The sequence below is a fragment of the Rheinheimera gaetbuli genome (assembly GCF_054781935.1).
This window is the reverse complement of sequence record NZ_BAAGTL010000028.1, coordinates 1-57,671: the sequence shown is the minus strand read 5'-3', so window position 1 is coordinate 57,671 and position 57,671 is coordinate 1. Positions and strand designations below refer to the sequence as shown.

Sequence of the window (57,671 nt, the reverse complement as noted above, 5' to 3'; positions counted from 1 at the left end):
GGTATTTAGCAGTTACAGCACCTTGGAGGCACTTAACGTAAAAGGTGTTATTGAACAGGTGGTGCAGCAGCTAAAAATTCCTTCAAAAGCCTTGTTGGAGCATATGGAGCAAGAAGGCATAGTGCTAAGCGATGTTGCGCAGACTTCACCTGATGAAGGCAATTGGGCTGCGCTGTCTGAAACTGTGATAAGAAGCCATCTGCGTGCCACCTTTGTTAACCATAATAAATTGTATGCCGCGCTTTCTGTGTTAAGTTTGGCGCAACAAGTTGAAATACGGGACTTACTGGTTGTTGTAAGTAGTTACTTACGTTTACCCTCAGACACCTTGCTGCGGCGTATGCAAGAGGAGGGCCTGACACTGGATAAACTGGGCGTTACCGTGCCGGTTGCAGATAAAGTGACACAGGTACGGCAAAAGCTAAATGCGCTATCGCAGCATGCTGTTACTGAAAACCCGGCTGAAGTAACAACGTTAGCGCCCGGTGATCTTGCTAGTCTGGCTAGCCTGAAACAGCGGATCAGCGAGCTAAAACAGCAAAGCGACAACGCTGAAAGCGATATTCATTTGGCTGGGAATGTTGTTAGCCTTACCGGTGCCGTTGGCAAACTAAAAGCCAGTATGTAGCTATAGCTTCGCCCGATGTTATGGTAGATTGTGCCGGTTAATTCAACGCATTAATTACCGGAGAATAACGTTTTTATGCTGCACTACGGCCGCATATTGTTTTGGCGTACGCTGGCTGTGGTCAGTTTACTGTTGGGTCTTATTGGTATTCCGCTGCCGGTGCTGCCAACGGTGCCGTTTATCTTACTTAGCGCCTGGGCGGCCGGCAAAGGCTGGCCAGCGCTGGAGCGGCGTTTATTAGCCCATGCCACGCTTGGCCCGCCTATTTTGGCCTGGCGCCAACATGGTGTCGTGCCGCGACGTGCCAAATATCTGGCCAGCGCCATGATGCTGTTCAGCGTGCTGCTGCTGCAGTTATCGGCGGCACCGCTACTGTTAAAACTGCTGCTACCGTGCTTTTTGCTGCTGGTCGCTATCTGGCTATGGCGCCGCCCTGAACTGGTTTTGCTGGATAAACACCATGACAACTGCTGATAATCCAACTGAACTGAACGCTCAGCAAGCACTGCGTTATAGCCGGCAACTGATGCTGCCAGCCATGGATTTTCGTGGCCAGGAAGCCCTGCTGGCCAGCAAAGTGCTGCTAATTGGCATGGGCGGGCTTGGCTGTGCCGCTACGCCCTATTTGGTGGCCAGTGGTGTCGGTAGCATCACGCTGGTAGACGACGACACGATCGAGCGCAGCAATTTACAGCGGCAAATATTGTACCGCGAAGCCGATATTGGCCAGAGTAAAGCCGGGCAGGCGGCAGCAAGCTTACGCCAGCTAAATTCTGAGATTGCAATACATACCTTGCAACAACGTTTAACCGCGGATGATTTAGCACGGTTGGTGCCACAGTATTCATTGGTGCTCGACTGTACTGATAATTTAACTACCCGAAATGCAATAAACACCGCCTGTGTTAAGGCCCGGGTGCCGCTGGTCTCTGGCGCGGCAATCCGCTTTGAAGGGCAGGTAGCCAGCTTTAGCATGCAGGGCGACAGCGCTTGTTATCACTGTTTAAGCCAGTTGTTTGGCGAGCAGCAACTAACGTGCATGGAAGCCGGTATTTTAAGCCCGGTAGTTGGTATTATTGGCACTATGCAGGCACTGGAAGCAGTAAAAATTCTCGCCGCTGTTGGCACACCGCTGTATGGCAAGTTACAGCTGTTTGATGGCTTAACCAGTCAATGGCGCCAGTTTAGTTTAAATAAAGACTCGCTATGTAGTGTCTGTGGTGTCAGCTAATTGCAGCTCAGGGACCGGATTGTACATTTGGTTACAGCCAACGCAGCGTATTAATTAATAAAAAACCCAGCAATGCTGGGTTTAATTTAACCAATATAGCTTACAGTATACGTCTGCGGCGCATCAGTAATCCGCCCATTGCCAAGACAAATAAAGCAATAGTAGACGGGGCTGAAACGACTTGGGCTGTGCCAAACGATAACGTATCAAAACCGACAAAATCACCATTAATGTCTGTTACTTCAAGGGTGCCAAAACCTAATAACGCCTCCACAATCAAATAGTAGCGCAAGGTATCAGCCCCGAAACCGACATCATCACCGTCGAACTCGAAAAATTCGATACCAGCAAAGATGTTGTCACTATCAACAACAGCTGAAAAGCCAAATATATCAAACACATCTAACCCGAAAAGCCTAAAGCTGACCAAGGTTATCTCGCCGTATGCACTATCCAGCAGCGAACCTGTGTTAAGTAAACTATCATCAATGGCAATTTCTATATAACCAATGTTGCCGTATATATCGCCAATAATGTCCTGTTTAATCAGAGCCGCATTGGCGGCAAAAGATGTTGAAAATATTAATGTTATTGCTAATAAAGATTTACTGATCAGTTTTGTCAGAGATTTCATTATCTACTTCCTTTTTTATTTTAATTGCCGGGATAGACCTGCTACCCCGGCGTTTTCTTAATTACGGCTGAACAACTTCTAACGCCGTCGTCCCTTGTACTTCACCGTTGCCATCAGTAAAGGTAACGGTACCCATGTATAAACCTGGCGTTAAACCACGGGTTCTTACGCTGATATTTTGCATGCGATTTTTCACCGCGCGGCTTGATGCAGAAACCACGGTAGATGCTTCGGTGCCATCGAGGATCCATATCAGTGAAGAATAATCAACACTCGCATTGCCGAGTAAATCTACACCCTGCACCATTAACAAATAAAAGTTGATGTCAGTGTTTTGCGAGTTTTGTGGATTAACGATGATAATATCTTCGTTTGCGTCCGGGCCTTTAGAGTTCTGGAATGGTGAGCAGCCAGCTGCACGGCATGCCCATAGTTCCAGGTCTAAGTTTGTACCTGGTACGCTGACTAAGGCGTCGCGGGTGCTTATTCTCAGTAAGGTTGACCCCGCAGGTACTTCAAACGTGGTGTAGTAGCTTGCTGACGCGACGTTAGTTGCAAAGCTAAATTCGCCCGGGTTGCTAGGTGAGGTTTTATTTGACGCAAACGGTAAGCTCAGGCCTTGATGTGTAGTGCTAAAATCACCTGAATATAACGTCTCGACAAAGAACAATGCCCGGTCTCGGTTTAGTTGTAACGACACGGTCTCTGGTACAACGATAGTCTCTGCAGGTACCTGCTTCAGCGCAATCGGGCTGCGAACCGTTAAACCATCAGTGCGCTCAAGCGTTACCGAACCAAATACCCATTGATCAACCGGGAAGCCAGGCACCGAGTTGAACGTTAAGCTGTAGCTGGCAGTGCCACCTGGCGCAACTTCTAATAATCCACTAGCTACCGGGGCGCCATTTGCATCAAAGGTTGCAACGTTAACGTTGGTACCCTCTGGTGCATCAACTACGACGTTGTAAGTACCGCCACTGCCTGATACGTCAGTTACTGTGCGAGAAATTGTTTCTGTTCCTGCAAAGTTACCAATTGAAATTGATGGGTAGTTCAACTGGCTGGCATCGGTTGCAAAACCTGCGTTAGCAATGGCAGTACAATCAAAGCCAAAGCGGGCAGATGACACTAAACCAGCTTCGCCCTGGCCACACAGGAATCCAAGGTAATCACCAAGGTTAGCACTGTACACCAAGCCCGGATTTAATGATGAGGCAGGAGCAACATGACCGGCGCCAAAATCAAACGGATCAGCAGGTGTGCTGCCATTTTCTTTCACCAGGTTTTGACGAGCTGTTGTCATGATCGCAGATTTGATTTGTGCAGGAGTCCACCCAGGGTACTGACCCGCTAACAATGCAGCCATACCAGCAATGTGGGGGCTGGACATTGACGTACCTTGCAGATAAGCAAAGTTTTCACCTTGTGAGTTGCCACCAAATTGCAATTGTTGCGGACTAGTGGCAGCTAAAATACGTACACCAGGAGCAGTAATGTCGGGCTTAAGGATGTCACCACTTTGTGTATTTACACCGCGTGATGAGAAATTCGCCATAATATTACCGACTTCAACCGCCTCAATTGCGGCACCATTCAGTGACATCGTAACATTGACGGTACCTGCATCGACGCTATCAGCAAGCGCTACACCATCAGCGTTGAATATCATTACACCTGGAATGCCAATGCCAGGATCAGTCCCGCCCATGGCGATAGGGGTGCCACTGGTGTTATACACTACCACGCCTATTGCGCCGGCAGCCTCTGCGTTGGCCATTTTGTCGGTGAATGCACAGCCACCACGAACAATAAGGGCAATTTTACCGCTAACATTGCCGTCTACCGGTCCGCAAGCTTGTATTGGGTTAGCCAATGCCAAATCGGCTGTTAAACCACCCTCTGGAACTGCGGTACCAATTGCAGCCGGCACTGAGAAGAAAGAACTGCCAGATAAAGTACCACTGTTGACGGAAAGTGCCCGACCAATAGCCGCTGATATACCGTCATAGGTTGACGCTGCAACAGTTGCAATCCACGGCGCAATGTTGCTTACTGTAGCTGCAGTAGGGCCACTGTTGCCAGCTGACGCTGAAAAGAACACGCCGGCATTGGCTGCACTTAACGATGCGTTGTAGACAGGGCTGTTAATCGCTTGAGAGTTGCCAATGGAGTAGTTTAATACATCAACGCCGTCAACGACGGCCTGGTCTATCGCCGCCAGGCTATCACCAAAGAAACAGCCTCTTTCTGGTGTACCTTGTGGGTTGACGTAATTTGAATTCCAGCAAACTTTATACGCAGCAATGCGCGCGCGCGGCGCCACACCTGATACTACGCCAACCTCAGCACCACTGATAACCGCTGTAACACCCGAGTTACCCGCTGCGGTTGATGCAGTGTGGCTGCCGTGGCCATCTTCGTCCCGGGCAGAAGCAAATGTGCCCAAACCAAACTGCATTTCGTATAAGCTTGAAAAGGTACTGCCGAAATAACGTGCACCAATAAGTTTGTTGTTACACGTGAAGCTGTCAGCTGGCGCCGTTGAGTCATCATAAATCACTTCGCCATTTCGGCTAAATGAGCCAACACTACCTACATTACACTCACCGGCCCATCCTTCAGGCGCTGGACCGTAAGTATTGGCGGCACTGGTTGCCGCATCACTAAACGAGGGGTTTTCTGGCCAGATGCCGGAGTCCAGAATGCCTACAATAATATCTTCGCCTGTAATACCAATGTCATGTAAACCATCGCCCGCTGTACTTACTAATCCCAGGAATGTTGGTGTATTAGATGTTTGTAGTTGATGTATTTCATCAGGATAAACTGAGGCAACATCTGGGTGGTTGCTAATCGCTCTTAGCTGCGCAGGCGAAAGGCGAGCTGAAAAACCATTAAAAGTATGGGCGTAACGGTTAAGTACTTCGACTACGCCTGTTTCAGTTGCCACCGACTCTTGTTTAGCTTTTATTGCTGCAACATAAGCTTTAATTTTTGGCGAGTTAGCATTGTAGTTATTACCTGATATGGCAACAATTTGGTTGCTAGGGATCAGCTCACCAAGTTGAATAGCCATATTAATTGCAGTGGCGTCTTTAAGCTCGACAATATATAGCCCTGACGCGGACTGTGCGACCGGTGTATTACCCGTTGAGGATAGTTGGCTGGCATCAACCTGAATAATATAGGGTGATGCACTTACATGTGCGCCGGCCAAAGCGGTCGATATTGCAATCCCTAGTAGATACTTATTACATTTCATTTACTTCTCCCTTTTACATCATTTTTATTCCCTTAACCCGGTAGCCAAATGCTTATAAATGTCAAACCGTGGCGGGTGGTTTTTCTCTTATTAACAATGGTTTACTCAGGGTTAAAGAGTCCGATGGTTGTTGTTTTTGTTATACCTTAATTTTTTATTATTAAAATTAGGGCGGGTTATTTGTAACTCATGTAGTCAAATCTGTTTGACGCAAAATGTGGGCCATGTAATTAAGTATCTATTTTTAAATGTGATATTTTCATTTTGCAGGGTTGAAATTTTAAAAGTGTAAAAGTAGTTGACAGATCCTGGTTGTTTAATAAATAAAAAAACGCCATTAAATCTATAGTTTTAACGCATGTGAATGCCACATCGTTAACCTGTATTTGTAAATTTAATGGGTGTATTTATCATCGTTGAAAAATGGCCAATTTTCAGGGGCACAGACGCCGTTTGTTTAATCAGCCGCTGTTTTGATTTCACGCCGGTTTCACAAGCCCGGCGTTATGTTGATTAACCTGACGTTACGCTTTACTAAAATCGACAGCGCAATACTGCCACAACAGCAGCAGATGAGGATGAAGGGCACCTTTGCTTTTTTTACGCAAATTGATGAAGTCTCGACTGACACCTTCTCAGGTTATCGCTATGTCGGCGATGGCAACGTTAGTGACTAAACCCGACACTGACCATGGTACCCGTACTTATTCTAACGGGGCTGCAGTTACCGTGGTCGCTGCTGCCCTGATCGATACGACCACCGCTGCTGACGCTCATCTGCCAGCCCTGATGCTCGCACAATCGTTTGACGATGGCTAAACCAAAACCAAAGCCGGTACTGTGCCGGCCTTTTACCCCGGCCTCGGTGATATGCGGGTAAATATCGGCCGCTATGCCCGGGCCGGTGTCGCGGATCTGCAGGCAGTTATCACTAAAGGCAATGCTTACCTCACCGGCTTCAGTGTATTTAAAGGCATTACTCAGCAAATTATCCAGCAGCACTTTTAGCATATCGGCATTGGCATTAATGTTAACCTGGCAACTGTCACACAGCTGAACCGTCACCGGCTTGCCTTGTAGTAGCATGCTGTTGTCTAAAATTGCCCGCTCGAGCAGCGGCATCAAATCAGTGCGGCTATCTTTGTCGGCGGCATGCTCTTCTCTGGCCAGAATAAGCAAGGTTTGCACCGTTTTTTCCATTTGTACCGCAGCATCGTATATGCGCGTCATTAGCTGCTGATCGGTGCCAGGCCCTGTCCGTGGGTGAGCAGTGTGTTGCTGAGTAGTTTGTTGATAGCCGGTTTGTTGGCTTTGCCATAGCTCCACCGCGTTTTTAATTACGGCCAGCGGGGTGCGCAGCTCGTGGCTTACATCGGCGGTAAAGCTTTTTTCGCGCTCAAGCGCGCGGGCGATACCGCTCAGGCTCTGCTGTAGTGTGCGGGCTAAAATGCCCACTTCATCGTTGGCAAATTGGTTGGCAAACTGGCTGGCAAAATGTTTAGAAAATTGCTGCGGCAAATGCTGTGGATCAACGCTATCGACCAGTGCTGCCAGTTGTTTCAGCGGCCGGGTGGTGCGGCGGCTGACAAACCAGGCGATAAGGCAGGCAATGCTGCTGACAAGCAGGGCGCTGATAAACAAAAATTGCAACACACCACCACTAATAGGCCGCACCAGTAACTGCTGGCTCACTTCGGCCAGCAGCAACACCTCTGGCTGAGCAATCACCGTGTACAAATGATAATGCAAGCCCTGCTGTCCGAAAAACTCTTTGCGCTCTGGCTCTGCCAGTGCTTTGTAGCGTATTTCATCGGGCAGGGTGTCGCGGTGAAAGTGCAGTTGCATCGAGTCGCTTCTTGGCGCGGGCCAGCTACCTGTTTGCTGATAATGCGTACTAAGGTAGGCCGCTTCCTGCTGCAACTGCTGTTCAATAAAACTGTCTTCCAGCGTATACATCAGGGTAAAAGAAATAAGGCTGTAAACGGCAGAAATAACCAGAGTGAAAACACAAAACTGCACGACGATACGCCGGCTTAAACTGTGAAATTTGGTGCTGTTGTTGGCGGTTTTTGCGCTCATGCTGCGGCTATCTCCAGCGTAAAACCGACGCCAAATACGGTTTTTAACAGCGGATAAGCAAAAGGCTTATCCAGCACTGTGCGTAACTGATAAATATGCGAGCGCAGCGCGTCAGACTCTGTCGGCTCATCACGCCACAAATGCTGGCTTAGTTCGCTGCGGCTGACCACCTGCGGGTAGGCTTCTGCCAACAGCAGCAGAATGTTATAACCCATCGTATTAAGTGCCAGCTGCTGGCCATCGCGTTTGGCTATTCTGCGCTGTTTATCCAGCACTAACGGCCCCAGAGTTATCGTGTGCTGCTGTTGCAACAGATGACGGCGCGACAACGCCAGGCAACGCACTTCCAGCTCCTGTAACGCAAACGGTTTGGTCAGATAATCGTCGGTGCCAACATGAAAACCAGCCAGCTTGTCATCGATGCTGTCGCGGGCGGTGAGCATTAGCAGCGGAACATGGCGGTCGGCCTGTTGCCGCAGCGCTGTGCATAACTGCAGGCCGTCCATACCCGGCAGGTTCAGATCTAAAATGATCAGGTCGTAATGCTGTTGCAGTGCCAACGCCAGCCCCTGTTTGCCATTGCTGGCAAAATCAAAGATATGGCCTTTTTGCTCCATATAGTCGGCAATGTTTTTCGCAATGCTCAGCTCATCTTCAATCAGCAGTACCTGCAGGGCGGCGGGCTTGTTCATCACTCAATCCATTCAATACAGTTTAAGGCTATAAAGTCGCTAACAGCGCTGTTGCTGCGGCAAAATCGGGCTTAGCGGCCAAGATCTGCTGCAGGGTGGCCTGTGCTGCGGCCTTGTCGCCCAGTTTAAGCTGAGTTTGTGCAATAGCCATATCCAGCGACGGGTTGTTAATGGCGCTTTGGCCCGCTTGCATCAGCGTTAGCGCATGCTGCCACTCTTGTGTGGCGTTGGCAGTATTAAGGTAGTAATACCCGTACATGCCGAGCAATTCAAGCTGATACTGCTTGGCATCGGCCGCTAACAGCTGCGCTGTCGTAATGTTGCCGTTTAAAAGCTCAGCCACCAGTGCCAGGGTGGCATCATCTTTGTGCGGCGCCATCGGCTGTGGGGTAATGCCCAGCGATTGCAGCAGCGCGTTGGCAGCCGCCACCGTTGACGCCGGGTTTTGTCCGGTGATCAGCCGGTTATCCACGGCCACATGGCTTAGCATCATTGGGCTGTGCTCAAAGCGGCCGCCGCGCTCAGTCAGCTTGTCTTGCAGCATAAAATCAAATTTGGCCAACCACTTTTTACCAAATAAGCGCTCCTCTTCGTTGGTAAAGCCGTTTACCGCTTTATTGGCCACCAGATAGCTGCCGTCTGCCAATGTAACGTTAACCAGTGCCGCAGGGCCATGACATACCGCGGCCACTGAACCCTGCTGCTGATAAATAGCGGCGATCAGTTGCTGCAGGGCTGCATCTTTTGGTAAATCAAACATGGCGCCTTTGCCACCAACAATAAAAATGCCGTTATAGTCGCTGGCTTTTAGCTGCGCTGTACTATGGGTATTGTGTAACTTCGCCATAATCGCCGCGTCGTTCAGCACCTGTTGATTATAAGGTTTGGCCGCATCGTATTTATCGGCCTCTACAGTGCCGCCTTGCGGGCTGGCAATATCAACGCTAATGCCATGCGCCTGAAAGACTAAATACGCTTTGGCAAATTCATCAAACTCATAGCCCGGCGCTCGTTGCTCTGGCTGGCCATAGCCACTAAGTACCATAATAATACGCTTGCTGTCGGGCGCTGCTGCCATTGCTGTTTGAGTGGCTAGCGCGCAAAGCAGGGTAGTGACAATCAGGATATAAATTTTAAGTTGTTTCATTTTAGTGCTCCTTAACAATAGGGTTGCGCTGCCAGCATGGCAAAGCCGCTGTGAAACGAATGTGAAAAAATGAATGAGAAAAATGGCGGCGCTGTTTTTTGGCCATGGGTTTTACTCCGCCAGCAGCTGGCGCACCGAGCCCGACAAATTGTGCTTACTCAGCAGCATACCCAATGCCGTCACCAGCGTGACAATAACGGCCAGAGTGCCCAGCAACCAGCCCATATCAGGCTGGTAACTCAGGGAGAACTGCGACTGATAAATCAGTAATCCGGCCAGCCAGGTGGCAACAATGGCGCCACAGGCAGCAATAGCGCCGGTTACCAGCCACTCGATGCAGTTCAGCTGCAGGCAGGTGCGTTTTGACAGGCCAAAACTAAGAATAATGCTGTTCTTTTTCTGCTCTTTGGCTTCAACGGCATGCACCGAAGACAGCATCACAATGGCTGCCAGCAGCATAATTAAGCCGGCAAAGCCGCTGATAAGCCGGGTTACCATGGCAAGGCTGCTGTCAAAGCGCTGGGTTAGCTCTTGCAGCGATACCATGCGTAGCGACGGGTGTTGCTGCCACAGCTGGCCAAGTAACGAGAACTGCTGTGGCTGCAGCTCCAGGCTGGCCATGCTGTAATGCGGCGCGCTGATATGTGCCAGCGCTGCAGGCGGCATTTGCAGCCAGAAGGTAATAGCGCCGGCGCCGCTTTGGTAGGCATGCGAGGCCACAATACTAAATTCGATGTAGTGCCCGGCAATGACCAGCCCTAACTTATCGCCCAGCTGCAGACCAAGGTCGGTCATCACTTCCTGCTCCACCGACAACTGCTGCCAGTTGTCAGCTGCGCTGTGCCACCATTGGCCGTTAACCAGCCGGTTATTGCCGGGCATATCTGCGCTCCAGTGCAGCCGCACCGGGCGGTTAAAGGCTGCCAGACTGTCGCTGGGTTTTTGTATCACGTCAGAGAGCAGGCCGCCGTTGATATGGCTAAGTTGAGCGTAGATAAACGGCTTATGCTGGCGAATGGTCATGTTGTGCTGCGCCGCCCACACCTCAATGTCTGCCATTTGCGCTGCACTTGCCTGCGTTACCAATAGGTTGCCATCATGCGCCCGCTGATGGGCCGCCATATTGTCGCCCAAATCTTTTAGCAGCATCAGGGTAAACAGCAATAAGAAAGCGGCCAGCCCTATGCCTAAAATCTGTGTAGTTTTGCTCAGCAGGCGCTGCTTCATCATATACAGCGCAAACGGCAGCAAACCGGAAAACGGCTGGCTCAGCTTTTCGCCCAGCGACAATGCCAGCCAGCTCAGCGCTAACAGCAGCGCAATGCTTACCAACATCGAGCCGAGCAGCATGCTGGTCAGCAGGCCATTATCTGAGTAATGTGCCGCCACGCCTCCCAATACCAGCAAGGCGCAGCCAAACAGCACGGCGGTACTGATGCTGCGCTGCTGTTGCTGAATTAACTGCCGCACCGAGCATTGCCACAGCGCCAGCCACAACGGTAAGTTGAAGACAAAAAAAATCGTCGCGCTGGCAAACACAGCTTTTGCCGCCAGCACTATGTCGGGCTGCCAGATTAACGTGGCGAAGCTGCCGGCCAGCTCTTGCCCGGCAAAGGCATGCGCCTTTAACCATTGCAGCGCCAAGTAGTGACACAGCGCAGACAGCAGCAGTACCGGCGGTAATAGCAACAGCAGGCCGAACAGCCACTTCAACACAGAAATTTGCAGCACCCTTTGTTTCGATGCACCCAGGCTTAAACACACCGCACTGAAAAACTGCTGTTGCGGCAGTTGCGCCCGGCTAAGCTGCTGCATGGCGATGGCGGCCATAAAAAATAATAATATCGAGGCTAAACCAATAAAGTTTTCGGTACGCTGCCAAAACAAGGCAAGCGGGTGGGCGCCGTGCTTATGGTGCAGCTGCGCCGCTGGCAAATGCGTTTTTTGCCACTGCCGGATAGTAGCGATTTGCTGCGCATTGGCGCCAACCAGATAGCGGTGCTGAATAATATCGTCGGCAGCACGAAACTGCTGCAGATCCTGGCGGTGCAGCAGCGCGCGCATTTCCACGGTGTGGCCCTCCATCAACCGGTCTGGCTCATGCAGTAAAATGCGCGTTACACTCAGCTGCTGGCCGCCAATACGCAGTTGTTCGCCAATGCGCAGCCCCAAAGCGGCCAGTAAGCGCGAATCAAGCCATATTTCACCAACCGCCGGGCCCTGGCTGCTGGCTCTGTCAGGCCCGCCGGGGAATGCCGCACTGCGCAGTTCACCTTGTAGCGGGTAATCTTCGGCTACAGCTTTTAGCGTTGCCCGTTGCCATTGGTCGTTGTGGGTCAGGGTCGTGGTTAAGCTTTCAGTGAGTACAATTTGCTCTGCCATCGAAGCGAGTTCGGTGTATTGGCTGGCCGTTAGCGCAAGCGGTTGGCTTAGCACTAAATCGGCGCCCAGCAGGTTGGCTAAGTTCTGGCCCAGGTAAGCCTGAATGCTGGCGCTGGTCTGGCTTAGCGTAACAATAAACAATAGCAGAATGCCCTGTACCCAGCGCAGCACGCGCTCTTTGCTGTGCCGCTTTTGCTGCTGATAAAAATGCCAGGCCAGCTGCAGGTTATGCCGTAATTGCTCAGTAGCACGCATCTTGCACCTCACTCTGCGGCTTTGCCAGCACGGCACAGTTGCCATTGTCAAAGGCCAGCACCTGCTGTGCCCGGGCGGCCAGTGGCGGGCTATGGGTTACTATTACCAGCGCCGCACCGTTTTGCCGGCAGCAACTAAATAGCAAATCGGCCACGTCGGCGGCACTTTTGCTATCGAGATTGCCGGTGGGCTCATCGGCAAAAATAAACTTCGGTTGAAATACTAAGGCTCTGGCAATAGCGGCCCGCTGCTGCTCGCCGCCGCTGAGTTGCTGTGGTTTATGGTTAAGCCGATGGCCCAGGCCGACTTTTTCCAGCCAGTCGCTGGCCGTGGCTTCGGCATTTTTTTCGCCGCGTAATTTAAGCGGCAAGGCCACATTGTGCAGCGCGGTCAGCTCCGGCAATAAATGAAACTGCTGAAACACAAAGCCAATGTCTTGTCGCAGCTGCGTCAGCGCCATGCTACGCCCTTGCTGCAGGTAAGCCACCTGGCCGGCACTTGGCGGCTCCAGCCCTGCCATCAGCATTAATAAACTGGATTTACCCGAGCCCGACGGCCCGGTAATGGCATAAGACCGGCCTTGTTCAATGCGCAGGCTCAGCTGCTGAAACAACTGCACCTGATGGCCGTGATGGCTAAAGCTTTGACTGACATTCGTCAGTGCTATGGTACTTAAAGCGGATAGCGACATGCTGTCACCTCTTCAATGGTTTAGTCATCGAAGCGTAACGGCCATGGCGTGAAACAGATGTGAAATAGCAACCCAAATAGCCGGCTTGGCCGTTAAGATGGTACGACTTAACATCTATAACAGCTCGCGTACCTTATTTACCAGGCTCTGATAGCGCCGCGAGTTTATCAATCAGTGTTTTTGGCAACAAACGTCGCCTGCAATAAGGCTTAGGAGCCGCTGGTCTCAGGCGCTGCTATCCGCTTTTAAGGGCTGGTGGCCAGCTTTAGCATGCAGGGTGACGGCACTTGTTATCACTGTTTAAGCCAGTTGTTTGGCGGGTAGCGACTAACCAGGCCCCTAATGGCTGTTATGGCACTGGTTGCAGCAAAGTGGCAAAGTCGTCACTGGTCAGCGTTTGTTGCAATAACTTCTGTACAGCAGCTGACATAGATTGTGCAACCAGACGACAGCTTGTTTCCTCTTCCAGGCTCACGGCGTCACCACGATAAGTTGTTTGAGTGATTAATTTACGACCATTTGATGACGTCAGTTCCAGCATCAACTGCCAGCTATTTCTCCAGGAATTAAAGGTAACTTTATGCAAAATACCGGTCAATTGCAGTGCTGCGTTGTCGTCTAACAAGTTAGCTTTAGACAGTTCGGAGCGCAGAGCTGTGTCTACATAGTAAGCGTAACCGCCAGCGGCTTTAACCTGCCCCTGAGTTTGGCATTGCATGTGATCGTCGACACCCGGCGGCCGGCTGATTGCGGTGACTGCGACCGGGTTTAGTTTTAATTGTTGTAAGTGCAGCAATGTATCTGCAGAGCTTTGATATTTTGGTACTTTATAGGTTATGCAAGCCGACAGGCCGGTAGTTACAACAGCAACCATAAAAAGAGCGCTAAGTTTTTTCATGTTAATAACCTTGTGTTTGTAAGCTGAATATCGCTAAGTTTAATCGCGGCCTGTTATATTTTGGCCTGCATGTAAGAGCGGTATTGACGTGAAAGATTCATTGAAATTACATTGTTTTACAGTTTCTTCTGGTCTATCACGCCATGCAAGTCAAAGGCGTTAAGTTTAACGTTACGGCACTGTGGCAGTGTTTGAGGATTTATACGGCAATAAGTGGGATTTGCAGCAGTTGCACTCGCATTAAACCCTCGATTATTAGGGGCACAACAAAATTAAACTTCATCTCAACGGGTGCTATTTAACACGAGGTCGAAATGATGGTTTTATCTTTTGGCGTACATAATGCCAAAAAAATGAATAGCTATCAGCCACCAAATTAACTGTTTAAGGACCATATGGATATCATGAATTCCGGGAAAAACCTGATAAAAAGCGTCTTTGTCTGGTGTTAGCTCAATGCTAAACACGGTAAGGGGGATTTGATAATTGTTAATTAGCGCTAATCCTGTCGCCGCCAAGAGAAAAATACAGGTGTAAAGGCTAAGGTGAGTTAGTTTGATAAATATCGAGTGCTTTTTCGAGGTAGGAGTGACGCGCTCAATGCTGGTTTTGCTAAGGTATGGAAAAATGATACGCGCAATGGTGAACAGCAGTAGAGTAATGCCTAAAACAGCATGAAGTTCAACGGCGTCCTGCCTGTGCTCGAGTTGCCCTTTGATATCCCAGTCCACATTATGCAGCTGAGACGATAAATTCAGCAGCATAAAAAGCAACAATAAAGCTGATATCCAATGCAGCGCTCTATCGATAATATACGACTTAGATTTCATTATTATTCCAACCGGGTATAAACACCGTCATGCTAAAGGCGTTTGGTCAGAAAGTAAACATACTGTGAATTAAATAAGGTCTGATAGCTAAAACGTCTGACGTCGCGACTCGAATAGCCGCAAGCTTCTGCTGCCTTGGCTATGGGCCATCCGTTAGGGTTAAATCTCAAAATGGCCGAAAAAGTGAATTTAATGTCATTTCGGTCGGAGTTTTGTTTGCTACAGTAACCAAAATTACCTGACGACGAGGCTGTTATGGTTACGGTAGGCATTATTATTTATCCGGATATTCAGGCACTGGATCTGGCCGGGGCGCTGGATTGCTTTGGTCAGGCAAACCAGGAACTGCTTGGAGCCGGAAAACAACCTTATTACCGCCAGTGTATTATTGGCCTGAATACGGTGCCGCTGTTTGCTGAAAATGGCCTGCAATTAATCGCGCAGTACTCACTGGATACTTGCCCTAAGCTGGACTATCTGATTGTTCCCGGTGGGGCAGGTGCCAGAAAGCTAACGGCCAATCAGGATTTTATGTACTGGCTGCGTCAGCGCAGTATGGACACAGATAAGGTGTTATCTATCTGTACCGGCGCCTATCTGCTGGCGCACAGTGGTTTGGTTGACGGTTTGCCGCTGGCAACACATTGGCGCTTTGCCGCCGATTTACAGAAGCGATATCCCAAAGTGCAGGTAAACGCCACCGGGCTCTATGTTAAATCGGGCAAGTTTTACTCGTCCGGCGGCATGACCGCGGGTATCGATTTATGTCTGGCGGTGATTGAACAAGATCTTGGCGTAGCCATTGCTCAGGCGGTCGCGCGGGAGCTGGTGATGTATCTGCGTCGCAGTGGCGATCAGTCACAATATGCCAGCCCGTTAAAAATTCAGCACAGTGGCGAGCAGCGTTTTATCCAATTACAACAATGGCTGCTGGCTAATTTAACTCAACCCTTAACGGTAGCTGATATGGCTGAACAAGTGGCGCTGAGCGAGCGCCAGTTTCGCCGACTATTTGGCGAGCGGTTTGCCATGGCGCCGGTACAGTATCTGCAGCAACTGCGGCTGGACAAAGCCCGTAGCTTGTTGCTGTGTGACGGTTACAGTCTGCAGCGTATTTGTAGTGAAGTGGGTATCAAGGACCCACGCAGCTTGATCCGGTTGTTTAATACCGCTTTTGGCTGCACTCCCGGCCAGTACAAACAGCGCTTTTGTTAATGCCTCAATAACCCCAACGCAAAAAGGTTTTACTATGTTCAACAAGTTTCGGATTCTGGCCGTCTTGATGCTGCTAGTTGTTTGCAGCAGCCATGCCAGCGACAATGCCACTAGTGTCATTAAGCAAACCATCACGCTGGACGATATCACCTTACACTATGAGTTTGCCGATGCGCAGTCTGTTGCAAAGCAGCCGGCATTTACTAAGACGATTAACGCTGGTTTTCAGTACTATCGTCAGCTCTTTGGTGGTTATCCGCGGGATCTGCAGGGTAAGGCTTACACTGACATTACGGTACGCATTCGCCATGGTAAGCATTTGTCAGGGGAGGCTGATCCGCAGCTACTGCTGCTAACCTGGTCTGACAGCAAAATGTTTGGCATACATAACTGGCAGACTCTGTTGTTACATGAAATTTTTCATCTGTGGAGTGCAGAATCATTTCGGTATCATGATGGCCGTGAACATTGGTTTAATGAAGGTTTTGCTGAGTTTTATACCTTTAAAGCGGCAACTGAATTGGGATTAATCTCAGCGCGTGATGTGTTGGCCATCGCCGCCGTGCCGCTGGGTTTTTATCACAGCGCAGCAGGCTTAGGCCGGTTATCGATGCGCGAAGCGGGCAGCACTAATAAGTTAAAGTTTAATAATTACTTTCTGGTTTATCACGGTGGCTGGGTTGCTGCCATGGTGTTGGATCATGATATTCGCACGAGAACGGCTAACCGATATAGCCTGAATGATGCAATGCGGATGCTATATCAGCATTATCCCCGCAATAAAAAGCTGTACCGTAGTGAAGATATCGTCACCGTACTAAAAGCCACAAGCGGCCTGGACTATCAGCTGTTTTTTAAACGCTACATTGATGGTATGGAGACCCTGCCGGTGGTCGGGCACTTCGATCTGGGTAAAGCATTATGGGATTTTGAATTTAACCCGGCAAAACATTACCAGCATGCTAATTTGTATCAGGTTTTGGGAATCACTATTGTTAAGGCTGATCAAGTTAGCCCGCCAGCATAGTTTGTGCAGTATTGTATGGATGTAACGGCTAACAACAGGAGCAAATATGACAGATATCTATATGCAGGCGGCTATCGCCCAGGCGAAAAAAAGTTTAGCTGAGGGCGGTATTCCGATTGGCTCGGTGTTGGTTATTGACGGCAAAATTGTTGGCGCCGGCCATAACCAGCGGGTACAGAAGGGCAGTTGTGTACTGCATGCGGAAATGGATTGCCTGGAAAATGCCGGCCGCTTAACCGCTGCCGATTACCGCCGCGCTACGCTGTACTCTACCTTGTCGCCCTGCGATATGTGCAGCGGCACCGTATTGCTATATGGCATACCAAAGGTGGTGATTGGTGAAAACCAAACCTTTCAGGGGCCAGAGGCTTATGTGCAAAGCCGCGGCGTTGTGCTGGAGAACCAGCATAATGCCGAGTGCATTGCGCTGATGCAGGATTTTATCGCCGCCAAGCCGCAGCTGTGGTTTGAAGATATTGGCGAGTAAGGGCCGCTTTCACTGACACTGAACCCGACAAAAATTTTTTGCAGCAGTTTGGGACACGTTTGGGTATTCAGCTTTTGTCATAATGTGCCCTCCAATAACCCGGAGGAAACGCATGTCCAATCAACGCAGTTTTGAAGTCGATGTTATTCGTATGGTGGCACTGATAGGCATCGGTATCGTCAATGTGCCCTTTATGGCTATTCCAGTAACCGAGATGTTTAGCACACCGCAAAGCAGCTGGGATCAACTGGCAACTGTGTTTGTTGAGGCCTTTTTTCTGTTGAAGTTTTTCTTACTGTTCTCCTTTATTTTTGGTTGGGGTATGGCGATACAAATGCAGCAGGCAGCTACGAAAGGTTTTAGTTTTACCCAACGCTACCGCCGCAGAATGGTTGGGCTGTTGTTATTAGGGGTGTTGCATGCCACCTTGGTGTTTAGCGGTGACATTCTGGTGTTATACGCCCTTTTTGGCAGTTTACTGTGGTGCTTAAAAGAAGCCGACAGCAAAAAATTACTTAAGATAGCTATGTGGATGCTCCCGCTTAGTGTGGTTTGTCTAAGCGCTATGGTAATTGTTTTAGCTGTAGCTCTCGAGGGGGAGATACCGGCACCGGCCTATAGCCTGGGCGGTAACTATGCTGAAACGGTACTGTCACGCCTTGACGATTGGCCTGTCACCTTTTTTGCGCTTATTTTTGTGCAAGGTCCGTTGGTTTTTGCTGCCTTTAGTAGTGGTTTCGCTGCAGGTAAAAGCCACTTTTTTCAACCTGGCCATAAGGCGTTTACCCAGCTTGAACACGCCATACCCTGGTTGCTTGTGTTGGGTTTACCGTTAAATATACTCTTTGCGCTGGTGGTAAGGGGTTACTTGCAAACAGACTGGCTGCAATTTCTCGGGTTTATTGGTATTGGCTTAGGTGCCCCTATGCTGTCTGCGGTGTATCTGTATCTGTTGGTTCGTTTAGCGCGGCGGCTAACACATATCCCCAACATTTTATTACTGGCAGGGCGAAACTCGTTGTCCAGCTATATGCTGCAGGGGGTGTTAGCGGGCTTTGTGTTTGCCGGATATGGCCTGGGTTGGTTCGGGCAATTTGGCCAGTTTGCTTTACTGGGCGTTGCAATCATCATTGCGCTTACCGCGATGTTGCTGGTCGGTCTGTATGCACAGTTTTTTGGCCGGGGCCCTATGGAGGTTGTGCTGCGAAAGATCAGCGGTGTTTAAATCAGATACGCCTGAAAGTGCTCGTTAGCAGGCTATCGGCAGCTGAAATAAAAAGGTCGCACCTGCTTCGTCGCAATAATCTAATAGTTGCTCTGTTAAAAAGCCGTTTGTATCAATTGTCAGGCCGCGCTGCCTGGCAATGTTAAACAGGCCGTCAAATGCAGCGAAGTAGGATGCGGCACTTTTTAAGGTTATCTCCGCAGATAAAAAGTAACCTTCTTTTAGTAACACGTCATGGTTGTCTTTATTGGCATGCCAATCGCACACTGTTATGTCGATATGTTGCCAGCCACGGTCTAGTTGTTGTATGGGGGTAAGCACAATCAGGCCCTCGCAGCCGGCACCAAATTGCTCCAACAAAAGCTCCCAATCGGCATTGTCCACCGCAACCGTTTTAGCGGTGCGTTGCGTTATCCAGACTAACTCTGCAGGTATGTTCTCGGCCAGGTTTTGCTCCAGTTTCCCCTGAGCAAAAGGTTGGGATAGTTTAGCGACTAACTCAGCTGTTTGCTGAGGTGTGGCGTTATTTGCCATGTGTTTTATCGCTTTAGCGGTTAAGCCAAGTGTTCGTTTTACGGCTTTGGCAAAGGCCTGCGACTCAGAAAAACCAGCCTGATGTGCAATTTCAGTAATGGGTCGCTCCGGAAACCTAAGTAACTGCTCTGTCGCAAATTGCAACCGTATCCGGCTTAAATAATGCCCGGGTGTTTCGTGAAACAGCGCTTTAAACTGACGATGAAAATGCGCTGGCGAAATAGCACTTTGCCGGGCAATTTGCTGCCATGTTAGCTGCTGCTCTAAATTCTGCTGCATTGACTGCAGTGCTTGCTCAAAGCGTCTTTGCAGATGCTCAGGTAACGATGCCAGTAGTGCTTTTTCAGGAATTAAGCTGTAGTTAGTTTTCAAGGTGTTTCACAGTCGAAATTATGCTGGGTATGGTATCAGCTTATACGCCACGGTTTTGATTGTCGTGTTTTTTATAGCCCAGAGTGGTTAGCTCCATGTGCCAGGTGTGCACTACGTCTACTGTGACCAGGGCTTGATGCATATCAAAATTTGAAGCGGCTTAACCCCCTATACTGCATTGCGTTATCAGAGTATAAAACGAGGTTAAGATGCAAGGGTTTAAATGGGATACCAGGTTAATCAGTAAGTACAATATTAACGGCCCGCGTTATACCTCTTACCCAACGGCATTAGCGCTGCACACCGGCTTTGATCGCGCGCAAATTCAAACGGCGATAGCGCAAAGCCCGAACGAACTTAGTTTGTACCTGCATATCCCGTTTTGCCATAAGCTGTGTTACTACTGCGGCTGCAATAAAGTGGTTACCCGTCATCAGCATAAAGCCGATATTTACCTGGATGCCTTAGCGCAGGAGATGGCGCTGTATCAGCCGCTGCTGCAGGGCAAAAGCATTAATCAGCTGCATTTAGGCGGCGGTACCCCAACCTTTTTAACAGAAGTGCAGCTAAGCCGGCTTATGGCGCTGCTGCAGCAACACTTTACTATTGAAGCCGATGCTGAAATTAGCATTGAAATAGACCCGCGCAGCTGCAGCGACGATAAACTGCGGCATTTGCGTACACTGGGGTTTAACCGGGTCAGCTTTGGGGTGCAGGATTTAGATGAAAAAGTGCAGATTGCCATTAACCGGCTGCAGGATACCGACCTTATCCGCCATCAGGTGCAGCTAAGCCGTGAGCTGGGCTTTAGCTCAATTAATCTTGACCTTATTTACGGCCTGCCGTATCAGCAGAGCGCCAGTTTTGCCCAAACGGTGGACGAAATTATCCGTCTTAACCCCGACCGCATCTCGCTATTTAGTTACGCACATTTACCCGAGCGTTTTGCTGCTCAGCGCAAAATAAGTGATGCCAGCTTGCCGGATGCGCCGTTAAAGCTGGAATTAATGCAACTGGCGATTAACCGTTTTGTTGGGGCCGGCTATCAGTTTATCGGCATGGACCACTTTGCTAAAGCTGATGACGCCCTGGCCAAAGCGCAGCAAGCCGGTAAGCTGCAGCGTAATTTTCAGGGTTATACTACCGCCGGCCAGGATGCGTTAATTGGCCTTGGCGTGTCCAGCATCAGCCAGGTAAGCGGTGTGTTGTGGCAAAACAGCAAAGAGCTGCCTGCCTATTATGCGGCTATTAACGGCGGCCAGCTGCCGCTAGAGCGCGGCTTTAGTTTAAATAGCGACGATAAACTGCGCGCTGCCTTAATCAGCCAGCTTATTTGTCACTTTGAGCTGGATGTCGACGCCTTTAGCCAGCAGTGGCAGGTCAGCGGCTTCTGGCAATATTTCGCCGAAGCGCTGGAGCGTTTGCAACCCTTTATGGAAGACGGCCTGGTTGAGGTATACGCCGGGCGCATTAAAGTGACTGACAATGGCAGGCTTTGGGTGCGTAGCATCTGCGCCTGTTTTGATGCCTATTTAACTCAGGGCCAGCAGCGCTATTCAAAAGTAGTGTAGTGTTGCGCTGTGTTGCGGCAGATCAAAGCAGGCTTGGCTGCGGCCGCTAAAATACCTGCTTTTTACTCGCGACAGAGAAATACATGACTATTCCTGAACTCCTTTGCCCTGCAGGCAGCTTAAAAGCCCTGCGCCTGGCGTTTGCCTATGGTGCCGATGCGGTGTATGCCGGTCAACCGCGCTACAGTTTGCGCGTGCGCAATAACGAGTTTGATTTAGCCGCGCTTGAAACCGGTATTAACGAAGCCCATGCGCTGGGTAAAAAGCTGTATGTAGTGGTTAATATTGCGCCGCATAACAGTAAGTTAAAAAGCTTTATTGCCGATATGGCGCCAGTAGTGGCGCTTAAACCGGACGCGCTAATCGTGTCCGATCCCGGTGTGGTGTATTTGCTTAAACAGCATTTTCCACAAATGCCGCTGCACCTGTCGGTACAGGCTAATACGGTAAACTGGGCGGCGGTCAAATTCTGGCAGGCGCAAGGCGTAGAGCGGGTCATTTTATCACGCGAGCTGGCGGTGGACGAAATAGCCGAAATCCGCCGCGAAGTGCCTGATATGCAGCTGGAGGTTTTTGTGCATGGTGCGCTCTGTATGGCGTACTCTGGCCGCTGTTTGTTATCAGGCTACATTAACAAGCGCGACCCGAATCAGGGCGCCTGCACCAACAGCTGCCGCTGGCCGTATCAGGTGCATGCCGCGCGCGAGGACGACGTCGGCCAGTTTGCCCCAATAAGCACGCCGGCATTGTTAGAAGAGCAGGGCCGCCCCGGTGAGCTGATGGCAATAGATGAAGACTTGCACGGCACTTATATTCTAAATTCTAAAGACTTACGCGCTGTTGAACATGTACCGGCCCTTACCGCGATGGGGGTGCATTCACTGAAAATCGAAGGCCGCACTAAGTCGCCGTATTATGTCGCGCGCACCGCACAGGTGTATCGCCGGGCTATAGACGATGCGTTGGCCGGCAAAGCCTTTAACCCTAACTTACTCGGCGAACTTAACGGTATGGCCAATCGCGGCTTTACCGAAGGCTTTTTACGCCGGCATAAACCGCAGGACACGCAAAACTACGACACCAGCCACAGTGTTGGTGAGCAGCTGTTAGTCGGCGAGTTTATTGCTGAGCAAGACAGCGACGGTTTCGCGCTGCTGGAGGTGAAAAACCAGTTTAGCGTTGGCGATAGCCTGATATTAATGTCGCCAGCTGGCAACCAGAGTTTTACTTTACAGGCGCTGCGGGATAAGCAAAACAACGCTATTTTATTAGCGCCGGGCGCGTGTTATCAGCTAAAAGTGTTACTGCCAATGCGCATCGACTTGCGCTTTGCCATGCTGCTAAAACAGCTGCCGGTAGCAGTAGAAGTGAGCACGGATTTAGCCATTAATGCAGCAGTTTAAACATGCCCGCCGTAATTGAAGTCAGTTGTATTAATTGCGATATGTGTGTGCCGGAGTGCCCAAACGAAGCTATCAGCATGGGCGCCAAGCACTATGAAGTTGACCCGCTGTTGTGTACCGAGTGCATTGGCTATTACGATAAACCTACCTGCATTGCGGTATGCCCGTTAGATTGTATTCATGTAGAGCCGCTAAACAGTGCTTAAGGCGCTTTTAGCATTGTATAATGCCCGAAAATAAGTAACAATGCGAACAATTTGCATTTGTATGCTGAGGTGGGTAGATGATGTCACTTTGGGACGCTATCGCAGGCCAAACGGTAACAGTTACCACGTTGGATGCAGGCTTAGCACCTGCCGTCAGCAACAGGCTGCGTGAAATAGGCTTAGATAGCGGTTTATCTGTTTTATGCTTGCGGCGCGGGCCTTTTAACGGCGCTGTAGTCGTTGCTATTGCCGACTGTGTCTATTCGCTGGAGCACAAAGTTGCCAGCAAAATTCGGGTGCAAGCTGCGTAATTGCAGCGAGGTACCCAACTCTTGTTATGCCAGTGTTTACGCTGGTTAGCCTTGTCCTTTCATCGGTTGCAGTATGAAACGTATTATTCTGGTCGGTAAACCTAACTCAGGTAAAAGTTTATTATTTAATCAGTTAACCGGCTTGCGACAAAAAGTGGCTAATTTCCCCGGGGTTACGGTAGAACTTAAATCAGGCCGGTTTGAACAGTATCAATTGGTTGATTTTCCTGGTGCTTATTCTATGAGTACGCTAACGCGTGATGAGGATATTGCGGTAGAAAAAATTAATCAGGCGTTGTTAGACCAAGATACTGCGCTGATTATCTGTAACCTGGACGCCACAAGGCTACAAAGCAGTCTGATGTTTGGTTTGCAAATGCAGGCGTTAGCGCAGCAATACGGTAAGACGTTGGTGTTTGCACTGAATATGATTGATGACGTGGCGCGTTTTGGCCATCAGATAGACGTCGCTGGGCTAAGCCGCGATCTCGATGCACCAGTGTTTGCGCTGTCAGCAAAAACCTTAGAAGGCATCGCCGAATTTAAAACCGCTGTGTTGCAATTGGCCACAGAGGCGACAAGCGATAATCGTCCACAGGCTAAAGCTGTGACGTTAGATTACGGTGTGCAAATGAAGCAAAGCCGTGCACTGGCCAGCCTATACGGCATGCCCGCGACTGTCGTGCTAAAAAAGCAAAATGTTATCGATGGCTTTATGCTAAATAATGTCAGTGGCGGCATGGCATTTTTACTGGTGATGTTTTTGTTATTTCAAAGTATTTTTACCTTTGCCGCCCCGTTGATGAATGCGGTGGAGCAGGCGATTGGCGCCACAGCGACAACGTTAACCGGTCTTACCGGACCTGGCATGCTGGCTGATTTTCTTAATGATGCGATATTCGGCGGCTTGGGCTCATTTTTAGTGTTTGTGCCGCAAATTATGGTGTTAACGCTGATCATTGGTATGTTGGAAGACAGTGGTTATCTGGCCCGTGCAGCACTTATTTGTCACAAACCTCTGAGTTATTTTGGTTTATCTGGCCGCAGTTTTATCCCGTATTTATCTGCCCATGCTTGTGCGATTCCGGCAATTTTATCAGCCAGAACGATAGAATCACCGCGCAAGCGCCTCATTACTATGCTGACGTTGCCGCTAATGTCATGTTCGGCAAGGTTGCCTGTATATGCGCTGCTGGTGGCCGTGTTGATCCCCGATACCCGGTATTTGGGCGGAATTGTGAACCTGCAGGGGGTGGCATTTTTTGGTTTGTATCTGTTCGGTATTGTTACTGCGCTGCTGGTAAGCCTGTTGCTGTCGCGCTTTAGCCTCGACAGCGATGAAAAGTCGGATATGCCGTTTATTTTAGAATTACCAAGTTACCGTTTGCCGCACTGGAAACCACTATTGCTGCGCGTGCTAAGTAGCGCTAAACAGTTTGTTTTACGCGCTGGCCCGGTTATTTTTGCGGTTTCGCTGGTTATCTGGTTGTTGGGGTATTTCCCCACCACAGCCGGTGGCCTGCAACAATCGTATCTGGGGGTTATTGGCCAGTGGATTGAACCGTTATTTGCCCCAATGGGCCTGGACTGGCGCTATGGTGTTGCCATTTTAATGTCTTTTCTGGCCCGTGAGGTCTTTGTTGGCGCGCTGGGGACCTTATTTGGTATGGACGGAGCAGATGAAAACATTGCCGGTTTGGCAGCTAATATTCAGGCGGACGGCCTTGCCTTTGGGGCGGGGATGGGCATTTTGCTGTTTTATGTGGTGGCGCTGCAGTGTGTCGCAACTGTGGCAACCTTAAAAGCAGAAACCGGCAGCACGCGGCTGGTAAGCGCTTTGGTGTTGGGCTACGGCATGCTAGCCTACCTGCTAGCGACCTTATGTGCACAGTTTTTATAACACCCGGCCCAGTTTTGCTGCTAATACGTCTGTAGCCGGCCGGTATTTTCGGCACTGGCATGTATTGGCCATATCCGCCGGGCTGCACTGGGCGAGCCACTCTTGCCGTTTGAGCAACGGGTAGCGCAAGCCATGCAGCGCTTGTATCAGCAGCACAGCTTTAACCCTAACCAGCGCAAGTGGTTAGAGCGCTTAGCCAAACAGCTGGTGCATGAAGTGGTGGTAGACAGAGAGTTTGTCAATAATTGCTTTGCCAACGATGGCGGTGCCAAGCGGCTAAATGCAGTGCTGGATGATCAGTTAGATACGGTGCTGGCTGAGTTAAGTGACGCAATTTGGACAACACAAAGTGCATAGAAGCAAGGACGTCGCATGCTCATCTATATATTTCTTCAATTAGTATACATATGAACCCCTACATGTATAAATTTTCGGTTTTTTTATATATATTGAGCCGGTCATTACTAAAAAAAGTTTTTTTCTATGCATAATACTCTGCCTCTACTGCCGCTAGCAGAAATAGCCCATTGGGAAACCCGACAGGTGCTTAAAAAAGCGGCCGAGGCGCATCGTTATTTAGCTGAACTAAAAGGCGTAGCGGCCAGCATCCCCAACGAAGCGATATTAATTAACACCCTGGCACTGCAAGAGGCGAAAGACAGCTCGGAAGTGGAGAATATCGTTACCACCCACGACGAACTGTACAAAGCCAATGTGTTTGAGGAATCCTTAACCAATCCGGCCACCAAAGAGGTACAAGATTACGCTTTTGCGCTAAAACAAGCCTTTGCCATTGTCAGGCGCACAGGTCTGATTCGGTTGGATGATATTTTGGCGGTGCAGCAACAGCTTGAGCACAATCAAGCTGGCTTGCGCCGCTTGCCGGGTACATCACTTAAAAACGCACGCACCGGCGAGGTGGTCTATACACCGCCACAGCATGCTGACGACATAGCAGCCTTAATGGATAACCTGGTGCAGTATATTAATGACGACAGCCTGTGCGATGCCGATCCGCTGGTTAAAATGGCGATCATCCATCACCAGTTTGAAAGCGTCCACCCGTTTTATGATGGTAATGGCCGCACCGGCCGTATCATCAATATTCTGTATCTGGTGGCCAAAGGGCTGCTCAACCTGCCTGTATTGTATTTAAGCCGCTTTATTATTATGCACAAGGCAGATTACTACACACAGCTGCAGCAGGTACGCGAAACGGGCAACTGGGAGCCCTGGCTGCTGTATATGCTGGATGGCATTATTGTTACCGCACAAGACACCATAACCCTAATCACCAATATGAAAGCTTTAATGCAAGGTGTGAAACACCGCTTGCGTGAGCAATTGCCGAAAATCTATCGCCAAGAGCTACTAAATAACCTGTTTCACCACCCTTATACCAAAATTGAGTTTCTGGTCGACGAGTTAGGGGTCAGTCGCATCACTGCCACCAAATACTTAGAGCTGTTGGTTGAACATGGCTTTTTAGAGAAGCAGAAAATCGGCCGCGGCAATTATTATATTAACCAGCCATTGTGCGCCTTATTAAAAGCCCATGGTTAAGCCTGTATTACCTAAATAGAGCACAACATGAACAACAACGACATTGTACAAAAACTCTGGAACCTGTGTGACGTACTGCGTGACGATGGCATTAACTACAGCGATTACGTTACCGAGCTTGTACTGCTGCTGTTTATAAAAATGGTGCATGAAAACACCGAAGCCGGCACCTTAAAAAAACACCCACTGCCACAAGGTTGCCGCTGGACTGACATTAACGGCAAATCCGGCATTAACCTGCTGAATGACTACAAACGCATTTTATTAAGCCTGTCGACCGGTAAAGATGCACTGGGCAATATCGTGCATGAAGACCCGTTAATCAGCGCCATTTACGCCGATGCGCAAACCCGCCTGCGCGAGCCACGCCATTTAGAGCAGATGATTAAAACGCTGGATCAAATCGACTGGTTTAGCGCCGCCAAAGACGGCCTGGGCGATTTATACGAAGGGCTGCTGGAGAAAAACGCCGGTGAGACCAAATCGGGTGCTGGCCAATATTTCACGCCACGCGCGCTTATTAACAGCATGGTGCGCTGCATTAAGCCGCAAGCGGGCGAGGTAGTGCAAGACCCTGCTGCCGGCACCGCCGGTTTTTTAATTGCCGCAGACGCGTACATTAAACAGCATACCGATGATTTATACGATTTAACGGCGACAGAGCAGGCTTTCCAACGCAATAACGCCTTTGTCGGTATTGAACTGGTGCCCGGCACCCGCCGCTTAGCGCTGATGAACTGCTTACTGCACGGCATGGAAGGCGACGCTGAAGGCGTGGTGCATTTGGGTAATGCGCTGGGTGATACCGGTAAAAGCCTGGCCCGCGCCGATATTATTTTAGCCAACCCACCGTTTGGCACCAGTAAAGGCGGCGAGGCCAGCAATACCCGTGACGATTTAACCTATAAAACCAGCAATAAACAGCTGGCGTTTTTGCAGCATATTTACCGTAACTTAAAACCCGGAGGCCGTGCAGCAGTAGTTCTGCCGGATAACGTATTGTTTGAAGCGGGTGTCGGTACTGATGTGCGCCGCGATTTAATGCACAAGTGTAACCTGCACACCATATTGCGCCTGCCCACCGGTATTTTCTATGCCCAGGGCGTAAAAACCAATGTGCTGTTTTTCACCAAAGGCAGCGCGAAAGATAAGCACCAGCAAGAAAACTGCACTGAAAACGTATGGGTGTATGACCTGCGCACCAATATGCCCAGCTTTGGTAAACGCACGCCGTTTGGCGATAGCCACTTAACACCGTTTGAGCAAGTGTTTGGCGAAGACCCCAATGGCCAAAGCCCGCGCGAAGAGGGCGAATATAGCTTTAATGCTGAGCAGGTTGAAGTAGCACCGACGGAAGAGAACGACGGCGTAGACAGCAAGCTGGCGCATAGCCGCTGGCGCAAATTCAGCCGCGACTGGATACGCGAGCATAAAGCCGACTCGCTGGATATTAGCTGGCTAAAAGATAAAGACAGTGTCGATGCCGCCAATTTGCCAGAGCCCGATGTGCTGGCGCGCGAAGCCAAAGACGAGCTGGAAGCCGCATTGAGTGAGCTGGATGGATTGCTTAAGGCGTTGGAAGGGGCGGTGTGATGGAAAGAGCCGATTTACCAGTTAGTTGGGCTTTAACACCGATAGATGACGCCATTTCATCTGATGGTCTAATTTCAGATGGAGATTGGGTCGAGTCGAAAGACCAAGATCCATCAGGCTCAGTTAGGTTGATTCAACTAGCAGATATTGGTGATGGTGAGTTCAAAAATAAATCAGATCGATTTATGACAGAAGAAAGTGCTGCCTCCTTAAATTGCACATACTTACACTCAGGTGACATTTTAGTGGCTCGAATGCCTGATCCACTTGGTAGAGCATGTATTTTTCCGGGGGTAGGCCAACAGAGTGTAACTGTGGTTGATGTATGCTTGATCAGAACTGGTGATAAAAGCGCAGTTTCAAATAAGTTACTGACGTACTGGATTAACTCGCCTGATATGAGAGGACTTATAGCAGATAATGCTTCAGGAACAACAAGAAAGCGGATAACACGCAAAAAGTTAGAGAAATTTGAGATACCTCTCCCCCCACTAGCCGAACAAAAAGTCATCGCTGAAAAACTCGACACCCTGCTGGCACAGGTCGACAACACCAAAGCCCGCCTCGAGCGCATCCCCGACATCCTAAAACGCTTCCGCCAATCCGTCCTCGCCGCCGCGATAAGTGGTAAGTTGACGGAGGAGTGGCGGAAGCGGAAATTGGATATTCAGAGTGCCGAGTCGATCAGACATGATATGAAAATCAACCGTTTAACAGCTTGGTTAACTGAGCAAGAAAAGTCTTTTGCGAAAACCAATAAGGTATTCGAAGAAGAACAATTAATAAAAAAATACTCTGATGTTGCAGAAGAATACCAAGATGAGTTCAATTTAACGGCGATTACAGAGATTCCAGAATGTTGGTTAGCTACAAATTTAGATAATGTTTCAATTGCAGTAACAGGTAAGACTCCTAGTACGACCGATGAAGAAAATTGGAATGGTAATATACCATTCATTAGTCCTACTCAAATTTTACCCGATGGAAAAGTAACAAAGCCTGAGCGTTTTGTAACTGATTTTGGTGCAAAAAAAATACAGTTACTACCCAAAGGTGCAGTGATGATTGTTTGTATTGGCACAATTGGAAAAGTAGGATTACTAAATACAGACGCGGCTTTTAATCAGCAAATTAATGCCCTTATTCCAACTCAAAGCATTCAGAGCAAGTTCCTTTTTTATTGGGCGAGAACGCTTCATAGTTGGTTAAATAAAACTTCGTCAGCCGTAGTAAATGCTGCAATTATTAACAAAAGCAGATTATGTTCTGCACCATGTCCTTTACCGTCTATCGAAGAGCAAACCGAAATCGTCCGTCGGGTAGAAGAGCTGTTTGCCTTTGCCGACCGCATTGAACACGCCGCCCAGGCCGCGCTTAGCCGGGTAAATAACCTGACTCAATCCATCCTCGCCAAAGCCTTTAGGGGTGAACTCACTGCCGATTGGCGCGCCGCTAACCCCGAGCTAATTAGTGGCGAGCATAGCGCCGAGGCGTTGCTGGCGCGGATAAAGGCCGAGCGGGCGAAGGTTAAACCTAAGCCTAAGAAAGCAAACTAATAGGGGTAATAGCTATGGATGGCGAAAAACTCACTGATGATGTTTTATTCCGGCAAGTTAAAAGTGCCATTGCAGGGCATAATTTTAAACAAGCCAGAAAGATCCTTGAACAACACCTTGATGACTCGCATACCAACCCGCGCATTTGGGAGATGTATGGTAACGTCCTAAAAAAGCTTAATAAGGTAGATAAAGCAAAAGCTGCCTTCTTACGCCGAGATGAGCTTAAAAGAGACGACTTAGCTTTTGAGCGACTTGCTGATGACTATATAGACGATGCAGACCTGGACTACTTAAGTAGCCATGAACAGTCTTATACTCATGAACAGTATGTTTACGGTATGGAGGATGCGGATCATGATGACGCGGCGATAACTCCGCCTGAAACTAGCGGAAGATTTGGTTCAGTTTTATCCCTCGGTCAAAGACCTTCATCTAGCAATAGCACCAGTCCTGAGCTGCATAATCCTGCTTTAGAAATAGAAGAACCAGCAAATTCAGCTTTGGAAGAATTTGTACATACTGACATTTTGTCTGATGAAGATAATAACCAAACTGCTGTTGATGTCAGTGAGAATGCGGTTCCGGTTGAGGAAGCGTTGTCAAACACTGCCTCATCACATGAAGAGATGGTTGAAGAACTGCTACCTGTTCTTGAAGAGGCGTCACCTGCAAAAGTTGATGATGACTTTTGGAGCACTACATCAGAAATTTTAGCGTCTGCTTCGATTGAACCTGACCTATTCGATACTGATGTATATGCTTTTGATCCTGATGAACTGGATACCCCCGAAACGTCAAATGATGATGTTATCTCAATTACCGAGCGCGTTACGATTGAACAACGTGCTGTGCAACTTGCAGCTGCATTTATAGCCAGACACGATTGGCCAAGAAATTGTTTAGATCTGCTAACACATATTTTCTCAGTAAAAGCCTATGGCCTTGTGGTTAAGTTCCTGAATCACTACGCTGAGGCTGGTATGCGACCAGAGGAACTCAGATTAGCAAAGCATTTGCGAGAATCTTGGCAGCAATTGCCGAAATACTGGATAAGCTTTTACAGAAATGGTGATAGTGCTGCAAGTTATTACAATTTCAGTTGGTCTCAGAGTTTACGCTTTGTCATTCTGGTTTCTCATTGCCAGAACGGAATGCTGGATGAGGATATTTTGCTGGAAAACTTGGAAGTAATGTATGACAGATGGTTCAACAGTTCGTCTTTGAGACGAAGTTACCGCTCTTTCTCCAAATACATTAATGCTGCCATGGACCAGATAGAAGAAGACGGCATTCTGTTTGAATATGAGGCCGGGTTTGGGTCACTTCGTGAGGCGAGAGATTTACATTTCTCTGATCTTGGTGAAACGGATATGTTTCATAAACAGTTGCTGTCAGACCTTGAGTTCTATGGCTATTCGTTAGACCGCAGTGAGTATAGGCCGATGCGGATCTGCGAAGATATTATGTATGATGCGGCACACTACAACCAACACCGGATACTTCTCGCCGACCACAATAACAAGGAAGAAAATAATGAATAATCACGCTCCTTCAACAGGTTGTTGGGTTAGCCAGCCCTTAACTAATGGTGCCGAGCGCACGGGTATTGTTATTCAACAGGTTGTAGACGGTGAACGTATCAGTTTGAAAGTTCAGTGGCTGCCAAATAAAGATATATCTACTCTGCAGGCAAAAGACGTCTCTTCTGGCTTTAAGTTAGGTATGGATGTAATGCTAGCGGTGGATGATTTATACGGTTTTGGCGAAGGGGTTATTCTACAAACCAGAACAGTCGCTGGTGTAACGCAGCACTTGGTTGAATTCTATGAAGCGAATGAAAAGCGTTGGTTACCTTTTTATGCATTAAAACAGGTAAAAGGGGTAAAGCACGCTTTTGTTGTCGGATCTCAAGCTGATGGAAATACGGCTGAAAGATTGCGTTTAAAGACGCTTGCGCATGCGTTGAATAACTGGAACGAAAACACTGGTGCTTTATCCAGCTTAGATATAGATCCTTTACCACATCAGATCCACTTGGTGCACCGAATACTTAATTCAGGAAGTTTAGATTGGTTAATAGCCGATGATGTTGGTTTAGGTAAAACAGTCGAAACCGGCATGCTACTTTACGCACTGCAAAAAAGGGGGCTGGCAAAGAGAATCTTATTAATAACCCCGGCGGGCCTGACACGACAATGGCAAGAAGAAATGCATGACAAGTTTGGCTTAGGCGATTTTCAAATATATGGCCATAACTTTCATATTCATGAGCCACGTGAATGGAAAATGCATGATCAAGTTATTGCATCAATTGATAAATTAAAACAAGAACAGCATCTTGAATTGCTTCTTCAGGCTGATGCCTGGGACTTGGTTGTATTCGACGAGGCACATAGGTTGTCTCGCCGGCAGTACGGTTTAAAGTATGATGCCTCAGAGCGGTTTGGTTTAGCGGCTAGTTTGCGACGTACAAAAAAAGCCAGATCAATGCTGTTACTCAGTGCCACACCGCACCAGGGTATGCAAGATAAATTTGTCTCCTTACTAGAGCTATTGCGGCCTGATCGAAAGAGAGAGCTTGCGCTTCTCTCGTTAAAACCTGAACTGCTGCAGGATATGGTAATTCGTAATTACAAAGCTGATGTGACCGATGCAGAGGGTAATTTTGTCTTTCATGGTAAATCCAGTTTAGCTATTAAGGTTCCGGTTAATCAGCAGTCGATGGATTTTGATAAAGCTTTGCAAGATTACCTTCAAAAGGGCTACCAGGCTGGCAGAAACAAAGGTCAGTCTGGTAACGCTATCGGTTTTGTAATGACCGTTTACCGAAAGTTAGCTGCGTCCAGCGTAGCCGCCATCAGAAAAGCACTGTACAGACGACTTACTCGATTGGAAAACCATGCTATCGAAGAGTTGAACCGATTCGACTTTGCTGAGGACGAGAGATTTCAGGGAGAAGTAGAGGAGCTCGTGGCTGAACATAATGTTACAACAAGAGAAGAGTTCTTTGATGGTGAGATTGATCTGTTGAAACTACTTATCGAACGGGTTGAGCTTTTAGCTGACCATGATGACAAGTTAGCAAGATTTATGGATACATTGTTAAAGCAGCTTCTTAAAGATAATTCTAATGAGAAAGTGCTTATTTTTTCTGAGTACAGAGCGACTCAAGAATACATAAAAAATAGCTTGGCCCAAGCGTTCGGTGAAGAAAAAGTAGTGCTTCTGCATGGCGGCATGTCTCATGATGAACGGCGTGATGTAATTTGGCAGTTTGATAATGAAGCTCAGTTTCTAATTTCAACTGAGGCTGGTGGTGAGGGTATTAACTTACAGCGACACTGTCACATCATGGTCAATTACGACCTACCCTGGAACCCCATGCGATTAGTGCAACGAATTGGTCGACTTTACAGATATGGCCAAAAACAAAAAGTGATAGTACTAAACGTTAACTCTCCCGGAACGGTAGATGAGCAGATAATCGCCCTGATGTATCAGCGAATTGACCAAGTAGTCGCTGACATGGCGAGCGTTCAGGGCAATGAGTTTAACGACGCACTTAAAGATGACATTTTAGGTGAATTGTCTAACTTGCTTGATTTAGAAGAGATACTCGAACAGGCAGCATCTGTCAGTATTGAGCGAACAGAAAAACGCATTACCGAAGCCTTAGAGCGGGCGAAAAGTTCAACTAGCATGCAACGTGATTTGTTCAGACATGTTGCAAGGTTTAACCCCGATGAACTTGCAAACGATCTGGTGATCACTTCAGACCATTTACTTTCATTTATCGAAGGTATGAGTGCACTTGTTGGTATCGATATTGTAAAGAGGATACTAGACGATAAAGTACTGCAAATTAAGTTGCCGGAAAAAGTGATGGAGCAGTTAGGTACGCGCTCAAGTTATATGGATATTACTGTAGATCGAGAGATCGCAAGGGGTAGAAAAAATACGGTAATGATGGATATGAACGCGCCTCTGATGCAATTTTTCATAAAGACTGCGTCGAGTTATGAGTTTGGTGGTAAAACAGCCGCGGTGAAAACGAATCTGTTAGGCGGTGAAGTATTGTTAACGGCAAACCTTCGTTGGCAGGATATATATGGCCGAAGAATGAAGCAGGATTTTGCCGCCTTTTTCATAAAGGAACGACAGGTATACCAAAACCCTAAAGCATTAGGGAGTTGGTTGCTGGAGCAAGCTCAAACCGGCGATAGCGTATTGCCGAGGGAATCAAACCAGGAATTCTTAAAGCTAGCTGAGAGCGCCGCTCATAAAGTATTAGCATCACATTCAGAAATAAACGTCATACCGGAGCATTTTGATTGGGTTAGTGCTGCATGGTTATCATCAGAGGATTGATGAAATAGCATGATCTTAAAAGACAAAACCCAAATCAGTTCTGCATCTATCAAGCTCGATGCCGGTATTAAACAAGAACACGACGTAGCGTTTTACCTGCGTCGCGCTTACAAGAATAGCGACAACGTAATGGTGCTTAATGACCTGCGCATTGAGCACGATGGCGAAAGCGCCCAGATTGATCATCTTATTGTGTATACCTATGGCTTTATCGTGGTGGAATCAAAGAGCATTCGCGGCGAGGTTAAGGTTAATGAATACGGTGAGTGGACCCGAAGTTACAAAGGGCAGTGGAGTGGCATGCCGTCGCCGATTAAACAGGCCGAGCTGCAGCTTAAATTACTGAAGCAGTACCTGTGTGACAACACGGAGAAGGTCATTGGCAAGTTTTTGGGGATGCAGCAAGGTATGGGCATGCGTTGTTATGATGTGTTCTGCGCCATATCCAGCGATGCCATTATTGACCGCTCTAAGGCACCGAAAGACATTGCCGACAAATTGGTGAAATCAGAATTTGTCACTGATGCGCTGGATAAAAAGATGCACTTTATTAAGTTCTACAACCTCGCTGCCAAAATTGCCGACACCCGGCCGACCTTTAACCAGGAAGAACTTAGTCATATTTGCCAGTTTTTGCTGGGTAACACCCGACAACTTGAAACCGATAGCGTTAACGAAACACCAGCAGCCTGGCCAGCACCAACGCCGATGACAGCTACACCGGAAACGACGTCCTTTGCTCCAGTTGAGCCAGAAAATCAAAGGGTATCACCAACAATTAGCGCTGTTGCAAAGCCTGTCGATGCCGTTGCTGTGCAGTGCAAACATTGTGGCGATTGCAGCACACTCAGCCCGCAATCAGGCCGTTATGGTTACTACGTGCAATGCGGCAAGTGTGGCGGCAATACGCCACTTAAGCGGCCATGTCCGGAATGTAACAGCCTGAATACCAAGGTGAGTAAGTTAAAATCCGTTTTTCGCCTTAATTGTGCTGAGTGCTCGACGATAACGAAGTTAAATCTTAATAGCCGATAATAATTAAGTAGCCACTATGCAATACCAATTCTGCGCCACCAACGCTTTAATAAAATGGCTTAAAACCGACTTACCACGCTTGCCTGCCGCGCCAGGCCAGCAGGTGGGTGTGAATACCGTTACCAGCACCCGTGAGCAAATGTGCTGGCAGTTACATATTATTGAAAACCGCTACGGCAGCTGGCATAAAACACTTATTGCTACTGAAGCCAATAGCCGTTTTACGCTGTTTTTGCCGGTAGATTTACTAATGAGCATAGATGAGCTAACCCAGCGGCTAAAGATGGAATGGCAGTGGGTATTAGCTGAAACCCTGCGCCTGTCGCATATATTACCGCGCAGCGATATTGCACTACTGCTAAGTGAGTTAAACGAGATGGACTTTACTTCGCAGTGGGTTAAAAACACCGACCGCAGCGTAAACGGCCATGTAGGTGACGCCGGGCTTTGGGTAACCCAGACTCTGGCTGACCGGCGTAAAGACGCACTTTCGCCTGAGTTAGCGCTGGAGTTAGCCGTTTACCTGAATACCCAACCGAAACGGGTGAATAAAGCAAAGGGTAAACTGGTGCCCGTGCTGGCACTACTGGATTACTGCACAACCCTGATTAACCCCACAACCAGTGAGCTGGATATCACGCCAATGCCAGCTAAATCGAACACCTCTAATAGTAATGTTGTTTATTTCAAAGACTTTAAAAAGTAGTCGGCAAATTTAGGCCTTTATCTTCTGAGCGATGCCTTCTCTTAAACCACATTGTTCACTTGGTTACCTCTTCTGTAATTAATTACGCTTAATTACTGAAAAAATGTAATTGATAAAAAGTGATTTCAGGCTAACCTGTGCAGGTAATTAATCAGGAGATACCGATGGAAAAAATTACCAAAAGCGACACAGTGTTATGGATAAACCATGCTGTTTCTTACTTTAAAAGTATTAACAAAACACAAAAAGATATGGCACGAATTCTCGACTTAGATGAGTCCAGAATTAGCGAAATGAAAAACGGGGTGGGGACCCTCTCGCCAAGTTTGATGAGGATGATAACGGAGTATTGCGGTGCGCCTCGCCGAAATCCGGGGCGGTATTTAGAAGCTGAGTTATACGAAAGCCTTGATAGCTTCGTTGAAAACTTTTCTACGGTGACAAATAACCGCGCTGAAATTGCCTTGCTCAAGTTATTGAAAAATGAACGCTTCTACTCACAGCTTTTGGGCAAGCTTTCGCTGACGGATATTTATAAAACCGGGGATAAGCAAGCGTTGGAGCATAGGTTAAATGAGTTACTGGCGTCTGCTGAATTTGCTGCCGTGTGTGACCAGTACACACAGGTGTTTGATACCAAGGATCAGGCTAAATCTTGGTATGACTTCTGTAAGCAAAAGATAGATGGTTTAGAGATAGATGGGGTGCTGATTGAAGACTTATCAGCGTTCAAGCTTTTGTATTTGATATCGAAAATGCTGATTCCGTTTCCAGAGTTCAAGTTAGGGGAACATAAGCAGTTTTCTATTCAACCCGTCTCACCTGATGAGCCGATGGTGATGACCGGTAACCGGGTATTGGTTATGTACTCTCAATCACTGGAGAAATTTAACAGGACAATAAAGACCGATGAGTTAGCAAGACAGCAAGCGTGCCTACAACTTATGCGGCCCAATCTATTTGAGTTAAAGCCAGAGCAATTCGTTTTTGATGAATGGGCTTGCGGGCGATGTGATGTTTATCTAAGTGAAAACCTGAATTATCACTTTATTATTCATTTGTCAGGGACAGTAATTGCAGATGGCACTCACAGTGAAGACCTGGACCCCAGTGTCGATGACTATTATGGCGTTCGCTCGCCTGGTGACAGGCTGGTTGTGATTGAAAACGTGAATGTACTTAATCTTTTTCAACAAATTGAGTTAATTAGAAAGTGGTTCAGCTTACCGGAAGATACCTTGCTTGAGTTAAGAGAGAAAATCGCCAAAGCGGGGGGCTATATTCCTGGCGCCAGGGTGCTTTTGTAACCCTATGCCAGCTTTGGTTGGTTAAAGCCAGAAGCAGATAGGTTGACGCATCATCCTATGGTGATTTACTTGCCCTCTGATATAACCGGATAAGTGACTGTAATGAAGTTGTCATACAAAAACAAAAACGCCACCCGTAAGGTGGCGTTTTTGTTAGAATTTCTGGTGCGTCCTAGTGGACTCGAACCACCGACCCCCACCATGTCAAGGGTTTTTTTATACTGCCTGTAAAACACATTATAAACAGCTAAATTGTCTGGAAGCCTTGTTGTGTAAGGATCTTGGCATTAGAAAATATTTTTTCCAGTGCTATTTTTAGTGTTTTAAAAGCTTTTTCAAAATTTATTGGCCACAAAAAGGTCACAATACTAAAGTTTTCATATTGACCATCATTTTGATAAAATCAAATAGTGCATACTATTAATCTATATATATCAATATATTGCGCGCTATATATGTAGCAGTGTGCACTGTTGAATTTGTAAGTATACAATACACGATCTTATTAGAGGCTCTACCTTCCGATATCAAAGATATCATTAATACTGCTTTTAAGAACGAACTCGAGACTGAGGCTTGTGATGGTACTGGTGTAAGCATCCCTTAAACTAGGTGCATTCCCGATTAGAGTTCTCCAGCGTAAACTACGTTTGAGGAGAACGGAAATGAAAAAGTCGCGTTACACAGAAACACAGATCGTCAAAATTCTGAAAGAAGTTGAAGCAGGCCGTTTGGTCAAAGAAGTATGCCGGGAATACGGTATCTCTGACGCTACCTATTACAACTGGAAGGCCAAGTACGGCGGTATGGAAGCCTCAGACGTAAAACGTCTGAAAGAGCTGGAAGAAGAGAACCGGCGATTAAAGCAGATGTACGCCGAGCTGAGCCTAGATCACAAAATCCTCAAGGACATTGTCGAAAAAAAGCTGTAAAGCCAGCCGTGCGGCGGGAGTTGGCCGATTATGCAGTAACGACTCATGCAGTCAGTTTACGCCGCGCTTGCCGGGTGGTAAGCATCAGCGCTCCGGATGGTCAGCGTGATGATGCGCTGATAACTGCGCTATAAGGTGCAGTGGAACGTTATCCAGCCTATGGCTTTAGCAAGCTGCTCAAGGTGCTGCGCCGTCAGGGCCATGGATGGAACCATAAACGCATTCACCGGATTCTGTGAGCTGAAGCTCAACATGCGGCGTAAAGGCAAGAAGCGGCTGCCTAATCGCACACCGGAGCTGTTAAGCGTGCCAGCGGCAATGAACCATTGCTGGTCGATGGATTTTATGTGTGATGCGCTGATGTGTGGCAGGCGGTTCAGGACATCTAATGTGGTGGATGAATTTAACCGTGAAGTATTGGCCATTGAAGTTGACCTGAACTTACCGGCACAGCGTGTCATCCGGGTATTGGAGCGTATAGTTGCCTAGCGTGGATGGCCAGCCAAATTGCGCATGGATAACGGCTCGGAGTTTATCTCAAGCGCTTTAGCGGACTGGGCAGAGCAACATCAGGTGCAACTGGAATTTATAAAACCGGGCAAACCAACACAAAACTCGTTTGTAGAACGGTTCAACCGGATTTACCGAACAGAAATACTCGATATGTATGTGTTTAAGAACTTACACGAAGTCCGAGAGCTGACTAAAAACTGGATGCGGGAATATAACGAAGAACGGCCACATGACTCACTGGGGGATTTAACTCTTTGGGAATATCTGGCTAAAAAGCAGGCGGAAAACTCTAATTTAGACTGCCACTAGGAATGGGATGTTTATACATCCAGTATTTTATGAAGAAGAGGTGGATATCCAACTTAACCCAAAAATCGGTGCGGACTGGGGCTAAAAAGGCAAGCAACGACTGGTGGTAATGCCAGGGAAGAACAGAAAACGTTATCTGGCTGGGGCACTGCATAGCAAGACAGGCTAGATAACCTATGTTGGCTCAACGAGTAAAAGCTCAGAACTGTTTATCAGCCTGATGGAAAAGCTGAAGCGGCAATACCGGCGAGCCAAAACTATTACGCTGTTGGTGGACAACTACATTATCCACAAGAGCAAAAAAACAGAAAAGTGGCTGCGCAAATAACCCGAAGTTTGTGCTGTTATTCCAACCGGTTTACAGGCCGTGGGTTAACAACATAAAGAAGCTTTGGCATGCCTTGCACGAGACCATTACGCGCAACCACTGCTGCAAAACGATGGATGATTTACTGGAGCAGGTTGAACGTTTTATGGACAATTCAGCACCTCTTCGTGGCGGTGGTCATGGCTTGCAGCGGGTGTATAATAATTAGGATAAGTTATATAGTACCTGTTATCGGGTCATAAAATATTGGTTCATCACTTAGTAAATTGATATGCTGTGCCAGCAATTTATTGATAAAGAACAATAAATTTGAAATACAACACTACGACCTATCTTGTCGTGCTTGCCATTTACCCTGTTCACTACAAGAGCAAAGAGAATGGGTATACCATTCAGGTCGTTGACGTCGAGGGTTACTCTTCTGGAGATAGTCGTATGAAATTTTTAACACTACCGTTTATCTAACTGAGAAGTGCAATTGATTAAGACATTCTGTCTCGGAGATCTTTTTCCTAACATCCGCTCTTTACAGGTTATGCCAAAAAGCTTGGAAAAGGATGTGGATAGATGGTTTTGAGTACTGAACCCCAAGATATTGGCAATCTCGCCTACTGACTGAGCATTTGGTAGATATTCATATGCTTTGGCCAATCGATAATGCAAAATATATTGCTGAGTATTTAGAGCGGTAATAGACTTTACTTTCCTGGTAAATGAACTCCGATCCATGTATAGCGAAGCGGCCAATTTTTCTACTGTAATTTTTTTATCGATATACTTTTCAATGTAGTTATCTATCTTTCCTCTAAACTGAGAATCTCTAAATATTTTTTGGTGATTCCTCCTTGTAGAGCTAGCAGGTTGACATATTGCCAGCTCGCCTAATTCAGGTAAAATTATCTCAATTTGAGAAAAGTAATTTAAATACCTTTCTGCTCCAGCTCCGAGCCCCTCTATCTGCTGCTCCGCAGCTAGCTTTTTGAGACCCAGATCGTACAAGCTATCAAGCCTAAACAACTCTATAAGCTGATTAGAGATAACTTCTAAGTGTTTTATATTACTAATAATTTTATCTATAATCTCTTGAGTGTTGAACTCAATACTTTCCTTTTGCATAGAGTCGCCGATTTCTCTTGAGCTCAAAGCTAATTTAAACAGGTCAGTGCGGATCTTCTGTGAAAACTGACGAATTCGCTCGCCTTTGAATGTCAATTTATCATCTGTACTCATTCCACCAGTTAGGTCACGTCTCATATCGCATATGCTCTTCATAACTAATATAATTATTCTAATATAAGCAAAATACTCTCTGCCGCCCTTAATATGTAGGAGCTCCTACTACTAAATGGTGTACTTCTGACTGGCAGTTTCAATCTCGTGTTTCAGGTTTCGCATTTTTAATGCCATTAACACAGTATTTACCTAGCGATACAGGTATTTTATCCCAGGCTTTATGTGCAACATTTCTTCAAGTCGTCTGCTATTGCACCGCTCAAAAATGTCATCTAGTTCACACGCAAGGCAATTATTTTAACTACTGTTCTACTTTTTTCACCAATCGTGCTGGCGTACCTTTTGTAGGTGGTTCACTTTGTAAAACAGTAATTTAGAGTGAAAGTCACGCTTGAAAAAGTGAATGCTGGTCTAATATTAGTGAGCAAAAAATCAATGTCAACATATTTCACACAACTGAGCCGTATATTCATTATTTAGTCATATTAATTAAGCTTTTGACTGTTTTGACACAACAATTGCGTTCACTAGCTGAGCGTGATATCACATGGTAAACACATTTAACGTATATTAGCCTGGGTGTTTGTTAAATTGGTTTCTCTTGTGTTAGCATTTGGTTTGGCTTGGGTTGAGTGGGGCGTTGACTGCATGAAGCATGATCAACGAATCGTATTATCGGCATTGTGTGCCCTCTATACGTATGTAGAAAGTAGTTTCATGAAAGTGTTCTGCTCGCGCAATGCATGTTCATAACGCTGTTTCAATGGTTTGGGGTTAGCAGCGCATAACTTTCTAGGAGCTCACATTGACTTTCAACAAATTATTTGTAACTCGAAACCTTAATCCTGGCGCAAAAATACGGCTTTTCTGCTTTCCTTTTGCTGGCGGAGGTATTAATACCTACGTTCCATGGCAAGACCTTTTCCCAAAAGATATTGAACTAGTTTTTGTTCAACCACCTGGTAGAGGTGCAAGAACCTTTGAATCAGCGCACCAGTCTATGGCATCGTTGATGGAGGAGCTCATGAGGTATGCCGATTTTATCGTTGAGAAACCTTATTTACTGTTTGGCCACAGCCTAGGTAGCCGTGTAGCGTATGAGTTATGCTGCCAACTGGTGGCCGCGAAGAAGCGCTTGCCTGAATGCCTTATCGCTTCCGGAAGCGCAGCGCCTCACATGCTAGAGCAGGTAAACATTACGTATGATCTGCCAGAAAAAGAATTTTTGAACGAACTGAAAAAATACAACGGAACCCCGAGTGAAGTTTTAGAGAATAAATCGTTGATGGAACTGCTTATGCCGTTATTGCGCGCGGATTTCCGAATTTCGCAAACCTATACTGCAGAGCAAATTGTGCTAGATTTGCCTTTTGAAGTGTTCTATGGAGGACAGGATTTCAGCGTCAAAGAAAACAATGTGTTTGCATGGAGCGAGCTATCCAGCAAGACAGCAAATATGACATGTTTCAGTGGCGACCATTTTTTTATTCATCAATATAATGATCAAGTTGCCGAAAAAATACTGGAAATCATCCAACGATATGTCTTGAGCCGCAAAGAGATTGTTAGCCTTTACAACAGGAAGGTTTCATGATTCCTAGCGTTAGACATAATATTTTCCACGACTCAGAGCTTTTTACGCCGACAGAAGCAGGTCCATCATTCATAGAGCGCATTTCTCGCAAGCACATCGAAGGCTTTCAAGGCAAATGCTTCGAATGCAGGTTTAATCAGGACTTGTATAGCAATCAGTATAATGAGCAACAATTTGGCATACGCTTGCCGGCTGAAATGGACAATGCAGTCAGAAAGCGCAGAGCGGAGTTTGTCGCTGGTAGAGTCGCAGCCAGCCAAGCTCTTAAGGCTCTGGGGGCAAAGATAATGCATGTTGGTATTGGGGAGCATCGACAACCGCTTTGGCCGAAGCCATTTATTGGTTCTATTACACACTCCGTAAATAAAGCAATCTGTGCTGTTTCCCGAGCCGATTCAATACAGCGCATCGGGATAGATATTGAGCCCATAATTGCAGCAAGCGTTGCGAAAAATATTTTTGCAAGTGTTCTCTTGCCCTGCGAATACGATATGGTGGGTATTCCAGATAATCCAGATAACAAAATTTTTACACTGTTGTTTTCGGCTAAAGAAAGTCTGTTCAAAGCCTTGTATCCGGAAGTGCAGAAATACTTTGATTTCAGTGCTGCCCGGTGTGTAGAGCTTGATATTGAAGCCAGTCAATTCACACTTGAACTGACAGAAGCGTTATCTCCCGACCTTGATGCAGGCTCAAGTTTTAAAGGTTCATTTGAACTGGACAATCACCAAGTTTTTACTGCCATCACTACGAAATGTGTTAGGTGACTGTTTAATATTTACAGTACGTCGCGGGTTCTGCCTATCACTTAAGTTGCATCCTTAATACAACTGACGGCAGTAAATTTTTTCTCCATTTATCTCGGTAATTATATTTTAATATTAACCTGCATCAATGTATTGATATATATGAGTTTTTTTTCATATTGTGAATTGGATGTATAAGTTGGTCACATTGGTACACGCAAACGGCAACATGACCGAATGTTTCTAAGTAACCTACTCCGTAGTATTGATAGCAATTCTTAGATTGGTATGCAGTCCCTTATTTGGAACCAATAGGTGGGCACTTAAAATCATTTTAGCAACCGACCTGGCAAATGTGTGTTTACCTGAATTGACAGCTAGTGGGAGTACCGATAATCAATGTTTGAAAAACACCCAATACTCACCAGATTCAGTTTGTTTTTGCTTTTACCGGTTTTGCTAGTTGGGTATTTGACCTTTGCCAACTTGTACAAAAGCGTGCCCGCTTATTCAGGTGAGTTTGTTTTGCAAGGTTTACAATTTCCTGTGGAAGTCACATTCGACCAGCAGGGCACTCCATCAGTTTTTGCCAAAACTGACCGCGACGCATATTTTGCGCAGGGCTTTTTACATGCATCGGAGCGAATTTGGCAAATGGAATTGCAACGACGCACAGTCCAGGGACGATTAAGTGAAATTTTGGGCAGTGCATCGTTCGCCACAGACCTGTGGATGAGGACACTTGATCTCCATGGTTCTGCAGAGAAAGCTTGGGACCATATCGGTACGAGCGCGCAACAGTCGTTGCTGGCCTATGCTGAAGGTGTTAACGCATGGCTGAATTCCTCTAAAGAACTTCCTCCGGAGTTTTCAGTGCTAGGGATAAAGCCCGAGCCTTGGAATGTCGTAGACTCCCTGGCATGGCAAAAGGTTCTGGCGCTCAATCTTGGCCTGAACATGTATGGGGAAATGCATAGGTTGTCTGTATTAAAGGTTGTTCCACCTGAACATTTGCAGACGTTTTTTGAACATGACCCACCTTTGACTTTCAAGGATAGGATTCTTTATGGCTTGCCGTTATTTTCTCAGCCAAACCACTTCGCGGCGACTGAATCTGCAGAAATGGAATCCCGATATGTTGATGAACAAGAGTTAGCCGGCAATGGGGCTTTGCTTTATAAAGATTGGTTCACCATGGCCAGAGACCTGAGAAATAATCTGGCAATTGGTGAGCTTTATTCTGGCAGCAATGCATGGGCAGTTGCTGGCAAACATACGAAGTCGGGGGGGCCTATTTTGGCAAATGACCCTCATCTAGGCGTGCAGCAAAACGCGCTTTGGTATGGTATTCAGATGAAAGGCGAACGGTTAAATGTCACTGGAATGTCGATAGTTGGTATTCCTGGGGTTGCTATCGGCCGTAACACGCACATTGCCTGGGGAACTACATCCTTAATGAGTGATCAACAGGATCTGTTCTTTATTGATGTGCCGTTGGATGATAATAGCACTTACCTGACAGATCAGGGCTCCGAAACGATTGAATTGAAACAGGATGTTATTGCCATCAGAAGTGACATCCCGGAAGTATTCAATAAAAAAATCAACCCGGTTGTGATAGAAATTCGAAAGACTAGTATTGGCCCTATCGTTAGCGATGCAGTGCGAGCTCCAGGTCATACAGTAGTTCTGAGTTGGCCTGCATTGGATAGCGATGACCGCAGCTTCGAGGCTTTCCACCAGTTGCAATATGCCACAGATTGGAGTTCGTTTAGAACTGCAGTCAGTTTATTGAAAGCGCCGGGCTTACATTTTGTCTATGCGGACTCAAACGGCAATATTGGCAGCCAGGTGGGCGGACATATGCCTATTCGCGGTAAAGGAGTCGGAGTGCTGCCTCTAAATGGCAGTATCAGCGACAACCTTTGGCAAGGATATGTTCCATTTGAAAAATTACCCTACACCTATAATCCTGATTCCGGTGTAGTTGTTTCTGCTAATAACAAGATTGTTACAGTTGACAATGTTGTGATCTCACATGATTGGGCTTCTATGGCTCGAAACACCAGAATTCACGAACTTATAGAGGAATTCATCAAAATCGGAGAGCCTATGACATTACATGACATGGGGCGGATACAAGATGATTTAGTAGATCTGAATGCCAGATTTTTTCTACCTCTGTTGTTAAGGGAAGAATTGAAAACAAAAATTGTTGCAACTGCAAAAAATGACGAAAAAGAGAAGGTATTGGACGCATTAGCAACGCTATCAGACTGGGATGCAATATTCAGTATAGACAGTTCGGCGGCCAGCATTTACGAATATTGGTTAAGAAACCTTAGAATGCAGCTGTTTTCAAAAAAGCTTAATCCAGCTTGGAATAACTCCCTTGTTTCGAACGACGTTATTGAAAATGTATCAGTAGGTTCCTTGATTGACATTTTCCGTCAACCCAACAGTTTTTGGTGCAAAAAAGCCGAGACTTCAACTATTCCATGCGAAAGCGCATTAATAAGCAGTTTCTATGAGGCTATAAGTGGATTAGAAAAAGACACAGGTAGTGGCAGTGTTTCGGATTGGCATTGGGGAGGTTTGCATCAACTTGAATTGTCTCATCAGGTGTTTTCATCTAATCGGTTGCTGCAGAAGTTAGTGACTAGCTCATATCCCATGGGTGGATCGATCAACACTATTAACATTGCCATTTGGCAGCGGAGACCTGCTGGAAACTACCGTAAAGCATTGGGAGCGAGTGTCAGGCACATTTTTGATATGGGACCGAATATTGCTCAAAAATCCGGAATGCAAAGCCAAAACGCCTATGTGCTGCCAACCGGCCAATCTGCACATTTTCTGAGTAAACATTATTCTGATCAGACAGAGCTCTATTTAAAAGGGGAAACCAATTACTACCTTCCTCTGGAAATTAATTCTTCTGGTTCTATTGTTCAGGACAGCAGCGTGCATCTTACCTCGAGAATCGTTCTTATTCCCGGAGGCTTGCACTAATGGATGCGTTAAATCTTTTTTCCAAATATGCACCAAATAAAACCTTTATTGCTGTGTTTCTGGGGGCTCTGGCAGGTTTATTTTACGCCTTTCTAATACCAGTTGTTATGAAATCATTGTCAGAAGGGAATATTGGTTTTCCTGTTGAAGATGCAGTCCAAGAAGTGCTTGGATTCGAAGTGACAAATCTGAATTTGGCCACCTTCTTCTTTGGTTTATGTGTTGCCATCCTGTTGCTTAAGGCCTGCTCCGAAATATTGTTGGCGCGACTTTCACTGCATATTCGTTTTGTATTACGCAAAGAGTTGTATCGGAGAGTGCAAAATTCACCAATAGCATCATTGGAGAGCGTAGGGCCGTCACGACTGATTCAGGCTTTGTCTTCGGATGTTACCTCCATAGTAGATGGGGCACAGTTGTTTCCACAAATTTTGACCAACGGTGTAACTTTAATAGGTATGCTCGGTTATCTTGCTTACTTGGACTTCAACGTTTTTGTCTTTGTTGTATCCACTATCATCTTTGGTGTAGTGGCCTATCAAATTCCTATTATGATAGGTACAAAATATTTTATTAAAGCCCGTGAGCACAGAGACGTGTTACAGGAAGCATTTAGAGGATTAGTGGAAGGTGCCAAGGAGCTCAAATTAAGCCAGGTTAAAACTGCAGTCTACAACAATGAGGTGCTGTACAAGGAAGAGTATATGGTCAGAGACTTGGAAAAAAGTGGCATGACCATATTTTCATTAGCCATGAATTTTGGGGCACTGCTTTGTTTTTTCACAATAGGTGGATTGGGGTTTATATTCATTAACTACTATGCGATTTCAAGTACCGAAATCATAGCGTCAATCATGGTACTGTTGTACGTCACTGGGCCAATTGGAATGATTCTAAACTTTATTCCTCAATTGGCTCAAACTCAAATTTCTCTAAAGAAAATAGAAACTTTATACAGTGAGCTTCCTGATGAAAATATCTCGAAGGATACCAACGAAATTGGGGCATGGAACAAGCTAAAGCTGAAAAATGTGGTTTACCGTTACCCTTTGATGGAAAACCAGAACATATCTTTTGAAGTCGGGCCGTTGAGTTTTGAAATCAAGCGAGGGCAAATAACATTTATTGCCGGTGGTAATGGATCGGGTAAATCTACACTGGCTAAACTTGTTACTCAGCATTATTTCCCCACATCAGGTTCCATCTTCTATGACGATACCCAGCTCTGCTCGAAAAATCTAACAAGCTTCAGAAATGAAATTTCCAGTATTTATTCTGATTACTATTTGTTTGACAGATTTCTAAACGAGAAGGTCAGCTCACAAGAAGATTATAAACAAATCAAACATTATCTGGAGTTATTTGGCATTGCAAATAAGGTTCAGTTGGAAAATGGGCTGTTTACAACGCTGAGACTGTCTGATGGTCAGCGAAGACGCCTAGCTCTCGTTGTTTCTATTGTCGAAAACAAATCTTTGTTTCTTTTTGATGAATGGGCTGCCGACCAAGACCCCAGATTCAAAGAGGTTTTTTATCGGGAAATTTTACCTGAACTGAAATCCCGTAATAAAGCAGTTGTGGTTATTTCTCATGACGATAGGTATTTCGACGTCGCGGATCAGTTGTTGATTATGGAATCAGGAAATTTAACCAATAAGTCGAAGGATCAAATAGTTGATTTAACAATGCAAGATCAATCTAAGGAGTTGGTGGTTTGTTGAGATTTCTCACGCGCGGGCAGGTGATGCCCAAGACCAAACTACCAGCTGGCTGTTCCATGCTCTTGTTGAAAATGAACAGAGCAAATTGAAATCTGACTAAACGAGAAAAACAAATGAACGCGGAACATAAAAAGTATTCGGATGTGAACATTGTTAATGTTGATAATTTAGAAGTTGTGGAAGGGCTTCCTCTTATTTTACATGTAGACACGAAAGGTTCTCGGGCTGTTGATTTTGTTAAGAAAAACAACGTGGCGATTAATAGACTTCTGGAAGAAAATGGTGCGCTGTTAATAAGGGGATTAAAAATTCACAGCAGTAAAGAGTTCGGCACAGTTCTCAGCGAAGTGTTTAATGGCGAGCTGCTGCAGTATACCTATCGTTCTACGCCGAGAACCGAATTTCGGGGCAATATCTACACTGCTACCGAGTATCCAGCCACAGAAATGATCCCACAACATAATGAAAACTCTTATGCCAAGAGTTGGCCCAATCGAATCGGTTTGTTTTGTCTCATTCCTGCCGAAAAAGGGGGAGAAACGCCTATCAGTTGTAGCAAAGCAATCCTCGATCGTTTACCGGAAAAAATCAAACAAGAATTCAGACAAAAACAGGTTATGTATGTCCGGAATTACCTTGATATCGACTTGCCTTGGACTGAAGTATTCCAAACAAATGACAAAGCAGAGGTTGAGGCATTTTGCGCAGAAAATGACCTGGAATTTGAATGGATGGAAAAGGGGCTTCGTACGAGGCAAGTCAATCCCGCAACCGTAGTCCATAAAGGTACGGGGAGGGAGCTCTGGTTTAATCAGGCTCACCTGTTTCATGTTTCAAATCTTGGACAAGATGTCAAAGAAACTCTAGTGAGTTCACTGGGGGCTGAAAACTTACCGAGAAACACCTTTTTTGGCGATGGTACTGAAATTCCTGAGGATTATCTGGATACCATTCGTGAGCTCTATGAGCAAACCAAAATTAAATTCCAATGGCAGCAGAACGACTTACTACTGCTAGATAACCTTAGATATACCCATGGTAGAGAGCCGTTTTCGGGGGAACGAAAAGTGCTGGTCGGAATGGCGAGTCCTAATCAATTTCCATAGCACTTACGCAAGCGTAATCAGCTGAATTAGCTGAGTAACCATGCCTGGGGTCGGCCAAACATCGAGTTTTATTGATGGCTTACAATTGGCAGGTTGAAGGGAGCCCTGGCAAGCAAGGTTTCAGTTAATTGAGTGTCAGGAAAAATTAGCAATAAGGGTGTTTTACAGATTATGTAAGCAAAGTGCACTTTGGCATCTTAATCGGAAATGCCCTTTTGTAATGAATAAAAACAAAAAATTTCAAGAGAAATTTGACAGATTAAAGGAATAATTTCGGGGATTCTTATGAATACAAATGATGCCAAATTTGAACTTTCGTTAGCGCAGCAAGATATCTACCTTGATCAGCTGCATAAAAGGAATTCCCCCATTTACAACATCGGCGGATACGTCCGGTGTCGGGACATTGCTATCGATAGATTAATATCAGCCCATCTAAATGTAGTAAATAATACTGAAGCATTTGGCGTTCAAATAGGTGATTTAGATGGGAATATGTTTCAGTTTGTTCGGACTGAGCGAGATCTCACGTTGCCCCAGATCGATTTCTCTGATCATATAAACCCGCAGCAATCAGCAGAAGAATGGCTGGAAAATGTTTTCAGTACTCCCATTGATATAAAAGGGCCAAACCTGTGTAAAGCATGGTTGTTAAAGTTGAGTGAAGCGACTTTCTGGTATGTGGGCCTAGCGCACCACATCGTCATGGACGGATGGGGATTCGCAAATTGGGCTAAGAAACTTGCCAACTATTATAATGAGCCCCTGGCAATAGATGCTCAAGAGCCCACATCTCTCTCCTGGCAGAGCGTAGTCAACGATGACAGTTGCTATATACGGAGTCAGCGCTATCAGGATGATACTGAGTACTGGAGAGCCCATTGTGTAGGTGTCGATAGATTAGATCTGCACCAGCAATTTAATATTGAATCTGAAGATGCTCTATCCCAAACCAGCGCTCGTTACACACTGGGAATTTCCCGCGAGAAATTCTCTAAGTTAGATGCCTTTGCTAAAAGCTTGAAAGTAGGAACTCCTCAAGTATTTTTGGGAGTATTAGCGACTTATTTTTCAAAAGTTTATGATAAACAAAAGCTCTGCTTTGGTATTCCTGTTCACAATCGGCGAAATTATCGGGAAAAACACTTTATTGGTGTGTTGACCGGCGTTAGTCCCCTTGCGATCCATGTGCCAAAAGAGGAAAGCTTTAAGGGCTTGGTTCGTCAGTTAGCTAAATCACAAAAGGCAAACCTCCGTCATCAGCGTTATCCTCTGGGACATTATATCTCAGGCCAGAATTTATCGGCGATTGAAAATCCAGTTTATGAGGTGATGTTTAACTATCTGAAATTGGATTATCGTAATTTAGCTTTTTCAGGAGTTAATGCCGAGGTGGTCTTCGCCGAAAACCGATTCCTAAATTGCCCACTTGGCATCAACGTGTGGGACGGGGCAGGTGAAACTATTGAATTACAGCTTGACTATCATTTAGCCTATTTCTCTGAAACCGATGTAAAAGCACTTGCCAATCGAATTGACAAACTATTGAGTGATGTATTGGATCAGCCAGATATCCAGATCAGTGATATCAGTGTTCTAACCAAGGAAGACAAGTTGGCACTCACTGGTCAGAATACTCAGGCTAAAGTTCAGCCATTGCTAAATGCCACTGTCATTGAACTGCTTGAAGCTCAGGTTCAGCGCAATCATGCTGCAGTTGCTGTGGTATGTGGGGATAGAGAATTAACTTACGGAGCGCTAAGCGAAAGAGTACATCAACTGGCTGGATATCTCGTAGAAGTCCATAAGGTTAATTCAGATGTACTAGTCGGTGTGTGTATGAATCGCTCGTTGGACATGTTGATTGCCATGCTTGCCATTCTTAAAGCTGGCGGTGCCTACGTCCCAATTGATCCTCAATATCCGGCTTCCCGAATCTCCTACATGTTAGATGATGCAAAATTAACAACAATCATTACCGAAACTAGTGTGATAGATCAAATGTCCACTGATGTGTTTGACCTTGTTGAAGGCAGGGAGGGGGATAATAAAACGTTATGCATTTGTCTGGATGATAAAGACACACTGCAGAAATTGGCAGACTATGCCAAAGAAGATTTTGTTTTTGACACTCCGGGCTCAAAAAACCTTGCGTATGTTATTTATACCTCTGGCTCAACAGGACATCCTAAAGGGGTAATGGTAGAACACCACAACCTTACAAATTTCCTGTTGAGCATGCAGCAGGCGCCAGGTATTCAGGCCAATGATAGCTTACTGGCCGTTACATCAACATCATTTGATATTCATGGTTTAGAGTTGTTTCTGCCTCTGATTTCCGGTGCAAAGCTAGTCATTGCTTCAAAACAGGCAACTCAGGATCCGTATGCGTTACGAATCTTGATGGAAAAGCATGCTGTATCCGTCATGCAAGCAACTCCGACAACTTGGAAAATGCTGGTGGATATTGATTGGCAGCCATATATCCCATTGAAAGTTTTATGTGGTGGTGAAGCTTTATCTCAATCTCTGGCTGAATCATTACTTATCCGTGAAAAAATACAATTATGGAATATGTATGGCCCGACCGAAACAACAATTTGGTCGAGTATAAAAAATATTCGATTGGAAGATGAAAAAGTATTAATTGGTATGCCGATTGCGAATACCCGCTTTCATGTGGTCAACCAGGATTTGGACCTGGTACCCGTTGGGGTTCCTGGCGAGCTACTTATTGGAGGAGAGGGAGTTGCAAGGGGATATCTGGGTAAAGATGCGTTAACTCAAGAGAGATTTATTGCAGACCCATTTTCGTCAGACAGAGGTATCAGTTCTTCTGAACATTTATATCGAACTGGTGATCTGGTTCGTCAACTGGCCGATGGAAATTTTGAGTATCTAGGACGCTTAGATCATCAAATTAAGATTAGAGGACACCGGATAGAGTTAGGTGAAATCGAAAGTGCTTTGATGAAGCACGGCAGTATAAAAGATGCAATTGTGATTGCAAAGGAAACCACGAATGGTGAAAAGCAGATTGTATCTTTTGTTGTAAAGAAGGAAGAAACCGAAGACCTGGAGCTTACTGAGAAATTTAGCGGACCGGGCTTCAGCTTGTTTTATTTTGGAGCAGATGATTCAGTCGCAGAGAATAAATATGAGCTATATCTTAAATCAGCCAAATACGCTGACCAGCATGAATTTGAAGCGATCTGGACACCAGAGCGGCATTTTGACTCGGTCGGAGCTCTTTATCCAAACCCTGCTGTATTAAATGCCGCTCTGGCATCAGTCACTGACAACGTAGCGTTACGAGCGGGAAGTGTTGTTTTACCCTTGCATGATCCTATTCGAATAGCAGAAGAGTGGGCAATGGTTGATAACCTCTCCAATGGCAGAGCGGGGTTGGCTATAGCCAGTGGTTGGCATCCACGTGATTTTGCGCTTTCTCCGGACAACTATATTGCTCGAAAACAGGTAGTTAGGGATGGGGTGAAAACCCTGAAAAACCTGTGGCAAGGCAAAACCATTAAAAGAAGTGACGGGCAAGGCAACGGTGTTGATATTGAAGTTTTCCCCAAACCAGTTCAAGACTGTCTGCCATTATGGACGACAGCTGCAGGAAATCCCGAAACATTTATTGAAGCAGGCAGACTTGGCACCCATGTACTTACCCATCTTTTGGGCCAAACCATTGAGGAGCTAACGGAAAAGATAGCCTTGTATCGTCAGTCACTGTCCAAGCATGGCCACGACCCGGAAGCTGGAAGGGTGACGCTTATGGTTCATACCTTTATAGGAAACGATCTGGAAGAGACGCTGGAACGAGCACGAAAACCATTTTTAAAATACATGCGGGCACATATTTCTTTGTTGCTCCCTATGCTTAAAAGTCTGAATATTTCTGTAGAAGGCGTTGGAGAACGTGAATTGGAAACAATCGCAGACTTTGCCTTTGAGCGCTATACAAAAACTGCGTCTTTAATTGGGACCCCTGAAAGCTGCAAAAACGTTGTTACCCGAATTGTGGATGCAGGTGTTGATGAAATCGCCTGTCTAATTGATTGGATGGATGCTGAATCAGCGTATGAGGGCCTGGTCCCTCTGACTGAGCTCGTCGCGAATTGTAATAAGTTCTCTTCAGCCAAAGTTCTGCCTGACATATTACGTCAGCATTTGGCTAAATTTGTTCCAGATTACATGTTGCCAAGTTCATATACAGTTCTGGAAGAACTGCCTCTTACACCTAATGGAAAAATAGACCGCGTAGCACTACAAGCTTTAAATATACGACTTGCCCAAACATCCTATGTTCCACCTGTGACTAAGACAGAAATAATGTTGAGTGAGATTTGGCAGGAAGTATTAAATGTTGAGCGTGTAAGTCTGACAGACAATTTCTTCCAGCTAGGAGGGCACTCATTGCAGGCTACCCGGATTGTTGCCCGGGTTAACCAAACCTTCGGTGTTAACGTAAATTTGGAAATATTGTTTAACACTAAAAATTTACAATCACTTGCTGCAGATGTTGAATCTTTAGACTCAACTCGAGAGCTGCCGGCCATCACTCCGGTATCAAGAGAGCAAGAATTATTGGCATCTTATGGACAACAGCGACTGTGGTTATTGGATAAGATCGATGGTGGCAGTGCACACTACAATGATGCATTTGCATTAAACCTGGACGGTGAGTTGGATATAAATGCCGTCAATCGGGCTTTTACTACCATTATTACTAGACATGAAAGTCTGCGCACCTGTTTTAAGGTTTCTGATGATGGACAGGTGTATCAGCAAATCAAGCATGTTTGTGAATATCATATTCCACTGGAAGATATGTCTGAACTTACAGGCGAGGCGTTGAAAATCAATGTGGCCAAAATGGTTGCAGAAGAGTCAGCTAAACCATTTGATTTAGCTGCAGATCTTATGCTGCGTACGCGACTAATAAAATTAGCACATCAGGAACATTTATTACTTGTCACCATGCACCATATATCAGCAGATGGTTGGTCGGAAAGATTATTAATAAATGAATTTAGCAAGTTATATCAGTCTTATGTACTGGGTTTAGACAACCCACTTTCTCCGCTAGTCATACAGTATGCAGATTACGCGAAATGGCAAAGAGAGCAGTTACGTGCTGAAGTACTGGATAAAGAATTGGCCTACTGGCAGCAACAGCTGGCGAACCTGCCTGTTGCACATAATTTACCATTAGATCATCCACGTCCCTTATTACAAACTTTTAACGGCTGCAGTCTCAGATCAAGATTAGAAGCTGAACTGAATAACAGGCTCCTCAATTTTTGCAAAGCGCAGGGAGTGACACTTTTCATGGGGTTGCATGCGGCATTTTCTGCATTTTTGGCCCGTTATAGCAATGAGAGTGACATTGTAATCGGCAGTCCAATCGCAAATCGTCAACGGGCTGAGACCGCTGAATTGATAGGCTTTTTTCTGAATACTCTGGTGCTGCGTAGTGATCTGTCTGATAACCCGAGCTTTGTTCAGTTGTTGTCCCAAAGTAAAGATGTGTTGCTAAATGCTTTTGCCCATCAACACATTCCTTTTGAGCAGGTCGTGGAACGACTGCAACCGGAACGTAGTCTTAGCCATTCACCTTTGTTCCAAATCGTTATGGTGATGCAGGACAATCCTGTAGAAAATATGGATATGGCTGGTGTGAAACTTAGTTTTATTGAACAGAATCAGTCGATTGCCAAATATGATCTCACGCTCAATATAATGGAAGATGGATTGGGATTAACCTTTACCTGGCTGTACAACCAGGATTTGTTTGATGACAATACCATTGCAAGAATGTCGAGTAACTTTAATACCTTCCTTGCGTCTTTACTAGAACAACCGGAACAAAGTATTCGCTCGGTTGAATTGATCAACAGTGTGGAAAAGAATCAGTTATTGACATTCTTGCGGAGCGACAACGCTCGAAAACCTGAGCTCAAATGCCTTCATCAACAGTTTGAACATCAGGTTAGGCAAAATCCCCAATCAGTGGCAGTGACATTCGAAGAGCATGCCTTGACTTACCTGGAACTCAATAGCAAGGCTAATCAACTTGCTCATTATTTAATTGATGAGAAGCAGGTTACTCCTGACACTTTAGTGGGCATATGTCTGGAACGCTCGACAGATATGATAGTGGCCATTCTGGCTATTTTAAAGGCGGGAGGAGCATACGTGCCTCTGGATCCAGGATATCCACAGGCCCGACTATCATACATGATCGATGATGCAAAGCTAAGCACGGTGATTACACACAGTGACCTTTTGGTTTCCTTGCCTTTGGCGGAAGATCTGGCGTTGTGTCTGGACAGAACTGAAATTCAATCATCTTTGCAACATCAATCCACTAGTAATATTGATGTTTCCACAATTGGACTGCAACCCAATCACTTGGCATATGTCATTTATACATCAGGTTCAACGGGGCAACCAAAAGGTGTAATGGTCGAGCATGGTAATGTGCATCGATTGCTGACAAGTTGCCAGCAGGAATTCGAATTCAATCAACTGGATGTCTTTTGCTTATTTCATTCTTATGCTTTCGATTTTTCGGTATGGGAAATTTGGGGAGCGTTAGCGTTCGGTGGACGTTTGGTTGTCGTGCCTCTGTGGGTTTCCCGTTCAGTTCAGGATTTCTATCAATTGGTACTGCGAGAGGGAGTGACTGTACTGAATCAGACACCCACAGCTTTTAGTCAATTCAGTCGAGAAGATCTGCATCAAAACGAGAAGTTGGAACTCAGAGCAATTGTATTTGGCGGTGAAGCACTCAATCTGAGCGAGTTGTCAGGTTGGATATCTCGTCATGGTGATGATAAACCCCAATTGATTAATATGTACGGAATCACTGAAACTACTGTTCATGTAACTTATCGGCGTTTGACCCGGAATGATATTGATGCCAATCAAGGGAGTTTAATTGGGCGACCAATTGCTGATTTGCAGATTTATGTCTTAGATCATGAGTTACGGCCAGTACCTATTGGTGTTATGGGGGAAATGTATGTTGGGGGCCCGGGCTTAAGTCGTGGCTATTTAAATAATGACCTGCTGACTGCTCGACGATTTATTGATAACCCTTATTGCAATGGGCAACGCCTCTATAGAACGGGAGACCTGGCTCGTTACCTCTTAAATGGGGAGTTGGAATACCAGGGGAGGATAGATGATCAGGTTAAAATTCGTGGATTCCGTATTGAGATAGGTGAGGTTGAGCAGCAGCTATCTTCCTTGGCACAAGTTGATTCTTCCCTTGTTGATGTACGGGAAAGTAAGGAAGGTGTTAAGCAACTGGTTGCTTATGTTAAAGCCGAATCCAATCAAGATGAGACCCAATTACTTGATGATGTTAAAGGGGCATTGCAGCAGGTTTTACCCAGCTACATGATCCCTTCCGTGTTTGTTCTGGTGAAAGATTGGCCGCTAACCTCTAATGGAAAGATCGACAGACATTCTTTGCCTGCTATCGAAACCGGTTTATTGCAAACTCAATATATTGCGCCAAGTAATGAACATGAAGTGGTACTTTGTCAAACTTGGCAAGATGTATTGAGGATTGAAAAAGTTGGAATTGATGACAATTTCTTCAATGTCGGTGGTGATTCGATTCTTGCACTCCAAATAGTGTCTGCGTTGAAGTCTGTCGGGCTGGCTGTGTCGATCAGACAGATATTTGAATTCCCAACAATCAGACAACTATCCAGCAAACTAGTGAATTTAACCGTTTCCGCCAATCAAGCTAAGCCTTTCTCAATGCTGACAGAGCAAGAGAAAGTACTGTTTAGCGATGAGATTGTAGATGCCTACCCTATGTCTAATTTGCAGTCCGGCATGATCTACCATACTCAGTTGGCCGAATTTGATGGCATATATCACGATATTATGGGAGAACATATTCGCTGTCCTTGGCATCGAGAACATTTTGAATCATCTTTTGAGGCTGTCATTGCAGCTCACCCTCTATTAAGAACCGGTTTCACATTAGGGGGGGAACGACAGTTGCAGCATGTGTTCAGGGAAGTCAGCCTCCCTCTTCTGGTGGAAGATATTCGTGATCTTGATCCTGGTACGCAGGAGCACTATCTGGCTAGTTGGATAGATATGCGTAAAGAACATGAGTTTGATTGGGAAAATGGTCCCTTATATCAAATTAATATATTTCTACGCAGTGATGAAAGCTTTCAGTATGTGTTTAGTTTCCATCATTCCATTCTTGACGGCTGGAGCTTTGCGTCTCTTAACACTGAACTCTTTAATCACTATGCCCAATTATTGTTAGATAAGGCACCGGCTCCTTTGAAAGAGGAATGGATCTACCGTGACTTTATTATGCTGGAGCAGCAGAGCTTGTATGACTTGCAGGGCATCACACATTTTAATGGGATGCTGGAAGCCGCACCTGTACGGCAAGTGCCCTACAAAGCTGATGCGGCACCTGAGCGAAAAAGGGAGCAGGTCAGTCACCAGGTTTGCGGAATAGCAGAGCGATCAAAAGCGCTGGCACAGCTAGCTACTGAATTAAATGTTCCATTGCAATCCGTTTTGCTGGCTGTGCATTTTAAAGTGCTATCGCTGTTAAGTGGCGAGGCTAAGGTGGTTTCCTGTGTTACTCATAACGGACGTCCAGAACAAACTGATGCCGAACGAGGATTGGGATTATTTCTTAACTCCTTGCCTTTAAGTATGCACCTGTCAGGAGGAAGCTGGCGAGAGCTAATCTTGGAAGTAGCAGCAACCGGTCGTGAAAGTCTTAACTATCGTCGTTACCCACTCGCTGAAATCCAAAAACAATTGGGGCGTAGTTTTGCAGAGGTGACATTTAACTATACCCATTTTCATATTTATAAGAATCTGACGCAACATGAAGATTTAACCATAGAAACCTTGGGAAGTTTTGGTTTTGAACGAACCAACTTTAACTTCCATGTTGATGTGGCAAGGGAACTGAACAGTGACGCTCTGCAACTGACGATTCATTACAACCGCCACCTTTATGATGCAGAGCAGATAGCAGAGATAGGTGGATATTACGAGCGT

General features: G+C 46.3%; 39 protein-coding genes and 2 pseudogenes (1 of these 41 running past the window's edge). 30 read left to right on the top strand and 11 right to left on the bottom strand.

The window, feature by feature from the left end; genetic code table 11:
• From ACYVIC_RS16655 to moeB, 3 genes are all read left to right on the top strand, one after another.
• On the top strand, positions 1-628 hold the 3' portion of the coding sequence (locus ACYVIC_RS16655; protein ID WP_460861762.1) for a hypothetical protein. 38 nt of this gene lie to the left of the window's left edge; 628 of the gene's 666 nt are visible here — the last part of the coding sequence; the start codon falls outside the window, past its left edge; the stop codon is at positions 626-628.
• A gap of 75 nt (positions 629-703) precedes the next feature.
• Positions 704-1,102 (top strand): YbaN family protein, encoded by a 399-nt coding sequence (locus tag ACYVIC_RS16650; protein WP_460861761.1) that lies wholly within the window; start codon positions 704-706, stop codon positions 1,100-1,102.
• A complete protein-coding gene (moeB, locus tag ACYVIC_RS16645) occupies positions 1,089-1,859 on the top strand; it encodes a molybdopterin-synthase adenylyltransferase MoeB (protein WP_460861760.1) in 771 nt (256 codons plus the stop codon). The genes ACYVIC_RS16650 and moeB overlap by 14 nt, the downstream gene beginning before the upstream one ends.
• Before the next feature lie 100 nt (positions 1,860-1,959).
• Here the strand turns inward: moeB and ACYVIC_RS16640 are convergent, their stop codons facing one another.
• Both ACYVIC_RS16640 and ACYVIC_RS16635 read right to left on the bottom strand, forming a co-directional pair.
• Complete coding sequence (locus ACYVIC_RS16640) at positions 1,960-2,493, bottom strand: PEP-CTERM sorting domain-containing protein (RefSeq protein WP_460861758.1); 534 nt, start codon at positions 2,491-2,493, stop codon at positions 1,960-1,962.
• 61 nt (positions 2,494-2,554) lie between these two features.
• Positions 2,555-5,755 (bottom strand): S8 family serine peptidase, encoded by a 3,201-nt coding sequence (locus ACYVIC_RS16635; protein ID WP_460861757.1) that lies wholly within the window; start codon positions 5,753-5,755, stop codon positions 2,555-2,557.
• Positions 5,756-6,261: 506 nt separating this feature from the next.
• Here ACYVIC_RS16635 and ACYVIC_RS16630 point away from each other — a divergent pair.
• Positions 6,262-6,432 carry a hypothetical protein gene (locus ACYVIC_RS16630; RefSeq protein ID WP_460861755.1) on the top strand — a complete coding sequence of 57 codons (171 nt, stop codon included), beginning with the start codon at positions 6,262-6,264 and terminating at the stop codon, positions 6,430-6,432.
• Here ACYVIC_RS16630 and ACYVIC_RS16625 read toward each other — a convergent pair.
• From ACYVIC_RS16625 to ACYVIC_RS16595, 7 genes are all read right to left on the bottom strand, one after another.
• Positions 6,422-7,834 carry a sensor histidine kinase gene (locus ACYVIC_RS16625; RefSeq protein ID WP_460861753.1) on the bottom strand — a complete coding sequence of 471 codons (1,413 nt, stop codon included), beginning with the start codon at positions 7,832-7,834 and terminating at the stop codon, positions 6,422-6,424. The two genes, ACYVIC_RS16630 and ACYVIC_RS16625, sit on opposite strands and share 11 nt — an antisense overlap.
• Positions 7,831-8,526, bottom strand: a complete 696-nt coding sequence (locus tag ACYVIC_RS16620; protein WP_460861751.1) for a response regulator transcription factor — start codon at positions 8,524-8,526, stop codon at positions 7,831-7,833. Before ACYVIC_RS16620 ends, ACYVIC_RS16625 begins: the two co-directional genes overlap by 4 nt.
• Before the next feature lie 28 nt (positions 8,527-8,554).
• Positions 8,555-9,673, bottom strand: a complete 1,119-nt coding sequence (locus tag ACYVIC_RS16615) for a type 1 glutamine amidotransferase domain-containing protein (protein ID WP_460861750.1) — start codon at positions 9,671-9,673, stop codon at positions 8,555-8,557.
• 111 nt (positions 9,674-9,784) lie between these two features.
• Positions 9,785-12,310: an ABC transporter permease gene (locus ACYVIC_RS16610; protein WP_460861748.1), complete on the bottom strand. Its 2,526-nt coding sequence runs from the start codon at positions 12,308-12,310 to the stop codon at positions 9,785-9,787.
• Complete coding sequence (locus ACYVIC_RS16605; RefSeq protein ID WP_019674548.1) at positions 12,297-13,001, bottom strand: ABC transporter ATP-binding protein; 705 nt, start codon at positions 12,999-13,001, stop codon at positions 12,297-12,299. The genes ACYVIC_RS16610 and ACYVIC_RS16605 overlap by 14 nt, the downstream gene beginning before the upstream one ends.
• Before the next feature lie 349 nt (positions 13,002-13,350).
• Positions 13,351-13,899 carry a hypothetical protein gene (locus ACYVIC_RS16600; protein WP_460861745.1) on the bottom strand — a complete coding sequence of 183 codons (549 nt, stop codon included), beginning with the start codon at positions 13,897-13,899 and terminating at the stop codon, positions 13,351-13,353.
• Between the two features lie 323 nt (positions 13,900-14,222).
• Entirely contained in the window at positions 14,223-14,729 is a 507-nt protein-coding gene (locus tag ACYVIC_RS16595; protein WP_460861744.1) for a cytochrome b/b6 domain-containing protein, read from the bottom strand.
• 255 nt (positions 14,730-14,984) lie between these two features.
• Here ACYVIC_RS16595 and ACYVIC_RS16590 point away from each other — a divergent pair, with 255 nt between their 5' ends.
• The 4 genes from ACYVIC_RS16590 to ACYVIC_RS16575 all read left to right on the top strand — a co-directional run bounded on the left by ACYVIC_RS16590 (position 14,985) and on the right by ACYVIC_RS16575 (position 18,683).
• Positions 14,985-15,944: a GlxA family transcriptional regulator gene (locus ACYVIC_RS16590; protein ID WP_460861743.1), complete on the top strand. Its 960-nt coding sequence runs from the start codon at positions 14,985-14,987 to the stop codon at positions 15,942-15,944.
• Positions 15,945-16,011: 67 nt separating this feature from the next.
• Positions 16,012-16,971 (top strand): hypothetical protein, encoded by a 960-nt coding sequence (locus ACYVIC_RS16585; protein WP_460861741.1) that lies wholly within the window; start codon positions 16,012-16,014, stop codon positions 16,969-16,971.
• Between the two features lie 46 nt (positions 16,972-17,017).
• Positions 17,018-17,458, top strand: a complete 441-nt coding sequence (locus ACYVIC_RS16580; protein WP_460861740.1) for a nucleoside deaminase — start codon at positions 17,018-17,020, stop codon at positions 17,456-17,458.
• A gap of 112 nt (positions 17,459-17,570) precedes the next feature.
• Positions 17,571-18,683 (top strand): DUF418 domain-containing protein, encoded by a 1,113-nt coding sequence (locus ACYVIC_RS16575; protein ID WP_460861738.1) that lies wholly within the window; start codon positions 17,571-17,573, stop codon positions 18,681-18,683.
• Between the two features lie 24 nt (positions 18,684-18,707).
• On the opposite strand, the gene ACYVIC_RS16570 is transcribed toward ACYVIC_RS16575, so the two are convergent.
• Complete coding sequence (locus ACYVIC_RS16570) at positions 18,708-19,589, bottom strand: helix-turn-helix transcriptional regulator (RefSeq protein WP_460861736.1); 882 nt, start codon at positions 19,587-19,589, stop codon at positions 18,708-18,710.
• Positions 19,590-19,798: 209 nt separating this feature from the next.
• On the opposite strand from ACYVIC_RS16570, the gene hemN reads away from it, so the two are divergent.
• The 16 genes and pseudogenes from hemN to ACYVIC_RS16490 all read left to right on the top strand — a co-directional run.
• Positions 19,799-21,160 (top strand): oxygen-independent coproporphyrinogen III oxidase, encoded by a 1,362-nt coding sequence (hemN, locus tag ACYVIC_RS16565; protein ID WP_460861735.1) that lies wholly within the window; start codon positions 19,799-19,801, stop codon positions 21,158-21,160.
• 83 nt (positions 21,161-21,243) lie between these two features.
• Complete coding sequence (gene trhP / locus ACYVIC_RS16560) at positions 21,244-22,563, top strand: prephenate-dependent tRNA uridine(34) hydroxylase TrhP (RefSeq protein WP_460861733.1); 1,320 nt, start codon at positions 21,244-21,246, stop codon at positions 22,561-22,563.
• A gap of 2 nt (positions 22,564-22,565) precedes the next feature.
• On the top strand, positions 22,566-22,769 hold the full coding sequence (locus ACYVIC_RS16555) for a YfhL family 4Fe-4S dicluster ferredoxin (protein ID WP_460861732.1): 204 nt from the start codon (positions 22,566-22,568) through the stop codon (positions 22,767-22,769).
• Between the two features lie 77 nt (positions 22,770-22,846).
• Complete coding sequence (locus ACYVIC_RS16550; RefSeq protein WP_460861730.1) at positions 22,847-23,080, top strand: FeoA family protein; 234 nt, start codon at positions 22,847-22,849, stop codon at positions 23,078-23,080.
• Between the two features lie 73 nt (positions 23,081-23,153).
• Entirely contained in the window at positions 23,154-24,980 is a 1,827-nt protein-coding gene (gene feoB / locus ACYVIC_RS16545) for a ferrous iron transporter B (protein WP_460861728.1), read from the top strand.
• Between the two features lie 54 nt (positions 24,981-25,034).
• On the top strand, positions 25,035-25,337 hold the full coding sequence (locus tag ACYVIC_RS16540; protein ID WP_460862648.1) for a type I restriction-modification enzyme R subunit C-terminal domain-containing protein: 303 nt from the start codon (positions 25,035-25,037) through the stop codon (positions 25,335-25,337).
• Between the two features lie 126 nt (positions 25,338-25,463).
• Positions 25,464-26,543, top strand: a complete 1,080-nt coding sequence (locus ACYVIC_RS16535) for a Fic family protein (RefSeq protein ID WP_460861727.1) — start codon at positions 25,464-25,466, stop codon at positions 26,541-26,543.
• A gap of 27 nt (positions 26,544-26,570) precedes the next feature.
• Complete coding sequence (locus ACYVIC_RS16530) at positions 26,571-28,136, top strand: class I SAM-dependent DNA methyltransferase (protein ID WP_460861725.1); 1,566 nt, start codon at positions 26,571-26,573, stop codon at positions 28,134-28,136.
• Entirely contained in the window at positions 28,136-29,692 is a 1,557-nt protein-coding gene (locus ACYVIC_RS16525) for a restriction endonuclease subunit S (RefSeq protein WP_460861723.1), read from the top strand. Before ACYVIC_RS16530 ends, ACYVIC_RS16525 begins: the two co-directional genes overlap by 1 nt.
• Before the next feature lie 14 nt (positions 29,693-29,706).
• Entirely contained in the window at positions 29,707-31,236 is a 1,530-nt protein-coding gene (locus ACYVIC_RS16520) for a hypothetical protein (protein ID WP_460861722.1), read from the top strand.
• A complete protein-coding gene (locus tag ACYVIC_RS16515; protein ID WP_460861720.1) occupies positions 31,229-34,063 on the top strand; it encodes a helicase-related protein in 2,835 nt (944 codons plus the stop codon). The genes ACYVIC_RS16520 and ACYVIC_RS16515 overlap by 8 nt, the downstream gene beginning before the upstream one ends.
• 9 nt (positions 34,064-34,072) lie before the next feature.
• Positions 34,073-35,098 carry a nuclease-related domain-containing protein gene (locus ACYVIC_RS16510; protein ID WP_460861719.1) on the top strand — a complete coding sequence of 342 codons (1,026 nt, stop codon included), beginning with the start codon at positions 34,073-34,075 and terminating at the stop codon, positions 35,096-35,098.
• A 16-nt stretch (positions 35,099-35,114) separates the two neighbouring features.
• Positions 35,115-35,804: a hypothetical protein gene (locus tag ACYVIC_RS16505; protein WP_460861717.1), complete on the top strand. Its 690-nt coding sequence runs from the start codon at positions 35,115-35,117 to the stop codon at positions 35,802-35,804.
• Positions 35,805-35,968: 164 nt separating this feature from the next.
• Positions 35,969-37,111: a helix-turn-helix domain-containing protein gene (locus ACYVIC_RS16500; protein ID WP_460861716.1), complete on the top strand. Its 1,143-nt coding sequence runs from the start codon at positions 35,969-35,971 to the stop codon at positions 37,109-37,111.
• A gap of 665 nt (positions 37,112-37,776) precedes the next feature.
• Positions 37,777-38,865 (top strand): annotated as a pseudogene (locus tag ACYVIC_RS16495) (IS3 family transposase).
• A 16-nt stretch (positions 38,866-38,881) separates the two neighbouring features.
• Positions 38,882-39,401 (top strand): annotated as a pseudogene (locus tag ACYVIC_RS16490) (IS630 family transposase); the annotation flags it as partial.
• 242 nt (positions 39,402-39,643) lie between these two features.
• Here ACYVIC_RS16490 and ACYVIC_RS16485 read toward each other — a convergent pair.
• Positions 39,644-40,447 (bottom strand): helix-turn-helix domain-containing protein, encoded by an 804-nt coding sequence (locus tag ACYVIC_RS16485; protein WP_460861715.1) that lies wholly within the window; start codon positions 40,445-40,447, stop codon positions 39,644-39,646.
• A 784-nt stretch (positions 40,448-41,231) separates the two neighbouring features.
• Between ACYVIC_RS16485 and ACYVIC_RS16480 the strand changes: the two genes are divergently transcribed.
• The 6 genes from ACYVIC_RS16480 to ACYVIC_RS16455 all read left to right on the top strand — a co-directional run.
• Positions 41,232-42,020, top strand: coding sequence for a thioesterase II family protein (locus tag ACYVIC_RS16480; protein WP_460861713.1), 789 nt, complete (start codon positions 41,232-41,234; stop codon positions 42,018-42,020).
• Complete coding sequence (locus ACYVIC_RS16475; RefSeq protein WP_460861712.1) at positions 42,017-42,787, top strand: 4'-phosphopantetheinyl transferase family protein; 771 nt, start codon at positions 42,017-42,019, stop codon at positions 42,785-42,787. The genes ACYVIC_RS16480 and ACYVIC_RS16475 overlap by 4 nt, the downstream gene beginning before the upstream one ends.
• A gap of 378 nt (positions 42,788-43,165) precedes the next feature.
• On the top strand, positions 43,166-45,778 hold the full coding sequence (locus ACYVIC_RS16470) for a penicillin acylase family protein (RefSeq protein ID WP_460861710.1): 2,613 nt from the start codon (positions 43,166-43,168) through the stop codon (positions 45,776-45,778).
• On the top strand, positions 45,778-47,499 hold the full coding sequence (locus tag ACYVIC_RS16465) for a cyclic peptide export ABC transporter (protein ID WP_460861708.1): 1,722 nt from the start codon (positions 45,778-45,780) through the stop codon (positions 47,497-47,499). Before ACYVIC_RS16470 ends, ACYVIC_RS16465 begins: the two co-directional genes overlap by 1 nt.
• Positions 47,500-47,612: 113 nt before the next feature.
• The gene (locus ACYVIC_RS16460) at positions 47,613-48,605 is read left to right on the top strand and encodes a TauD/TfdA family dioxygenase (RefSeq protein WP_460861706.1); all 993 of its coding nucleotides are present in this window, start codon (positions 47,613-47,615) and stop codon (positions 48,603-48,605) included.
• Between the two features lie 285 nt (positions 48,606-48,890).
• A partial coding sequence (locus ACYVIC_RS16455) for an amino acid adenylation domain-containing protein (RefSeq protein WP_460861704.1) occupies positions 48,891-57,671 on the top strand: 8,781 nt, incomplete at its 3' end.

What these genes read in the sequence shown, in the direction of transcription:
- ACYVIC_RS16650 (WP_460861761.1), top strand. Translation starts at nt 704, where the DNA reads ATGCTGCACTACGGCCGCATATTGTTTTGGCGTACGCTGGCTGTGGTC.
- moeB (WP_460861760.1), top strand. Translation starts at nt 1,089, where the DNA reads ATGACAACTGCTGATAATCCAACTGAACTGAACGCTCAGCAAGCACTG.
- ACYVIC_RS16640 (WP_460861758.1), bottom strand. Translation starts at nt 2,493, where the DNA reads ATGAAATCTCTGACAAAACTGATCAGTAAATCTTTATTAGCAATAACA.
- ACYVIC_RS16635 (WP_460861757.1), bottom strand. Translation starts at nt 5,755, where the DNA reads ATGAAATGTAATAAGTATCTACTAGGGATTGCAATATCGACCGCTTTG.
- ACYVIC_RS16630 (WP_460861755.1), top strand. Translation starts at nt 6,262, where the DNA reads ATGTTGATTAACCTGACGTTACGCTTTACTAAAATCGACAGCGCAATA.
- ACYVIC_RS16625 (WP_460861753.1), bottom strand. Translation starts at nt 7,834, where the DNA reads ATGAGCGCAAAAACCGCCAACAACAGCACCAAATTTCACAGTTTAAGC.
- ACYVIC_RS16620 (WP_460861751.1), bottom strand. Translation starts at nt 8,526, where the DNA reads ATGAACAAGCCCGCCGCCCTGCAGGTACTGCTGATTGAAGATGAGCTG.
- ACYVIC_RS16615 (WP_460861750.1), bottom strand. Translation starts at nt 9,673, where the DNA reads ATGAAACAACTTAAAATTTATATCCTGATTGTCACTACCCTGCTTTGC.
- ACYVIC_RS16610 (WP_460861748.1), bottom strand. Translation starts at nt 12,310, where the DNA reads ATGCGTGCTACTGAGCAATTACGGCATAACCTGCAGCTGGCCTGGCAT.
- ACYVIC_RS16605 (WP_019674548.1), bottom strand. Translation starts at nt 13,001, where the DNA reads ATGTCGCTATCCGCTTTAAGTACCATAGCACTGACGAATGTCAGTCAA.
- ACYVIC_RS16600 (WP_460861745.1), bottom strand. Translation starts at nt 13,899, where the DNA reads ATGAAAAAACTTAGCGCTCTTTTTATGGTTGCTGTTGTAACTACCGGC.
- ACYVIC_RS16595 (WP_460861744.1), bottom strand. Translation starts at nt 14,729, where the DNA reads ATGAAATCTAAGTCGTATATTATCGATAGAGCGCTGCATTGGATATCA.
- ACYVIC_RS16590 (WP_460861743.1), top strand. Translation starts at nt 14,985, where the DNA reads ATGGTTACGGTAGGCATTATTATTTATCCGGATATTCAGGCACTGGAT.
- ACYVIC_RS16585 (WP_460861741.1), top strand. Translation starts at nt 16,012, where the DNA reads ATGCTGCTAGTTGTTTGCAGCAGCCATGCCAGCGACAATGCCACTAGT.
- ACYVIC_RS16580 (WP_460861740.1), top strand. Translation starts at nt 17,018, where the DNA reads ATGACAGATATCTATATGCAGGCGGCTATCGCCCAGGCGAAAAAAAGT.
- ACYVIC_RS16575 (WP_460861738.1), top strand. Translation starts at nt 17,571, where the DNA reads ATGTCCAATCAACGCAGTTTTGAAGTCGATGTTATTCGTATGGTGGCA.
- hemN (WP_460861735.1), top strand. Translation starts at nt 19,799, where the DNA reads ATGCAAGGGTTTAAATGGGATACCAGGTTAATCAGTAAGTACAATATT.
- trhP (WP_460861733.1), top strand. Translation starts at nt 21,244, where the DNA reads ATGACTATTCCTGAACTCCTTTGCCCTGCAGGCAGCTTAAAAGCCCTG.
- ACYVIC_RS16555 (WP_460861732.1), top strand. Translation starts at nt 22,566, where the DNA reads ATGCCCGCCGTAATTGAAGTCAGTTGTATTAATTGCGATATGTGTGTG.
- ACYVIC_RS16550 (WP_460861730.1), top strand. Translation starts at nt 22,847, where the DNA reads ATGATGTCACTTTGGGACGCTATCGCAGGCCAAACGGTAACAGTTACC.
- feoB (WP_460861728.1), top strand. Translation starts at nt 23,154, where the DNA reads ATGAAACGTATTATTCTGGTCGGTAAACCTAACTCAGGTAAAAGTTTA.
- ACYVIC_RS16535 (WP_460861727.1), top strand. Translation starts at nt 25,464, where the DNA reads ATGCATAATACTCTGCCTCTACTGCCGCTAGCAGAAATAGCCCATTGG.
- ACYVIC_RS16530 (WP_460861725.1), top strand. Translation starts at nt 26,571, where the DNA reads ATGAACAACAACGACATTGTACAAAAACTCTGGAACCTGTGTGACGTA.
- ACYVIC_RS16525 (WP_460861723.1), top strand. Translation starts at nt 28,136, where the DNA reads ATGGAAAGAGCCGATTTACCAGTTAGTTGGGCTTTAACACCGATAGAT.
- ACYVIC_RS16520 (WP_460861722.1), top strand. Translation starts at nt 29,707, where the DNA reads ATGGATGGCGAAAAACTCACTGATGATGTTTTATTCCGGCAAGTTAAA.
- ACYVIC_RS16515 (WP_460861720.1), top strand. Translation starts at nt 31,229, where the DNA reads ATGAATAATCACGCTCCTTCAACAGGTTGTTGGGTTAGCCAGCCCTTA.
- ACYVIC_RS16510 (WP_460861719.1), top strand. Translation starts at nt 34,073, where the DNA reads ATGATCTTAAAAGACAAAACCCAAATCAGTTCTGCATCTATCAAGCTC.
- ACYVIC_RS16505 (WP_460861717.1), top strand. Translation starts at nt 35,115, where the DNA reads ATGCAATACCAATTCTGCGCCACCAACGCTTTAATAAAATGGCTTAAA.
- ACYVIC_RS16500 (WP_460861716.1), top strand. Translation starts at nt 35,969, where the DNA reads ATGGAAAAAATTACCAAAAGCGACACAGTGTTATGGATAAACCATGCT.
- ACYVIC_RS16485 (WP_460861715.1), bottom strand. Translation starts at nt 40,447, where the DNA reads ATGAGACGTGACCTAACTGGTGGAATGAGTACAGATGATAAATTGACA.
- ACYVIC_RS16475 (WP_460861712.1), top strand. Translation starts at nt 42,017, where the DNA reads ATGATTCCTAGCGTTAGACATAATATTTTCCACGACTCAGAGCTTTTT.
- ACYVIC_RS16470 (WP_460861710.1), top strand. Translation starts at nt 43,166, where the DNA reads ATGTTTGAAAAACACCCAATACTCACCAGATTCAGTTTGTTTTTGCTT.
- ACYVIC_RS16465 (WP_460861708.1), top strand. Translation starts at nt 45,778, where the DNA reads ATGGATGCGTTAAATCTTTTTTCCAAATATGCACCAAATAAAACCTTT.
- ACYVIC_RS16460 (WP_460861706.1), top strand. Translation starts at nt 47,613, where the DNA reads ATGAACGCGGAACATAAAAAGTATTCGGATGTGAACATTGTTAATGTT.